This is a genomic window from Salinigranum rubrum (assembly GCF_002906575.1).
Lineage (GTDB): Archaea > Halobacteriota > Halobacteria > Halobacteriales > Haloferacaceae > Salinigranum > Salinigranum rubrum.
This window is the reverse complement of sequence record NZ_CP026309.1, coordinates 3,678,397-3,733,603: the sequence shown is the minus strand read 5'-3', so window position 1 is coordinate 3,733,603 and position 55,207 is coordinate 3,678,397. Positions and strand designations below refer to the sequence as shown.

The following is a 55,207-nucleotide window of genomic DNA, read 5'->3' as shown; positions in this document are numbered from 1 at the left end:
CGAGACCGTCACGGACGAACAGGTCCGGCGCGACATCGACGAGGCGATGGCCGACTCCGAACTGTCGTGGGGCGGCGTCGACAAGATGAAGACGAAGCGACTGAAGCTGAACACCGACGCCTTCGACGACATCGACAGTTCGAACGTCGCGGAGGTCGAGGCGAAGACCGTCCGCAGTTCGGGGAGGAACGTCGACGACGCGGTCAACGCGATGAAGGGGCTCCGTGGCGGCGAGACGAAGGAGGAACGCAGCACCCAGACGACCGACGACCAGACGGCCGCGCTCCGCGCGCTCCGTGAGAAGCAGGCTGCCGAGGAGATTGCGACCGACGGCGAGGGCGTCGTCGACCGACTGCGGAACATCTTCTCCTGACTCTCTCGGTCGAACGCGGTCCGTCACCTCTTCGAGCTCTCGATTCTGAATACGACTTCTCGCCCGGCGAACGCTCGACATCTCGACACCCCTTCTGTACCCGTGTTTCGAGAACGCGCTTTTAAATAGGTTTTATACGTGATTTATGAGGGCGATGCCGTCAGACGTTTTCACAGGTGATATCCAGGGGGAATCATTTATCACGATCCTTGAACGTGTCGAACTATGGCAAAGGGCCTTGACGTCGGCACGATGAACATCATCTCCGGCCAGCAGGAAGAGGCGGAGACGGTGTTCGTTCAGCAGCGCAACTCCTTCGTGGAGATCGAGTACAGCGACATGGCGGACCAGATGCTCTCGCGGAGTGACGTACTCCACATCCGCAAGGGCGACCAGGTGTACGTCGTCGGCGACGACGCGCTGAACTTCGCGAACATCTTCAACCGCGAGACGCGGCGCCCGATGAGCCAGGGCATCCTCTCGTCGGACGAGTCATCGGCGATTCCGATGATCAAGCTCATCACCGAACAGGTGGTCGGCGAACCCGCCTACGACGGCGAGCGCCTGTTCTTCTCGTCGCCCGCGGACCCCATCGACTCGAAGCTCAACACGCTGTACCACGAGAAGACGCTCGAATCGATGCTCGGCGACATCGGATACGACCCCGAACCGATCAACGAGGGGATGGCGGTCATCTACTCGGAACTCGCCGATCACAACTTCACCGGCCTCGGCGTCTCGTTCGGTGCGGGCATGACGAACGTCTGCCTCGCGTACTACGCCGTTCCGGTGATGAAGTTCTCCATCGCCCGCGGCGGTGATTGGATCGACGAACAGACCGCCCACGCCACCGGAACGCCGGTCGACAAGGTCACCTCCATCAAGGAGGACGGCTTCGAACTCGACTTCACGACCGACGTCGGCGGCGTCGAGGGCGCGCTCGCCATCTACTACGAGAACCTCCTCGACTACGTCATCAAGAACATCTCGCGGGAGGTCGACGAGGAGGACGTCGAGGAAGGCCTCGACGTTCCCGTGGTCGTCACCGGCGGCACGTCCTCGCCGGACGGGTTCGAGAAACTCTTCGAGGACCACCTCCGCGACGCGCCCATCCCGTTCTCCATCAGCGACGTTCGGACGCCCGAGGAGCCGCTCTACAGCGTCGCGCGCGGTTCACTCGTCGCCGCCCGTTCCGAGGAGGAACAGCAGACGGCGGCCGCCCCGAGCGAAGACTGAGACGGTCGGTTGTCCTGTGTTCCGGTCGTCGCCGCCTCGGGATGGCGACAGCCGAACGACCGACAACGGGCCGTATCAGCCCCTCGACTCACTTCCTCGATTCTTTCGACGCTTCAGGCCGGAGCGGCGGCGCTCACTCGGACGCTCCCGACCCCGACTCCGCACGGCGCACCGCGGGCGTTCCGTCGAACGTCACCGGTGTCGGCGCCTCCCGTTCCGCGTCCGTCTCCCCGGTGCCGCCGTTCGCTTCCGCTCCGTCCCCGCCGCCGTAGAACCGTTCGAGCGCCTCGGTCCACGTCTCGACGCGCCGACGGGGTGTGGAGTCGCCCCAGTCGGCCGCACGCACGGGAACGGTCAGGTCCTCGTCGGTCGTCTCCGTCCCGTAGAAGCGCCTGAGCGCCTCGCTCCACGACTCGACGCGTGCCCGTGCGCCGCGGTGTTCCGCCTCGATGCCGACGTGTCCACACCGCTCGCAGACGGGTGCCTCGCGGTCGCCGAGGCGGTACGTTGCGAGCGGCGCTCCACACTCGGGGCAGTCCATACGGGCCGTTCGCCACGCGGACACATATAAACTGCCGCCCGTCGGCGGTCGCTCTCCAGACGGGTCGTCGCCGGCGTGGCAAACGACTATGACATGCGTATTCTTATCACGGATATGTCTCTCGCACGACACGGCTCCGGACCGAACGCGGTCCTGCGGGCCTTCGCCTCGCAGGTCCATCCGGTGTTCATGCTCCCCCCGCTGGCCGCGAGCGCGTTCGGCGCGGTGCTCACCCGTGAGGGGGTCGACGGACTCGCGTTCGTTCACCTGTCAGTCGTCTTCTGCGCGCTGTACACGGCGCACGTGAAGGACGGCTACGTCGACTTCTACGTTCGAGCGGAGGACGACGACCACCCGCTCACCGAACGCGGCTGTCGCTCCGCGCTCGCCCTCTCGACGCTCGGGTTCGCCGTCGGCACCGCCGTCATCGGCCTCGCCGTCGACCTCGTCGCCGTCGTGCTCTGTCTCCCGGGGTGGCTCGTGGGCTACCTCCACGCGCCCCAACTGGACACACATCCCGTGACGGCGACCCTCGGCTATCCGGTCGGCATCGGCTTCGCGCTGCTCGGCGGCCACTACGTTCAGGTACGGTCGCTCTCGGTCACCGTCGTGGCGTTCGCCGCCGTCTTCGTCGTCATCCTCGCCGGCATCAAGGTGGTCGACGACGCGACCGACTACGCGTACGACCGCTCCATCGGGAAGCGGACCGTCGCCGTCGTCCTCGGCCGCACCCGGGCACGGCAGGTCGCGTACGGACTGATGCTCGTCGGCCTCGCGGGCGTGGTCGGCTTCGCCCTCGTCGGCGTCTTCCCGCCCTCGTCCGTCGGCGCGGTGGTCGCGTTCGGTGCCGTCGCGTGGGTCGCCCGTCGCGCCGGCGACGACGACCGCCTCGCGACGATGCTGCTCGTCCGGGGGTCGTACCTGTTCCTCGCGGTGCTCGTGGTCGCGGTCTGGTTCCGCCCGCTCGTGGGGTTCAGATGATCCCCGACATCGGCGTCCTCGGCCCGTACACGTATCTGGCGACGGAGCTTCTCTGGGGCTGTGTCGCGCTCTGTCTGCTGTGGTACGCCGACGCCTTCCGCGCGGCGGCCCGGACGACGCTCGTTCTCTACCCCTTCGCGTACCTCTGGGACTGGTACACCCTCGAAGTCGGTGTGTTCGCCATCCCGCTCCGGACGGGCGTCGAGTTCCTGGGTATCCCCGTCGAAGAGCACGTCTTCATGCTCGTCGTCCCGGCGATGGTCGTCGGCACGCACGAGTCGCTCCGGCGCGTCGAGGACGAGTGACTCGGGCTCCCGTGGAGAGCGACCCGGGTAGAGGCTTTTGTGTCTGGTCGGTGTACTGCCATCATGGTTCCTCTCGACCACGGGACGTTCCGTGCCTGGCTCGACGAGTACGCGACCGCGTGGGAGACCGGCGACGCGGACGCGGCCGCGGCGCTGTTCGCCCCCGACGCGACCTACCACGAGACGCCGTTCACCGAGCCGCTCGCCGGGCGCGACGCCATCCGGGCGTACTGGACGGAGACGACCGCCGCCCAGGAGGCGACGGACGTCCGCGCGACCGTCGAGAGCATCAACCGGGCGACGGGCATCGCACGGTTCCGGGCCCGGTTCGTCCGCGACGCGACGACCGTCGACCTCGACGGCGTCCTCTCCGCCCGGTTCGTCGCGGGCGACTGCGTCGAGTTCCGCGAGTGGTGGCACGCGAAGGGCTAATCGCACACCGACGCCGTCACGTTCTTGTGCTCAGCACTGGACGAACGAGCGATGGTCGACTTCTGCGCCGTCGTCGGCGACGGACACGCCGCCGAGACGACGCGAGACCGCCTCCTGTGGACCGGCGACGAACGCGTCGACCGCTACGAGTCCGACAGCCTGGACCTCGTCGACGCCCGCCGACCGGACGACCCGGGTGGCCCGGTCCGCGTCCGCGACGGCGACCTCCTCGTGTGGCTCTGGGGGACCGTCTACGGCGCGGACGAGGGACGCGCCTACCACCCCCGACCGGACCACGAGTCGAGCGCCGCGTTCGTCGCCGAGCGGTACGCCGTCGAGGGACCGGCGGCGCTCGCGGACCTGAACGGTGAGTTCTGCGCGCTCGCGTACGACCGCAGCGACGAGACGCTCTCCCTTCTCACGGACCGACTGGGCACGTACGACGTCTACTACACGGTGTGTGACGGCGCACTCGTCGTCTCCTCCTCGCTGCAGGCGCTCGCGTTGTATCCCGGGCTGACGCCGAGGTTCGACGCCAACGCCCTCCAGGCGTTCTGCGTCTACACCCGCGCGATGGGGGTCCGAACGCCCCTGAAGGGCGTGTCGAGAGCGCCGCCGGCCGCGGTCACGGCCTACGACCCCGAGACAGGGGTCGATTCCCATCCGTACTGGCGACCCAGACACCGACCCGTCGACCGCGACCGAGGGTTCTTCGTCCGGGAGTTCGAGCGGCGGTTCCGTGCGGCGCTCGCGGACCGACTCCCCGACGACGGCGACCTCGGCGTCTTCCTCAGCGGCGGGAGCGACTCGCGGCTCGTCCTCGCGGGGCTCGACGAGGCGGCGAGAGACCGGACGACCGCCTACCACCTCGCGAACTGGATGAGCCGGGAGGCGCGCACGGCCGAGCGGGTGGCGCTGACCGCCGACGTCGACTTCGCGCTTCTCGACCGCGACCGGGAGTACCTGAAGCGGTCGATGCAGCGGAACCCGGGACTGTCGAACTTCTCGGGGCGGTTCGACCAGGCGTACGCCGAGGTGTTCATGGACCGCGTGAGAGAGGAGGTCGACGTCGTCGTCGACGCCACGTACGCCGACATCCTGTTCAAGGGCTGGGGGCTCCCGCGCCGACACCTCGACCTCCCGGTCGGTCGCGTCTCGCTCCCGCTCGCGGGGGCGAGTTCGTCCGTCGACGACTACGTCGACCTGTGGGCGCGCGACCCGCCGTCGTACCTGTCGGCCCCGAAATCGGGTCGCGCGCTGCTCCGCGACGAGATTTACTGGCGTGGCGAGGAGGTGTTCCACCACGGCGTCTCGTACCCGTCCCCGGTCGAACTGTTCGTCTGGAGCCACGTCCACCCACAGACCAACATGGGCGGGTCGTTCGTCTTCCGCAGCCTCCGCCAGCACCTCCCCCACCGGAACCCCCTGTTCGACTCGCGGCTCGTCGACCTCTCGCTGTCGATGCCCCTCCGAACCCACGTCCGCCACAACGTCGTCGACCGCGCGGTCCACGCCCTGGACCCCGCCCTCGCCGCCATCCCTCACGCCGAACGCGGCGTCCCGCCCGCGTACGACTTCCCCCGGTCAGCCGTCGCGGAACCGCTCGTCGCGCTCGGACGGAAGGTGACCGGCGCGGACGGGTCGCCCCGGCCCGACCTTGGGCACGGCCCGTGGGAACCGTCCGCGGCGGTGCTCCGTCACCGACCGTACTTTCGGGAGGCGCTCGACGAACGGGCCGACCTGCTCGAACGCGTCCCCGAACTCTCCCGTTCCGGCGCGGAGGCGTGCTTCGACGCGCACCTCGCGGGCGAGGACCACGCACAGGAACTGTTCACGCTGTTGACGCTGCTCCACACGCCCGTCGCTCGCGACGTCGCGGCCGCGTCCGGCGGTTCGAACGGGTGACGAGACGACCGGGAGACCGACGGTAGGCCTCGCCTACCACCCCGTACGGGTCGGCACACGGGCGGTTCGGACGTTCGTAACTATCTGATTGTCGCACCCAAGTGAGTGTATGGCAGGCCGTGATCCCTCGCCGGTCCGTCGCCCACGGGTCGTCGTCTTCGCCGCGTTCCGCCGGCCCGGTCCGGCGGTCGACGAGACGACGTGGTGGGAACGGACGTTCGCGTTCGACACCCCCATCGACGTGAGAGGGCTCCGCGAGCCGCTCCGGTACGACACCGCGACCGACGTCGCGCTCTGTGTGACCGGGGTCGGCCACGTCGAGGCCGCGACGAGCGTCGCGGCGTTGCTCGCCTGCCCGACCCTCGACTGCTCCGAGACGGTCTTCCTGACCGTCGGGGTCGCCGGGGCGCCGCCGTCCCGCAGCACCATCGGCGCGGTGTTCCTCGCGGACGCCGTCGTCGACTGGGACCAGAAGTACCGTCTGGACACCGGGGAGGGGACGGTACTGTCGACGTTCCCGTTCAAGGAGCGCAACGAACTCTGCAAGCGGTTCGACCCGACGCTGGTCGAGACGGCGCGGGCGGTGGCCGCCCGCGTCCCGCTCGCCGACTCGGCCGCGGCGGCCCGCCTCCGCGCGGACTACCCGGACGTGGTCGCCCGCGGCGACCCGTTCGTCGCGGTCGGGAGCTCCGTCAGCGGCTCGGAGTTCTGGCACGGCGCCGAGAACGCCGCGTGGGCCGACCGCGCCTGTGCGGAGTTCGGCATCTCGCCGTACCGCACGACCGAGATGGAGGGGTTCGCGACGGCGCTCGCCCTGGAACGGTTCGGTCACCTCGACCGCTACCTCAGCGTCCGCGCCGCCTCGAACTTCGACCGGCCCGCACCCGGCCGGGATGCCTTCGAGAGCCTCGCGTCCGACGAAGTCGGCCTCGCACTGGCCGCCGAGAACGCCTTCCGAGTCGGTGTCACCGTCGTCGACGCGCTCCTCGCCGACGCCGGCGTCGACGCCGACGTGGACGTCCCCCACGCCATCGAGGCGGCCGTTTCGGCGGAGTGACTCTCCACCCTGCTCCACCGCGCCCCGCCGTTTTTCTCTCCGCACTCCAACCCTCACCATGGACCGCGAGACTGCCGTCCGTCGCCTCGCTCGCGCCGACCACCTCGTCGACCCGCTCTCTCGGGTCGGCCTCGGCGTCGTCATCCTCCTCGCGGGCGTCCACAAACTGCTCGCACCCGAGGCGTGGGCGGTGTATCTCGTTCCGCCGTTCGACCGCCTCGTCCTCGTCTCACCGGTCGAGTTCATGCTCGTCAACGGCGTGCTCGAACCCCCGTTCGCGCTCGCGCTCATCTCGGACCGCTACACCACCTTCGCGGCCGCGTTCGTAACCGTCTCCCTCTCCGTGACCGTCGTCTACCTCGCCGTCGCCGCCCTGCTCACGAACGGGGCGTTCGTCGACGTCTTGATACGCGACGTCGGCCTCGCTGCGCTCGCGGCGAGCGTCACGCTTCGCGCGGCGGGTCGGGCGGAGGGGTGATACTGTTGCGGTCGGCGCGCGGGAGCCGGGCGGGACGCGTCGCGTCCCGCTGGCCATGCGGGCGACTCACGGGTCGGTCTCGCGAGGGACCCGAGCGTGGCGCAGCGAGACCGCAGGTCTCGCCAGTCCCGCAGACGAACGAACGTGAGCGACTCGCGCGAGGGTTCGCTCGTGGCTCCGTCCACGAGCGACCGGGTGGGGAGGCACGAGGCTCCTCACCGCGCCCGTGTGACGTGCGGTCGTGTTCGGACTCGCCGCGACTGGATCGATAACGACACGTTGTCTCCCCGATGCCACCGTAGCCCACACCGTTATAGCGGTCGCGCCCGCTCGCTCTCGTATGAGCGACGGAGAGACGAACGACGGAGACGCCGCGGCGGACTTCGCGGTCGACCGGAAGGCGTGGGACATGGCCGCCGAGGCGGACGCGGATATCGAGACGGTGACGGTCGAGGAACTCCGGGCGGAGTTGGCCGCGCAGGGAGACGGGGACGAAAACCTCGTCGTCCTCGACGTCCGCGACATCCGCGAGGCGTGGATCGAAGGGGGAATCCCGGGCGCGAAACACACCCCGCGAGGGATGGTCGAGTGGTGGGCCGACCCCTCGACGGAGTACTACAAACCCTTCTTCCACCCCTCGAAGCGGTACGTCGCCTACTGCAACGAGGCCGGCCGGTCGGCGCTGGTCGCGAAGGTCCTCCGGGAGATGGGCTACGGCGACGTCGCCCACCTGGAGGGCGGCTTCACCGCCTGGCAGGAGCAGGGCGGCGAGGTCGAAGACGTGCCGCAGCGCGACTACAAGTAGCGTCTCTCGGCGAACTCCTCGATCTCTGATCGTTTTTGAAGTCGTGCCGAATACAGGGCGCGTCTCGGTCAGAGGCTTGAAGCCCTGCGATCATTAAACCAAATCACTCAGTACAGGTGGTCTACCTATCGTTCGGTACAGTTAGTGTTCTGTGGAAATACTGTTACAGAGAGATCTGATCGCCGTCCTCGGGGACGAGGACGCCCTCCGTCTCCGTTCGCAGTTCCTCACGGGAGAGCAGACAGTGATTGATGGCCTCCATATGGACGACCGCCACGGTCGCATCCGTGGTCTCTCGGACAGCCGTGATGTCCTTGACGCCCATCGTGATTGGTTCGCCCTGGTCGAACTGTGCCGCCCCACCGTTGAGAACGACCATATCAGGCTCGAACCGGTCGAGCGTTGCTTCCACCGGGTCGTACCAGATAGTGTCCCCGGCGATGTACAGCGTTTTCTCGCCCTCGAAGACGAACCCGGAGACTGGGGCCATTCCCTCGGCGAGTTCGCCGTGGCCGTGCTGGCCCGGCGTCCGGTGAATCGTCACTCCGTCGAACGATGTCTTATCCTCAACGGGTCGCACGTCGGAGAATCCTTCGTCACTGAACGCGTCTGCTTCCTCAGGTTGGCAGAACAGCGGCACGTCCGCGTCGAGTTTCTCTCTGGCTGCCTCGTCCCAGTGATCGGGGTGGCGGTGCGTGACGATCACGGCGTCGTAGTCGAAATCGACGTCCGGCAGCGACACCAACGGATTTCGCTTCTGATTCGCCGTCGTAAGGAACTCAGGCACCCCCGGGCTGTCCGTCACCGTCGGCATCTCGCCCTGCGGCGTGAACAGTGGATCAACGAGGAACGTGGTGTCATCGACCGTCGCAAGCACCGTCGCGTTTCGTACGAGTTGTACGCTAATCTCAGAGTCGCTTGTCATACACCCCTTGCTTGGGGAGTTGATCGGTTACGACTTCTTTTGAAATATTCCAACTCCATCGATTCGAGTACGGTGGCAACTACTGGATAAATTCGACGTCTCCGAGGTCGAGGGACGTGTCGGTGTTGACGGTCATCGAATCGGCGGCGAACTGTTCGGCAAGCCACGCCTCAGCCCGGTTCAGTCGGTACTGAAGCGTGGACCTCGGCACGCCGATTTCTTCGGCGATCTCGCTAACCGAGGCCTCTCGGGGTTCTTCGTAGTAGCCGTGGGTGAGTGCGGCTTCCAGTGCTGCCTTCTGCTCCGCCGTAAGGTCGTGCTGTGTCCGTCCGTCTTCGAGCAGGCAGGGAGGTTCGCCGAGTCGTTCAACCGTCAGCGAAAGCCCGTCGCGGAGATTCGCTCGAATGTCGTCGTGTAAGGCTCCGAGCAAGCTGTCGGTGAGGAGGTGCCAGCGGAACTGGTCGTCGTGGCGTTCCGACCGCATTATCACTCCTTCACCGAGGTGGTTCGCGGCGGCAATTGGGATCGACCGTGGGCCGTCGCCTTCTCGCTGGAGCGAGTAGATCTTCCGTGACTCCGGGTTCGACGAGAGAATCTCGTACTGGTACTCGGTAACCGGTGTGCCGCAGGTCCCGACCAAACTCGAATCCCGGGCAGCCTGTTTGAGACGCCTGTCGTACTCGTCGAGGACGGACGGTGGGCCGACGATCTTCTCGACGCCCCACACTGCCTCGCTGGTCGCTTGCACCTGCATCGATCGCGCGTACAAATCGGGATACTCGATGAAAGCATCCATCAATGGGTCGGTCCCTCGCTCGTACTCGACGGTGAAAACGACCTCGCGCATTGTGGGATAGTTTCGCTCGCTGCGTATAATCACTCGGACTGGCTCCTACTCCTGAAACACGCTTCCGATCGATTAGCACGCTCTTCTAATCGGTTCGTTCAACTCGCCCAGTACGAAGCAAAAGACGTCGGTCTGCTGATACATCCTCTGTATTCATCGGACCAGTCCTGTCGGTCGACGACCATCCGAAGGGGGCACCGTCGCAGAGCCACGGCTGGGCGGTGACAGTCGAAAAAATGCAGTGAGTCGAGTCGGTTGAGCCTGCTCAGTCGTCGGCGGGCGTGCCGGCACCGCTGCCGGTGGAGACGCCGGTGCCGGGACCCACGTCGATGCCGAGGTCGTCGAGTCTCTCGTCGGGCACCACGCCGTCGACCCAGCCGCGGTGGGCGTAGTACTCCTCTTTCATCTCGTCGAGTTCGCAGAGTTCGCCCTCGGAAGCGCCCTGACCGGGCACCGCCTCGTCGCCCTCGACGAACCGTCCGGGGAGCGAGTCGTCCGCGCCCTCGAAGCCGGCGAGGTTGTTGTAGTAGCGTTCGAGGGTGTAGATGCGTTCTCCCGCTTGCATGAGGTCGTCTTCGGTGACGTCGAGGCCGGTCATGCCGTTGTACTGGAGGACGTACTCCTCGACGCCCTCCGCGAACGCGTTGAACTTGCAGATGTCGAACGAGTCCGAGATGGCGTGGAGGTCCTGGAACGTCGCGGTGAGTTCGCCCTTGCCCTCCCACGCGTAGGGGTCGACCTTCTCCGGGATGCCGAGAATCTCCGCCGCGGGCGTGTAGCCGCGGAGGTGGCAGGCGCCTCTGTTCGAGGTGGCGTAGGCGATGCCCATCCCCTTCATGCAGCGGGGGTCGTACGCCGGGATGGTCTGGCCCTTGACGTCGAGGCGGTTCGACTGGGCGTCCATCTCCTCGGCGACGAGTCGCGCGCCGTCGGCGAGCAGGTCGCCGAGCGGCCCCTCGCGGGTGGCGATGCGGTCGATGAGGTCGACCATCTCCTCGGCGTCGCCCCAGTCGAGCGTCTCGCCGAGGTCGTCGAGTTTCCCTTCCTCGCTCATCTCCATGCCCATCGCCATCATGTTGCCGACTTCGATGGTGTCGACGCCGACGTCGTTACAGCGCTGGATCATGAGCGCGATGCGGTCGCGGTCGGTGTGTCCGGAGTTCGGACCGAGCGCGAAGGCGGACTCGTACTCGTACGACTCCGTGCGGACGTTCATCTCCTCGCCCTTGTGCATCACGCTCACCTCGACTTCCTTCTTGCAGGCGACCGGGCAGGAGTGACACGTCGGTTCATCCACCAGAATGTTCTCGCGGACGTTCTCGCCGGAGATGCGCTCGGCGTCGATGTCGACGCTCTCGTCGGCGTCCCGGTACGAGTGCGTCGAGGTGTACTTCCCGTTGCGCGTCGGGAGGCCGTCCATCTCCTCGGTGATGTTCATCAGGACGTTCGTCCCGTAGAGGGAGAGACCGCCCTCGTTGGGGGCGGTGACGTCCGACTCGCGGATGACCTCCATCGCCTGCTGGTACCCCTTCTTGAACGTCTCGGAGTCCTTGGGTTTGGGCATCTTCGTCCCGGACTTGACGACGACGGCCTTCAGGTTCTTCGAGCCCATCACGCAGCCGGTGCCGCCCCTCCCTGACGCCCGGTCGTCCTCGTTGACGATACACGCGTAGCGGACGAGGTTCTCGCCACCCTGACCGATGGCCATGATGGAGAGGTTCTTCCCGTACGAGCCGTCCATCTCCTCCTCGACGACTTCCTTCGTCTCGTGGACGCCCTTACCCCACAGGTGGCTCGCGTCCCTGAGTTCGACCTCGCCGTCTTCGACGACGGCGTAGACCGGCTCTTCGGACTTCCCCTCGAAGAGGAGGCCGTCGAAGCCCGCCCACTTGAGTCGGGCCCCCGACCACCCGCCGTGGTGAGAGTCGGTCACGGTGCCCGTCAGCGGGGATTTGGTACAGACGGCGATGCGGCCGCTCATCGTCACCTGTGTCCCCGTGAGCGGGCCGTTCATGAACGCGAGGAGGTTCTCCTCGCTCATCGGGTCCACGTCGGGCCCCTGGTCGAACACGTACTTCACGCCCAGTCCGCGGGCGCCGATGTACTTCTTCGCGTCCTCGTCGTCGACGCTCTCGTACGCCACCTCGCCGGACGAGAGGTCGACGCGTGCCACGCGGTCTTGGAATCCACCTAGTTCTGTCATAGTTAATACTCGGGATTATATTGGGTCGCTGTCTGATTAGATGTTCTCACGCCAACGTAACCGGATTAGGTTTCACCCCCGCAGTTCCGGTTCGCCGCCGTTCAGACGTATAGGATGGTTTACACGTGTCGAGAGACTGACTGACCGTCCGCGGAAATCGTGGGACCGTTTCGGCGCCGTGCCGTCCGCGACCACCCTCGTTTCGGGTCGAAGGTGCTAGTAAGAATCACTCTCGTCGCCGTTCGTCGCGTCTTCGCCGTCCCGCGCCCTCACGCGTCGCCCGAGAGGAACGCCTCCACGGCGTCGACGAGCACCTCGCCGGCGACGAGCGCGTCCTCCCAGACGAGCGTCTCGTCGGGGAAGTGTGCTTGCTCTATCCTCCCCGGTCCGAAGACCACGGTGGGGATGCCGGCGGCGACGTAGTGGCGGTTGTCCGCGCCGTACGTCTCGCCCAGCGGGTCGGTCTCGGTGCGGCCGTGCGCTCTCATCGCGGCCTGCACCGCCTCGACGACCGGTTCGTCGACGTCGGTCTCCGCGGGCTCGAACTGGATGGTGAAGCGGTCGAACGTCGGGGGGTGTTCGGAGAGCCACGGGTCGTCGTCGACGACTTCCTGCAGCGCTCGTTCGTACTCCGCCTCGGCGTCGTCCACCGACTCGCCGGGCGCGACGCCGAAGCGACACTCCGCGGTGAGCGAGGCCGCGACGGTCGAGGCCCACGACCCCGCCTCGACGACACCGATGGTGAGCGGCCAGGGGTTGTCGAAGTCGGCGTAGAGGGGATGGGTGACCCGCTCGCCCCGCTCCGATTCGAGGTCGAGGAAGCGGTGTCGAATCGTCTCGAACTTGTCGAGCACGTCGACGCCCTCCCACCGGCGAGCGGCGTGTGCGGACCGGCCGGTCAGTTCGAGCCGCTTCATCAGACAGCCCTCCGTGGCGACCACCGGCGAGAGGTCCGTCGGTTCGGCCACGATGGCCGCGTCGCGCTCGAACGGATAGGGGTTGTCGAGCGCGGCCGCGGCCGCCCCGATGCCCCCCTCCTCCTCGCCGGCGACGCACTCGACGACGACCCGTCCGTCCACGCCGTCGCCGAACGTCTCGTGGGCGGTCAGCGCGGCGAACGCACAGACCCCCACCGCGGTCTTCATGTCGACCACGCCGCGGGCGGTGAGTTCCTCCCCCTCCTCGTCCCAGGTCGGCTCGAACGGCTCCGAGGTCCACACCCCCTCGTCGGCGGGGACGACGTCGGCGTGGCCGTTGAGGACGAGCGTCGGCCCCGCGTCGGGGTCGCCGAACTCGAGGACGCCGGCGACGCTCGGCCGCTCGGCGGTCACGAGTTCGGACGCGTCGGGAAACGACGGGTGTTCGGCGAGGCGGTCGGCGTCGGCCTCCCAGCGGAAGGTCTCGAAGCCCAGTTCCTCGAACCGGGACTCGAGCCACTCTTGGGCTGGCTTCTCGTTTCTGTCGGTCGTCTCGAAGCGGAGGAACTCCTCGGTGAACCGGCGGAGGTCGTCGTCGAAGGCGCGGAACTGCATCGGTCGTGGTCCGTCGAAAGGGTACAAATGACTTGTGCCCTCCCTGCGGCGACCCGCACACCCATACGCTTTTGTGACACGTTCACAACCTCCGACAGACAGATGTCGACGCCCACACCCGACCTCCTCGCCGACCTCCCCCTGCGAGACGACCAGTTTTCGACGACGGAGAGCGACCGCGACCACCACTCCCGCGACTGGGGGACCCCACCTGAAGCGGCGGTCGAACCGGACGTCGTCGTCTGGCCCGAGAGCACCGAAGACGTCTCCGCCCTCTTGGAGACGGCGAGCGAACACGGCGTTCCCGTCACTCCCTTCGCGGCCGCGACGGGTATCGAGGGGAACGCCGTTCCCGTTCGGGGAGGAATCAGCCTCGACATGACGCGGATGGACTCCGTCCTCGACGTCCGTCCCGACGACCTCCAGGTCGACGTCGAACCGGGCGTCTTCGGTGCCGACGTGAACGAGGCGCTCGAACGCCACGGGCTCTTCTTCCCCCGCTCCCGACCTCCGGGGACATCGCTACAATCGGCGGGATGATCGCGACGAACGCCTCGGGGAAGCAGACGGTGAAGTACGGGAAGGTGGGCGACTGGGTGCTCGAGTTAGAGGCCGTCCTCGCCGACGGGTCGGTCGTCGAACTGGGGACGAAAGCGGCGAAGACCTCCTCGGGGTACAACCTCCGTGACCTCGTCATCGGGAGCGAGGGGACGCTCGCGGTGGTGACGCGCGCCACGCTGAAGCTCGCGGGCCTGCCCGCACAGCGCCGCGCGGGGCGGGTCGTCTTCGACTCCTTCGAGACGGCCGCGGCCGCCGCCTCCGACATCGTCCGCTCCGGCGTCGACGTCGCCGCGCTCGAACTCATCGACTCCTTGGCGGCGACGATGGCCAACGCCTACGTCGACGGCGACCTGCCCGAGAAGCCGATGGCGTTCCTCGAATTTCACGCGAACCACGGCGTCGACGAGGAGATCGACTTCTGCCGCGCGGTCCTCGACAGGCACGGTCCCCTCTCGGTCGAGTTCGGCGACGAGTCCGCCCAGGCCGACCTCTGGGCGGCGCGGCGGGAACTCGCCGACGCGACGCGGGCGTACTACCCGGACCTCGACTCCATCGTCGCCGGCGACGTGGCCGTCCCCATCTCGAAGTATCCGGGGCTCATCGAGCGCATCCACTCGCTGTCGAGAGAGCGCGACATCCCCATCCCCTGTTTCGGCCACGCCGGCGACGGGAACATCCACTTCGACGTCTTCGCCGACCGCGAGGACGACGAAGCGTGGGCGCGCGCCGCCGACACCTACGAGACTATCGTCCGCGAGGCCATCCGAATGGGCGGGACCGCCACCGGGGAACACGGCATCGGGCGCGGCAAGCGGAAGTTCATGACCGACGAACACGGCGAGCGCGGCGTCCGCGCGATGTGGGCGGTCAAGCGCGCACTGGACCCCGATGGGCTGCTGAATCCCGGAAAGGTCCTGCCGGGTTCGGACCGCGATGACACGTGATGAGAGATATAGTCGATATTTTTACACTAATGTACACTTTTGTACCGAATCCCCCGTGGGTACGGGCGAAATCGGCTCCCCTGGGTCGGTCTAACAGGTACCACTAAATACCAGGAGTCTAAAGCCGGCGCTATGTCCCGCACGGACTCGTTTGGCCGCAGAGAGATACTGAAAACCACGGGTGCCGCCCTCGCAGCCGGCACTGTCGCCGGTTGTCTCGGCGGCACCGGCGGCGGCGGTGGTGGCGACAGGGTGCCGATGGACATCACCGAGTGGCCGCCGGAGGACTTCTCCTCCAGCCTCAACCTCTGGAACTGGTACGACGACTGGGCCGAGTGGGCCATGGAGGAGTTCGGTAACGAGTACGACGTCGAGGTGTCCAACAGCGGCTACTCCTCGCCCAACCAGTGGTACTCGCAGCTCCAGGCCGGCAACACCGAAATCGACAACATCGCCGCGACCACGAACTGGGTCGAGCGCTCCATCGAGAACGACTTCCTCCACGAACTCCCGGTCGACATCATGCCCGCCTGGGAGAACGTCACGGAGAACATCAAGCAGGCGTCCTCCTACCAAGAGGACGGCAGCACGTACGCCGTCCCCGAGAGCCTCGTGCTCTACCCCCTGACGTACAACACGGACCACTTCGACTCCGCGCCCGAGTCGTGGGGCGTCCTCTGGGACGAATCGCTCGAAGGACAGATCGTGATGTGGGACAACGCCACCGTCTCGTGTCAGATCGCGGCGATGTACACCGGGCAGGACCCCATCGAGCCCTCGGACTACGACGAGATTCAGGAGGTGCTCACCCAGCAGAAACCCCTCTTGAGAACGTACTGGGGCGACTACGAGCAGGGGATGCAACTGTTCATCAACGAGGACGTCGTCGCCGGACCGCTCACGATGGGGCGGACCTACACGGCGCGGTTCAGCGAGGGCGCGCCCGTCCACTACACGGCGCCGGAGGAGGGCGCGATGTTCACCTCCGACCTGTTCGTCATCCCGAAAGGCGCGCCGAACCCCATCACGAGCCTGCTCTTCACGAACTGGGCGTCGGAGAAGCCCAACGCCGCCAAACTGTTCGAGACGATGGGCTACAAGCCCGGCGTCGACATCCAGAGCGAACTGTCGGAAGAGGACCGCGAGTTCACGACGTGGCCCTCCGACTGGAACCTCGTCTTCTCGGAGACGCTGTCGGACGACGTCCGCTCGAAGTACGACGAGATCTGGACGGCGGTCAAAGCAGCCTAGGCCGATGTCACTCCTCAGTGTTCGCGGTCTCACGAAGCGGTTCGGGGACCTCACGGCGGTCGACGGCGCGAACTTCGACGTCGAAGACGGCGAGTTCGTCTCCATCCTCGGCCCCTCGGGCAGCGGCAAGTCCACCATCCTCCGGATGGTCGCGGGGTTCGAAACGCCGACCGAGGGCGAGATCGTCCTCGCCGGCGAGAACATCGTCGGGACGCCGCCGTTCGAGCGCGACATCAACATGGTGTTCCAGAACCTCGCGCTCTTCCCCCACCTGACGGTCGCGGAGAACATCCAGTACGGCCTGAAACAGCGCGGCGTCCAGAAGGACGAACGCGAGCGGCGGACGGAGGAGATGCTCGAGATGGTCCGCCTCCCCGGGTACGGCCCGCGCGACCCCTCGGAACTGTCCGGGGGCGAACAGCAACGGGTCGCGCTCGCTCGCGCGCTCGTGAACGAACCCGCGCTGGTGCTGTTCGACGAACCGCTCTCCAGTCTCGACCGGAAACTGCGCCAGCACATGCAGACCGAACTCCAGCGCATCCAGGCGGAGACGGGTATCACGTTCCTCTACGTCACCCACGACCAGGAGGTCGCACTCTCCGTGTCGGACCGTCTGGTCGTTCTCAACGACGGCCTCGTCGAGCAGGTCGACTCGGTCGAGGCGCTGTACGAATCCCCGCAGTCGCAGTTCGTCGCGGACTTCATCGGCGACGTCAACACCGTCGAGGCGCGCGTCGTGTCGGCGGCCGACGACGGACTCACCATCGAGACCGGCGGCACGGAGCGATTCCTCCCGGCGACGAACGGCTTCGCGGCCGGCGACCGCATCCAGGTCTGCGTCCGTCCCCACGACGTCACCCTGAGCGGCGACGGCGACTTCGCCGCCCCGGGGACGGTCCGGACGCGGAGCTACCAGGGCTCGGACACCGTCTACACCGTCGGGACCGACCGGTGGGGCGACATCGTCGCCGACGTTCGCGGATCGGACTTCGACGTCGGGGACAGCGTGACCGTCGCGTGGGACGCCGCGGACGTCCACCTCTTCGCGGTCGAGAGCGAGGCCGACGACGAGCGTGCCGACGTGGAACCGGAGCCCCGGGAGGCGACCTGAGATGGGGACGGAGACGGAGACGCGCACGCCGAGCGGCGAGTCGACGGTACTGTCCGACGTCGCCGACTTCTTCCGCACGCGACCCCGACTGAAGAAGTTCGCCGTCGCCGGGCCGCCGTACGGTGTGCTCGTCGTCTTCTTCGTCCTCCCGCTGCTCGCGATGCTCGTCATCTCGTTTCAGGAGGGCCAGATAAACGGCCCGTGGACCATCTCGAACTACACGGACTTCCTCGGGTCGCAGACGTACCTCACGGTGGTGTGGCGGACGCTCGTCATCACCGTGCAGGTGACGGTGCTCGTGACCATCGTCGGCTACACGCTCGCGTACAGCATCGTCCGCTTCTCCCGGCGGGCGACCTTGCTTCTCCTGCTCGTCATCCTCCCCTTCTGGACGTCGTACATCATCCGGATGTACGCGTGGATCAACATCCTCCAGAGCGGCGGCGTCCTCGACTCGACACTCCAACTGTTCAGCCTCCCGCCGCTGGGACTGCTCTACACCCAGCCCGCGGTGCTGATCGGCTTCACCTACGTGTGGCTTCCCCTGGCCGTCCTGCCCTTCTACGCCTCGCTCACGAACCTCGACGCCGACCTCATCGAGGCGGCGAAGGACCTCGGTGCCGGCCCGATCAAGACGTTCTTCACGGTGACGCTCCCGATGACGAAAAACGGCGTCATCACCGGCGTCATCCTCGTGTTCATCCCGACGTTCGGGTCGTTCATCACTCCCCGATTGCTCGGCGGGACGAACAACATCATGATCGGCATGGTCATCGAGAACCAGTTCAAGTCGGCGTTCAACTGGCCGTTCGGGGCGGCCATCGGCATCGTCATCTCCGTCGTTGTCGTCCTCCTGCTCGTCGCGGGCGCTCGCGGCGGCGGCAACCTCTTCGGCGGCGGCGAGGGGGGTGAGCGCACGTGAGCTCCGACACCGCGAAACTCTCGTCGAGCGGCCCGCTCGCCTCCGTCGAACGCCTCGTGCAGAACCACGGAGGGTCGCTCGCTCGGGTCGCGATGGTCGCCGTCTTCGCGTTCCTCTGGGTGCCCATCGCCGTCCTCGTCTTCATGTCGTTCGCCGAGGGGGGCGTGCTCTCGTTCCCACCCGAGCAGCTCACCCTCCGGTGGTACTTCGTCTTCCTCGAGAACGACACGGCCATCGACGCCATCGTCACCACGCTGCAGGTGTCGATTCCGACGACGTTCATCACCGTCGTGCTGGCGACGCTCATCGCCTACGCCGTCGACCGCTACGTCTTCCCCGGTCGGACCACGCTGCAACTGCTAGCGACGCTCCCCATCGTCGTCCCCCTCGTGGTGACCGGCATCGCCCTCGTCCTCTTCTTCGGGCTCATCCGGCCGGTCATCGTCCTCAGCGGCTACCCCGGGGTGGTCATCGCCCACGTCATCCGCACCATCCCCTTCGCGACGCTCGTCATCATCCCGACGTTCCTCACGTTCGACCGCCAACTCGAGGAGGCCTCGAAGGACCTCGGGGCGGACGAACTCCAGACGTTCCGGCAGGTGACCCTCCCCAACGTGTTCCCCGGCATCGTCGCCGGCGGTCTGCTCGCTTTCACCCTCTCGTTCAACGAGTTCGTCTTCACCTACTTCGTGAAGGACTCCGCGACGACCACGCTCCCGGTCTACATCTGGAACCAGATCCGCTACAACGTCACGCCCGAGGTGAACGTCATCTCGGTGGTGTTCCTCCTCGTCGCCGTGACGCTCGTCCTCGTGGCGGTGTCGCTCACCCGCGTCGACCTGCTCGCGCGCCGGTGAATCACGTCTGACCTTCCCTTCGATTTACGTTCGGGACGTCCTGGTTGCATGAGTATTCATGGTTTACTTTGGTATCACGAACCGGCGTACAACCGTGTGCAATGTCTACACAAAACACGCTCCACGCCGATATCCTCGGCCGAGACGTCACGTTCGACTACTCGGAGAACTGGATCGGCTACTCACTGTTCTTCATGCGGGTGACGATGGGGTGGGTCCTCTTTCAGGGCGGCATCACCAAACTCGTCACCTACCTCGACGCCGACCCGTCGAACAACTGGACCGCGGCCGGCTATCTCGCCAACGCCATCCCTCCGGGTAACCCGTTCATCGGGCTGTTCGGCACGATGGCCGGGAGCCCCTTCATCGACATGCTGAACATGTGGGGACTCACGCTCACCGGACTCGGCCTCATCCTCGGGGCGTTCGTCCGTTGGAACGCCTTCTGGGGTGCGGTCATGATGCTGTTTTACTGGCTCGCGGCGCTCCAGGGTGGGCTCCTCGCCGGCCTCCCCCTCGAACACGGCTGGGTCGTCGACGACCACCTCGTCTACGCGTTCCTCCTGTTCGGGCTGGGGGCGTTCGGCGCGGGCCGTATCCTCGGCCTCGACGCCCGCATCGAGAGGCTCTCGGTCGTCCAGAACAACCGGTGGCTCAAACTCCTGCTCGGGTGACCGGAGGGCCCTGTCCGCTTTCTCGCACCGGCTCACACGTCCACCGACGCCGCCCGCGCCTCACCGACCGAGCATGACGTACCGAACCGGGTCGGTCTCCATCGTCCAGTCGAACGCCCGGACTCGACCGCTCTCCACGTCGATGCGGACCGCCGTCGCGCCCGACCGCTGCGGCACGGGAACGGTGAGCAGCACGGCCGGCGGAACCCGATAGCGGTAGTCGACGAGAGCGCCGCCGCCGACGCGAACGCGGATCCGTTCCTCGCGCTCGCCGGGGTTGTACACCCGGAGTTCGGAGCCGGCGCGTCGTCCCCGGGGGTCGAACCCGCCGTCCGGATACCCCGTCGCCTCCCCCTCGACGGCGAGGGTGCAGTCCGGGTCACAGCGCAGGGGGCGTGAGAACCTGACGCCGGCCGCCACACGCACCCGGAGCGTCGCCAGCGACGGCGTCACGCGCCAGTCGAACTCGTCGCGGACGCCCGACGCCGTCTCGACCACGACACGGTAGGTTCCGGGGGAACCCGGCCGTCGAGGGTGAGCGCCGTCCCGCGCCGGACTGTCCGGCTCTCGACGAGGACGCTCTCGCCGTTTCGGTCGACCGCCACCGTCACGTAGCGGTCCTCGTCGGCGCCGTTCACGACGGTCACGACGCCGTTCGGTGCCGTCGTCCCTCGGCCGGGGTCCTCCGGCGTCGCCGTCTCCCCTTCCGACACGGACCGCGTCGCCGTGTTCGTCTCCGTCATCGTTTCCGCGGAGCCGCAGCCGGCGACGCTCGCCAGCAGCGCCGCAAGCACGGTTCGGCGTCGGTACGCCACACCTGTCTCTGGCGGGATGTCGGTAAATCTCCACGGGTCCGAGCGTCACAGACCGGTCTGCTGGAGGCTCGCGCCCCCCGTCGCGTCGACGACGACGGCCGCCGGGCCGTTCGGCGGGCAGGACCACCACGTCTCGCGCGTCTCCGGTCCGCCGTCGAGCCGTATCCCGACCTCGTACCGTCCGGACCCGTCGACCGGCACCACTGCCGCACCGCCGCCCGGTTCGAGGACGAACCGCTCTTCGAACGCGACCGTGTCGCCGCGCTCGACGGTCACCGTCACCGCGTGCGTCTCGCCGTCGGCGTTCCGGACGCGCAACTGCGAGTTCGCCGGGCCACACCCGACCGCGAGGGTCGACACGTCGACGACGCGCGAGGGCTCCTCGGGGACGCGCCACGCGCCGGCGACGCGCTCGCCTCCCACCTCCACCGCTACCCGGTAGGTTCCGCTCCGGTACGTGAGCGGGACGACCACCTGCGCCTCGTGGTCGACCCGGTACCGCGCGTCGACGAGCGCCTCCCCGTCGAGCGCGACCGAGAGGGAGACCTCCGTCGCCGGTCCCGGGTTGCGGAGAACGACCTGCGCCGGCGCGTACCACCGCGGACTGCCGTCGCCGACGAGCGGTTCGTCGAGTCGCTCGCCGCCCGCGAAGACACGGCAGTCGGTGCCACACCGGACCGTTCGGAGCACGCCGATTCCGTCGGTCAGGGTCACCGCGAGACCGTCGAGACGCTCGACGACCTCCCAGCGGTACGTCGCGCGGTCGCCGTTCGCGGTTTCGACGACGACGTCGTACGTCCCGCCGCGGTCGATGGGCGTCCGCACCGTCCGCCGCTCGCCGGGGACGAGTTCGAGGCTCTCGACGAAGGCGGTCGAGCCCCGGTACTCGACCGCGACGGTGACGAACTGCGGCTCCGCGCGTGGGTTTCCGACCGAGACGGACTGTCGACGGACTCGCGGGCCCGACGGCGCCGACGAGGAGGACACCGACCGCGCCGGCGTGGGCGTCGGCGTCTCCGCCGTCACACCACTCTCGGTCGTCTCGCCACAGCCCGCGACGGTCGTCGCGAGCAACGCGAGGAGGCGTCGGCGGTAGAGGGTCACGGTCGACGTACGGACGGCGGGGTCAAACCTCCCGCGGCCGGTCACCACTCCCCGACGCACGCTCGCGACCCGTCAGGTGGGAAGCGCCCGTCGTCGCTTGAGTTCGACGGCGACGAACACCGCGACCGCGAGCGGCAGCAACACCAGTCCGGGTGAGAGTTCCGGCGACTGGTAGTACTCGGCGATGCGGACCCAGGGTGCGACGACGTCGCCCGGATACGTCGGGACCGGAAGGAGGGGCCACAGGAGGAATTCGAGGTTCCCCGCCGTCCTGACCCCGGCGAAGTCCACGACGACCACGTCTCCGACGATGTGGGAGACGTGCCCGAACCCGAACGCGACCGCGAGGTGTGGGCGGTCGTACCGGCGGGCGAGGGCCCAGGCCACCGCGAGCACTCCGACCGCGAACAGCAGCGAGTGGCCCATCGCCCGACCGCTGGGCAGTATCCCGACGAAGGCGAGCGGCTTGTCGACGAGGTCGGGGAACTGCGTCCCGACGAGGAGGGCGCCGAGCGTCAGCCCGTAGGGCAATCTGTGCCTCGTTGTCCACGCGAACGCGACGTAGAGCAGGTAGCCGAACAGCGCGTGACCGAGCGGGAACACGGTGACTGTTCGTTTCGCCGACGTGGCGGTAAGCGCTCCGGTTCGGTACCATCGTCGCCCGCCGGTCGCCGTCGAGTCTGTCGTTCGCCCACGCGGCGGCCTCGCCGGTCGGCACCGTGACCGTCGAGACGAAGCGGTTTTGGCCGGCCCCCCGATAGGAGAGGCAATGAGTGAGCCAACGCCCGAGGTGTACGAGCGGGGTCGCGGCATGGACGCGCACAACCAGGTGATGCGCGACATCCGCTCGGAGAAGGAGGAGACGTACGACCCTCACGAGCCGACGCGGGTGTGGCTCGACGAGGACAACACGCCCGACGGGGTGCGCCAGTCGCTCACCATCATCCTCAACACCGGTGGGTGTCGGTGGGCGCGCGCCGGTGGCTGCACGATGTGCGGGTACGTCGCCGAGAGCGTCGAGGGCGGCACGGTGCCGCACGAGGCGCTGATGGACCAGATCCAGGTCTGTCTCGACCACGAATCGGAGAACGCCGACGAACCCGCGCCCCTGATCAAGATTTACACGTCGGGGTCGTTCCTCGACGAGCGGGAGGTCCCCGCCGAGACGCGCGCGGCCATCGCCGCGACCTTTTCGAGTCGGGAGCGCATCGTCGTCGAGTCGCTCCCGGACTTCGTCTCCCGCGAGAAGCTCGCGGACTTCACCGATCACGGGTTAGAGACCGACGTCGCGGTCGGCCTCGAAACCGCCACCGACAGGATCAGACACGACTGCGTGAACAAGTACTTCGACTTCGACGACTTCATCGCCGCGAGCGAGGAGGCCGACGCGGCCGGGGCCGGAATCAAGGCGTATCTCCTGATGAAGCCGCCGTTCCTCACCGAGCGCGAGGCGGTCGAAGACATGATCTCCTCCGTGCGACGGTGCGCCGAGTACGCCCACACGGTCTCGATGAACCCGTGTAACGTCCAGCGGTACACGATGGTCGACGAACTGTTCTTCCAGGGCGGGTATCGTCCGCCGTGGCTCTGGTCGGTCGCCGAGGTGCTCGAACGAACGGCCGGGACGGACGCCATCGTCGTCTCGGACCCCGTCGGCCACGGCTCCGACCGCGGTCCGCACAACTGCGGCGAGTGTGACGACCGCGTCCAGCGCGCCATCAAGGACTTCGACCTCCGGCAGGACCCGTCGGTGTTCGACCAGGTGTCGTGTGACTGTGAGGCGACGTGGCGCGCGGTCCTCGACGAGGAGGCGGCCTACGCGATGCCGCTCGCGCGGTGAGCGGGTCGAACAGGAGAGTAGGTCCGCCCTAAACAACCAATTTAGCCCGTCTCAGGCCCCGCGAGACGAACTGTGCGGCCTGTCAACAGCTGTCCGCCGCTCCGAACTCGATCACTTAACCGGCCGTTGGTGCGTGTAAGCCGAGCCTTCCGGGTCTGGAAAGCGGCGCGTACCAAAGTAGCCGTAGTACGTGTACTCTCGTGATAGCCCCTCGCTATCCCACACCCATGTCGGAACACGCCTACAAATCGGTTCATTACAAGGACGGTTGGCTCGAGATCCGCGAAGACGGCAACGCTGACGGCTGGATCGCGACCGATACGCCCACGTGGATCGAACTCTAGTTCCCCCCGCGAGTCCTCGTACGAGCGACCGCACGACGGCGTGACGGTCGCCCGTGTCGACAGGCTCCTATACGCCTACACGAGACCCTGTAGTATCCCCTGCCCGTCCGTGCGTCCGAGGTCCGGGAGGGTCGCTCGCTCGGGATGCGGCATCAACACCGCGACGGTGTCGCGCGCTCCGAGCACTCCCGCCACGTTACCGACCGAGCCGTTCGGGTTCGCCTCCTCCGTCACGTTCCCCTCGCTGTCACAGTATCGAAAGAGCACGCGCCCCTCTTCGTCGACTCGTTCGTAGCGTTCCTCGCTCATCTCGAACCGCCCCTCGCCGTGTGCGATGGGGAGTTCGACGACGTCGCCCTCCTCGTACGCGCGCGTCCACGGCGTGTCCGCCCGCTCGACGCGGACGAAGACGTGTTCGCACTGGAAGCGCGCGCTCCGGTTCGTCGTGAACGCGCCCTCGGTGAGCCCCGACTCACAGCCGATCTGTGCTCCGTTACAGATGCCCAGCACGGGGACACCCGCCTCGGCGCGTTCGCGCACCTCGTTCATGATCGGCGAGCGCGCGGCCATCGCCCCCGCGCGCAGGTAGTCGCCGTAGGAGAATCCCCCGGGGATGACGATTCCGGTGGTGTCCTCGGGGAGGCCGTCCTCGTGCCAGACGCGCCGCGCGTCGACGCCCAGATGGGTGAGCGCCTGCACCGCGTCGCGGTCGCAGTTCGACCCGCCGAACTGGACGACAGCGACGGTCACCGCCGACACCTCCGTGTGGCGGGACTGAGCGTCGGTGTCGGAGACGAGAGGGTCACCGCCGACACCTCTGTGTGGTGGGACCGAGCGTCGGTGTCGAAACTGCCACCGTCATTCCCGCTCGGTGACCTCCACGTCGTAGTCGTGGATGGTCGGGTTCGCGAGGAGGCGTTCTGCCATCTCGTCGGCACGGTCCTCGGCGTCCCGGGCCGACGGAGCGTCGAGGTCGATATCGAACCGGTCGGCGGAGCGGAGCGCGTCGAGCTCGAACCCCAGTCGTTCGAGCGCGCGCTTCGTCGTCTCCGCCTCCGGGTCGAGCACGCCGTGTTTGAGGCGCACCGTGACCGTCGCGGTGTAGGCTGTCATCGTGCGGGGGTGCGTGGTCATGAGCAAAAGCCGTTTTGGACTGTGGATGATATACACGGATACGTATATCCACTCGCGTTCGTGACGGCCGCCAACCGGTTCTCTGCCGGTGAGAACCGCATTACTGTCGATGCTTCACTCCTCCGGCCCTGCACACGAGCCATGTACGATACCGAACTCACCGTCGCGTCTGCCAGCGCTGCGGTGTGGTCCACGCCACGGCGTCGCCTATCGGCCCGGTTCGCTGTCCGGTCTGTGACGGGCAGCACTTCTCGGCGTACGCTCTAGCCAACACTGTCACCCGGGACCTGTCCTCCGTTTTAAGCGCAATTGGCGAGCGCACCGTTCGGGTCGACGTCGGGACTCCGGTGACGAGCGAGGGCTGGTCGTCGCCTACGGTGCCGTCGTCGAACCGGCTGACCCGTCGTAGCCCCCGGCCGAGACGACCCGACGCGTCCTCGGGAGGGCGTGTTACTCGCGTTCGAAGGAATCGTTTTGCGGAAAACGGAAGGAGTTTACGCGCAGCCCGTTTTTCGGGAGTATGTTCGGTCTCGAACAGTCGGAGGTGACGGTATGACGCGCGAGTACACCCAGGTCACGGTCATCGGAGACGACAAGACCGGAATCGTCGCGAAGTTCACCACCCTGCTGTTCGAGCGCGGAATCAACATCGAGGACGTCGACCAGGCGGTCCGCGACGGCGTCTTCCGGATGACGCTGCACGCCGACACCGCGGGGATGGTCTGTACGAAGGAGACGCTCCGCGAGGCGCTTTCGGACCTCGGGGAGGAGATGGACGTCGACGTCCAGGTACGCTTCCCCGCCGACCGCGAGACGAAGCGCATCGCCGTCCTCGCGACCCGGGAGTCACACTGCGTGGAGATGCTGTTCGACGCGTGGGCGAACGACGAACTCGACGCCGAGATATCGGTCGTCATCGCGAACCACGACGACCTCCAGCCGCTCGCCGAACGGTACGACGTTCCCTTCCACGACGTCGGCGACGGGAAGGGGTCGCCCGACGAGGACGAACTCATCGACCTCTTAGAGGAGTACGACGCCGACCTCGTCGTCCTCGCCCGCTACATGCGCATCCTCTCGCCGAACGTGGTCTTTCGGTACGAGGACCGCATCATCAACATTCACCCCTCTCTCTTGCCGTCGTTCCCCGGCGCGGCCGCCTACCGACAGGCGAAGGAGGGGGGCGTCCGCATCGCCGGTGTGACTGCTCACTACGTCACGACCGACCTCGACCAGGGCCCCATCATCGCCCAGCGTGCGTTCGACGTGCCCGACGACGCTTCGCTGGACGAACTGAAAGCGCGTGGACAGCCCCTCGAAGCTGAGGCGCTCTTAGAGGCGGTGAAGCTGCACCTCGACGACGCGGTGACGGCCCACCGGGGCCGGACCAGCCTGCGCGACGGGGTCGACGAGAGCGAGTACAAACTCGGCCTGGGCGACATCGGCAACCCGGACCGCCCCGTCGACGGCCTCGACGAGGCGCTCGCGGCGAGCGAACGGGCGGCTGATGGGTCGGCGGACGACGACGCGAGCGAGGAGTCGGACGCCGAAGTGAAAGCCGAGGCGACGACGACCGACTGACGATTCGGTTCGTTTCGACGGTCGAGACTCTCTCTCTCGTCTTCGCTGAATCACTCGAAGCGTGGGGGCTCTATCGTGGTGAGTACGGATGAAGGACGTGCCGTCGGGTCGTCTCGGGTCCGTCGATGAGAGCGTCGGAGACAACCGAACGGTCGTGCGGTGGCTCATCCCGTGCTGTCCATGCTTCAGTTTGCGCTGCCCATCTTCCCGCCCAGTTCGTCGTTCTCCTTCACAGCGACGTACACCGCTCCAGTTCTCCGGACTGAGACTCCCAACGGACGTTTGATACGTCCGCCGCCCGACGACGCGTCTATGACACGCGAACTCGACGTCGACGTCGCCTACGAGGTGCCCGACGGGTGCCTCGACGACGTGGTCCGCCTCCTCCGGTCGACGGGGTGGGCCGCCGACCGCGACGCCGACGGCGTCCGTCGGATGCTCGACCACACCGACGTCGTCGTCTGCCTCGTCCGCGAGGTGGTGAGCGGTCGCACCCGGGATACAGAAGTGGTCGGCTTCGCCCGCGCGCTCACCGACTACGAGTACCGGGCGTTCGTCGAGGACGTCGTCGTCGGCGTCCCCTACCGTGGGAGAGGCCTCGGGTCGAAACTCGTCGAGGAACTCTGTGCGCATCCCGAACTCGTCGACGTCGAGCGACTCGTCTTGGAGTGTCGACTCGACCTGGTCGACTTCTACGAACGGTTCGGTTTCCAGCGGGTCCCGAGCGAGGCGGTGTTGCTGAAGCGCGAGAGGGATTGAGAAGCAACGGCGGGGTAGTCTCGTTCGTTGATGACGGGTGAGAATGAGAGAGCGCGCGGGATTTTCGGGGTCCTCTCGTCGAACTACTCCACGTCGTTATCTCACGTTTCGACAGCATCACGCGGAGTCTCACGAAGCGTGAAGTGCCGCCGACTCCTGCTTCCGACGTGAACGAATCCGAACTCGACCGCGCGCTCAGGGAGACGTTCGACGGCAGCGACGCCGAGCGCCGCGTGGTGGTCCGCCAGGCGCTCGACCTGGCCGATTCGGGGAAAGCGGCGCGAGACCGTGGGGCGTCGTTGTCGGTGGAGGAAATCGTGACGAATCTCGAAGACGCACCCGACGAGAGCGTGGCGAACCGCTGGAACTGGTGGATGGGGGCGTTGGAGGTGGCTTATGGCGGGTACGAGACGTTTCAGGTGCGACGATACGCGAGTGACGACACTGGCGAGGAGTAGCCGGTGATACCTCTCACCAATGTAGCGTGCGATAAAGAAAGGTGTTCAGCGGTCTACGACTGGAACTCGGCCTGACCGATGGTCGCGGTCTTGTCGGAGTTCGACGAAGCCCAGATGACGCGGACGGAGTCACCGTCGGAAGCCGATCCGCCGGAAAGCCCCAGTGAGTCACCGGCTGCGACGTCCCCAGCAGCCGTCCAGTTGCCACCGTCGTTAGCCCAACTTCCGGAATCATCACCGTCGGGTGCCCACGCCACTTCACTACCAACGTTCACTTGAAGCTGGTCAGCGGGGATTGAATCCCCCCATCGTGAGTCACATTGATGACATTCGGGCTCCCACTGAAATCGAAGGCGAATTGAGCCTGTGGTGCGCTCTCAGACACCTGATCGCCCAGCCCAAGCACGAAGGTGCCGATGACTGCGGCAAGGATGACTGTAATCGCGACCATTAGGATGACGCCGATGACCGGGCTGACTGCGCGTTCTTCCGTGAATAGGTTCTTGAAGTTCATTGATTATGCCTCGAATCGACCGATCGTGGCGGTCTTGTCGCTGTTCGGACTACTCCAGATTACACGGATCGTCTCACCAGTGAAGTCGACCGAGCTGTCTGCCTGCATGCTGATGGTTGCACCTGCAGAGACGGAGTCACCGGAGGCGAATTCACCGGCATCGACGAGGTTGATGCTGGCGTCGCCGCTCGACCCACCACCGGCGGAAGTTCCGGCTGAGTTGTTATATGTGCCATCACCATCACCGTCGATAGTGAAATCGACACCGGACGATACGTTGAGATCCTCCGCATCTATCGCATCACCACCGTCATGAGTAATGTTGACGTAATCTGCCCCGTCGAAGTCGAACGTAAACTGTGCCTGGGGTGCGCTCTCGGAGACCTGATCACCAAGCCCGAGAACGAACGTCCCGATGACGGCCGCCAGGATCACCGTGATCGCCACCATGAGGATGACGCCGATGACCGGGCTGACTGCGCGGTCTTCCGTGAAGAGTTGTTTGAAGTTCATTGTCGGTTTCTCTGCACGTTCTGACCGAACAGGAGAGTCCCGTCGACGCACACGGCGTGTGCCCAGCGGGACATCCCACTGCTCTCCCTCGGTCGACCGTGCTTGAGCGCTGATTCCAAACTGAGCTATTAAAATCTGCCTCGCCGATTTTCATCTATGATACTGTGTAGATATAGGGGACTTAAACAGTACTTAAACGAGGTTGCGAAGTGGCTCTCGGAGCAGTTCTTCGATGGACGGATAGATATCACAATCGAGACCCTGTGTCAGAGAAACCGACGGACGGAAGCCGCCGGAGTCGGTACACTCACGACAGATGAAGCTCCAGTTCCTCGGCGGCGTCCGCGAGGTCGGTCGGAGCGCGCTCCTCGTCAACGACTCGCTCCTCATCGACTTCGGGATGCTGACGGGGAACCCGCCGCAGTTTCCCGTCTCGACCCCCGACCCCGACGCCGTCGTCGTCAGCCACGGACACCTCGACCACGTCGGCGTGGTCCCGTCGCTGCTCTCCGGGCGGGACCGTCCATCCATCCACTGGACGCCGCCGACGCAGGAACTGGCGCTCACGCTCGCGCGAGACACACTGAAACTACACGGTGGGAGCTACGACTGCCCGTTCACCGAGAACGACGTCAAGCGCGTGACGGAGGTGTCACAGACCCACGGGTACCAAGAGACGTTCACGGCCGCCGGCCACGAGGTGACGTTCTTCGACGCGGGTCACATCCCCGGAAGCGCGCACGTCCTGGTGGACGACAGCGCGGTGCAGCGCACCGCGAGCAACCGGACGCAGTCCGACGACGGCGGCACCCGACTGCTCTACACCGCGGACTTCCACACCGAAGACCAGCGCATCGTCGCGGGCACGAGCGCCCGTCCCGACGCCGACGTGGTGGTCTGTGAGAGCACCTACTCGGACGTCGACCACGACCCCAGAGCGGAGGTCGAAGCGCGGTTCGTCGAGAGCGTCCGGGGGACGCTGTGGGAGGGCGGCACCGTCGTCGTTCCGGCCTTTGCCATCGGTCGGACCCAGGAGATGCTTCTCGTCTGCGAGGCGTACGACATCCCCTGCTACGTCGACGGGATGGGCACGGAGGTGACGCGGATGCTCCGTCAACACCCCGGATTCGTCCGCGACGCCGACGCGCTCGACCGCGCGGCCGCCCACGCGCGGTTCGTCACGAGTCACGGTCAACGAACCAGAATCGCACAGCAGAACGCCGCCATCGTCACGACGAGCGGGATGCTCTCGGGCGGGCCGACCATGACCTACATCCCCGAGATTCGCGCGAACCCGACGAACAAGATCACGCTCACCGGCTATCAGGTGGCGGGAACGCCCGGTCGACGACTGCTCGACACCGGACGAGCGGAGATCGACGGGCGCGTCATGCCCGTCAGCGCGCGCGTCGAGTCGTACGACTTCTCGGCCCACGCCGACCACGGGGGACTGCGGTCGTTCCTCGACGCCTACGCGGACGAACGGGTGTTCGTCGTCCACGGCGACCGGTGTGAGGCGTTCGCCGACGAACTCCGAGCGGACGGCGTCGACGCGCGTGCGCCGGAACTGGGCACGGTCGCCGAGGTGTAGCTGATTACTCCGCTTCGGTCGACGCTTCGACCTCGAAGGAGAGCCACCCCTCGGTGTAGGAGACGCCACCGCGTTCACGGAGGTGCGGTTCGACGCGGACGTCGTACCCGTACACCGTCGCGGTGCCCTCACGAAGCTCCGCCGCAATCCGTTCGAACGTCGCCGCGAGCGCGGCGTTCCGGTCCCTCGTGTCGGTCATACGTCTCGTAGGTGCGGCACGCCCAAAGGCCTGCGGCCCGCCGAATGCTCGACGGTGGATCCCGCATGCGGCGGTTCCTTCCGTTCGGCCAACAGCTATCCCTGCGGCGACCGTGACCCACCTATGGTCACGAACGAGAGCGATACGTTCGACATCGGCGGCGACCTCACGGTCCACCGACTCGGCTTCGGCGCCATGCGCGTCACCGGCGAGGGCATCATCGGGGAACCCGACGACGTCGAGGCTGCGAAAGAGGTCCTCCGGCGCGCGGTCGACCTCGGCGTCGACTTCGTCGACACCGCCGACTCGTACGGCCCCGGCGTGAGCGAACGGCTCATCCGCGAGGCGCTCCATCCCTACGACGACGTCGTCGTGGCGACGAAAGGTGGCCTCCTGCGCAACCGCGACACCGACTGGCTCCCCCACGGCGACCCCGACTACCTCCGGAACGCCCACCTCTGTAGCTGCGACCGCCTCGGCGTCGACGCCATCGACCTCTACCAGTTTCATCGACCGGACCCCGACGTCCCCTTCGCCGAGTCGGTCGAGGCGCTCGCGGAACTGAAAGACGACGGCGTCATCCGGCACGTGGGGCTGTCGAACGTCTCGGTCGAACAGTTGGAGACGGCCCGCGAGATGGTCGACGTCGCCACCGTTCAGAACCGCTACAGCGTCGTCGACCGCGAGAGCGAGGACGTCCTCGACGCGTGTGAGTCGTACGACATCGGGTTCATCCCGTGGTTCCCCGTCGGCGCGGGCGACCTCGGGGCCAAAGGCGACCTCTTGGAGGATATCGCCGCGGCCCACGACGCCTCGGTGTACCAGGTCGCGCTCGCGTGGCTGCTCGCGCACTCGCCCGTCACGCTCCCCATCCCGGGGACGTCGAGCCTCGACCACCTCGAAGAGAACGTCGCGGCGTCGGCGCTCGAACTCGCCGACGACGAGGTCGCGCGGCTGTCGGCCTGACGCCGGCGGGACGCGTCCCATCGGCGTCACCCTGACCACGGGACATATTGTCCTGCGTGACGTACTCTCGCCCATGGACCGCACGCCTCCCGACCTGACCGACGACGAGCGAGCGGCACTGCACGAACTCCAACTCGGTGTCGAGGGTGTCCACCGCGCGTACGGCCACCTCCTCGCGTTCCACCACGCCATCGGACGGTCGATGGACCACTTCGCGGCGGCCGAACCGCTCCTCAGAGCCAGCGGCCACGCCGCCCACGCCGACGCCATCCGCGACGACCACCTCCCCGCGGGCGTCGTCGACGACCGCTGGTCGTACGAGGTCGTCGAGGCGTTCGAGTCGGGCTTCCTGACCGACGTCGCCGGGTTCGAAAAGAGCGTTCGGTCTGATCTCGCCGGTGGACAGACCCACGTCGCAGAACGCGTTCAGCAGCAGGCGTGGCGCGAGCGGGCCCAGGACTGAGGCCCTCTTCCGCGGCTCAATCGTCGACAGCCTCGAACGACCCTTCGAACGCCGACACCTCGACGTCACGACCGAGCCAGTCACGAAGCCCTTCGACGAGCGCCCGCCGCTGGACGACGGCGAAGCCGGCGAACACCACGACGAACCCGACTCCCGTCTCGGGTGCGACGGTCTCGCCGAGGACGGCCCAGCCGGTGAGGGCGGCCACGACCGGCATCGCGTACGCCGTGAGGTTCGCCCGCACCGGCCCCACCGCGCCGATGAGCGCGTAGTACGCGGGGTACGCCACGGCCGTCCCGACGAGGCCGACGTAGAGTACCGCACCCAGTACGTCGGGCGTCCACGCGACGGGGGCCGACTCGTTCAGTCCGAGGCTCACGCCGTGAACCACGGGCGCAGCGAGCGCCATCGACCACCCCGTCAGCGCCAGCGTCGGCATCGTCGGGCTGATGCGGCGGAGGAGGACGCTCCCGAGCGCGACACAGACGGCCGCGCATGCGACGAGGCCCTGCCCCGCGCTCCCGACGAGGTTCGCCGGGTCGGGCTGGACGATGACGACGACGCCGGTGAGTCCCAGGAGGAGGCCGGCGGCGTCCGCGAGCGACACCCGCTCGTCGCGGAGCAAGAAGACCGCGAACGCCGGCGCGACGACGGGCATCAGTCCGTAGACGACTGCGCCCGCGTTGCCGGACGTGGTCGTCTGACCGACGAACAGGAGGACGTTGTTGGCGACCACGACGAGGAGGCCGCTGGCGACCACGCCGAGGACGTCCGCGCGAGAGCGGGGCCGCCACGCGTCGTACCGGTACCACGCGTACGCGAGGAGGACGACGGCGGCGACGTCGACGCGGAAGGCGGCGAACAGCACGGGCGGGAGCGACACGAGGCCGGCTTCGATACCGACGAACGAGGTGCCGAAGCAGAACGCGGTCAGGGCGAAGCAGAGCGCGGCGCGACGACTCATTTGCCCACCCCCCACGCGGCGACTGTTCGGTGTGTCGCCGCGCGGGCGGTGGATGGTCGAGCGTCGGTGCGAGACGGGAGGAAGGATATCGGAATCACTGTCGCTTCTCAATTGAAAGAGGGGATTTGCCGTGAAGTAGTCGTCGATTCGACCGAAAAGTATGAGAGTATTCGACAACACTCGGGTTCGCACGCCACACGACGATGCTGTCCGTTCACGGCGGAACAGGTGCGCCGACGCCGTCGACGCGGGATGCGGTCACTCCTCGGCTGCCTCGACCCTGGCGGCGTACTCCTCGAGTTCGTCGGCGAGTTCGCGTGCCTGCGCCGCCGAGAGCGTCACCCGGTCGGCGTGTGCCGGAAGCGTCTCTAGCTGGGTGTTGTCCAGTTCGAGTTCGAGCGTCACGTGGTCGGGGTCTCTTCTGGGAGCCGTGACGTTGAGGACGGCGAACGCCTCCTCGTCGAAGTCGTGCCCCTGCGCCGAGCCGTCCAACATGTCGAAGGTGGTGTACGCGTTGATCTTCAGGAGCCGGTCTGGCATGCGAGAGGGTGGGTGACGCGCCGCCAAAGGCGTGTCGCGTCCGCCCCGCGCGAAACATACGCCACGTCTCGTCGTCCCCCGTCATCCCTCGCCCATCGTGTCGTTGCCGCTTCGTTCTCCCGTCCCGTCGTTCACTGGCTCCGCCGTTCCCCTCCCCGTCTCGTCCGTTCCACCGACGTACGTCAGGGGGACGACACCGGTGAGGAGGACCGATGCGTACGCGAGCAGGAGGAGACCGCCGAACGTCGAACCGACCGACGGCGCCATGTTGGTGAAGACGGTCTCGAACGCCGTGACGGCGACGGCGTCGAGGACCATCCCGGGGAGAACGAGCAGCGTCGCGGCCGTGAGCCGTCGGTCGGGTGGAACGTCGAAGAGCGAGTAGACGGCGAACGCCAGCATGGCCATCACCGGGACCGTGGCGACGAACACGAGCGCGACCCGGCCGCCGTCGTCGGGCGGGAGCAGCACCTGGCCGACGAACAAGAACGCGAGCGTCGCGAGAAACCAGAGGCCGATTCCCGTGCCGACGAGCGCCGCGGCCTGCGTGCGCGAGTCGACGACTGCCTCGCGGGAGAGCGGTGACGACATGTAGAGAAACACGTCGTCGGCGAACGTCAACGTGCCGACGGAAGTGAACGAGTCGTCCGGTCCCGAAGGGGCAGAGCGGTCGGAGGACAGTTCAGTCGTCGGCCGGGAGCGGGGCCCCGTCGCGGTCTGTCGGTGCGGGCGAGGCGCCCATGTCGTCGTCCTCGGCGTACGGGTACCAGGTCATCTTCGTGTTGTGCATCATCGGGTCGTCGTAGTCGGTCTCTTCGGGTTCGACGAGCGAGTCGAGGAACTCCTCGTCGTCCTCGTGGCGTTCGACGAACTCGCGGAACGTCTCGCCGCCCTCTCGATGCTCCTCGAAGTTCGCGAGCAGGTTCCGGATGGCTCCGGGGACCTCGTCGACGGGAACGCGCTGGGTGACCCACTGGGTGAAGCGTGGGTTCTCGCCGAGACCACCGCCGAGACCGATGTCGAGCGCCTCCACCGGTTCGCCGTCCTTCCGGGTCTTCATCCCCCGCAGGGAGATGTCGGCGATCTGCGGCTGGGCGCAGGATGCGGTACAGCCCGAGAGGTGGATGTGGAAGTTCTCGACGCCTTCGGGGAGTTCGACGTTGTCCTTCAGCCAGCGCGCGTAGCGCACCTGGCGGTTCTTCGTCTCGACGATGGAGAGCGAGCAGAACTCCGTCCCCGTGCAGGCGACGGAGCCCCGCATGAACGGGTGGGGCTCCGGCGAGTAGTTCTCCAGAAGCGGCTCTTCGAGGAGTGCGTCGAGGCTCTCCTCGGGAACGTCGGTGATGATGACGTTCTGCCGCTGGGTGACGCGGACCTCGCCCGAGCCGTACTCGTCGGCGACGCGAGCGAGTTCGCGGGTGTCCTCGGTGGCCATCCGCCCGACGAGGACGTTCAGCCCGACGTAGTACTTGCCATCACGCTGTTCGTGGACCCCGACGTGGTCGGAGTGGCCGCCCGTCGCGCGACCGGAGTTGTACGAGTAGCTCTCGCGGAGGTCCGCACCCGCCGTGCGAAGCTCGAAGTCGACGTACTCGGACTGGAGAGTCTCGCGGATCTCTTCGACCCCCATCTCGTCGACGAGGAACTTCATCCGTGCGCTGTAGCGGTCCTCGCGGTTGCCGTAGTCGCGGAACAGCGCCGAGATGGCGCCGCCGACCTCGGCGGCCTCTTCGGGCGTGACGAACACGTCGAGCCCCCGCGCGAGCCGCGGTTCGTTCCGGGCGAGACCGCCCCCGACGTTGACGTTGAAGCCCTTCACTTCCTCGCCGTCGACCTCCTTCGTCGCGGGCTCGAAGGCGAGGTCGTTGATGTCGCCCTGGCCACAGCCCTCGCGGCAGCCGGTGACGGCGACCTTCCACTTCCGGGGGAGGTTCGAGTGCTCGTCGTGGCCCTTGTACGTCTCGTGGAGCCCTTCGGCGACGGGCAGCGCGTCGACGTGTTCGTGCCTGTCCTTCCCGGCGACGGGACAGCCGACGATGTTCCGCCAGGAGTCACCACAGGCTTGCTGCGTGGACAGTCCCACGGATTCGAGTTTCTCGAAGATATCGGGGATGTCTTCGAGCTTGATCCAGTGAAGCTGGATGGATTGGCGGGTGGTCCAGTCGACCCAGCCGTTGCCGAAGATGGGGTTCTCCTCGGGGCCCTCGGCGTACTCCTCGGCGATCTCGGCGACGACCTCGGTCTGCCCCGGCTTCAGCACGCCGTTGGGCGTCCCGATGCGCATCATGAAGTACGACTCCTGGCCGTTGCGCTGGTGGTACAGCCCCCACCATTTGAAGCGCTCGAACCACGCGTCGTGTTCGTCCTCGGGAATCGCGTCCCACCCCTCCTCCGCGAAGCGGAAGAGGTGCTCCCGTATCTCGTTACCGTAAACCTCCGACTTCCAGTTCTCGACGTCCGTCGGCATTCGTGTCCACGCCTACCGTCTCCACACGTAAGCCCACCCGTATGCCGTCAACCCTTCCCGGTGCTTCGGGGAACAGGAAATTATTGCTGACTCGGGCGACGGGCATGTGCGCGCGGCGCACGAGCGGGTCGGAGGACGCTCTCGCGGTCGATATCCCGGTACGCGCCGTCGACGATCCGGCCCACCGGAAGCCACGGCGTTATACCTGTCTCACCACACGCGATGCACTGCCCGTAGACGCGCGCCTCGACTGTCCGGCCATCGACGCCGACCTGCTGGAAGTTCTCGACGACGAGGTCGGGAAGCGTACAGGAGCAGAATTCCGGCTCGTGGAAGCGCCAGAGTTCGCTCACGCTCACGCGGCGCTCGTCGTTGACGGAGACCCACGCCCCGTCGTCGAGGATTCGAAGGGCGACGCTCATACCCACGGTTAGCGCGGGAGATACGAGTACGCCGTGGCCGGTGCAATCCCTGACGAATCCGGTGACGAGCCGTTTCGGGCAAACCGCAGGACGCCGGTATTTTTCGGCAGAAGCGTACGTCGAAGATAGAGGCAGTAGTCTCCGCTAGCCGGGAGTGCTGGCATCGATTACTGCCTGAGGCGCCCTTATTTCCTTCCCGTCCCTGAGCGTAATCGATGACCGACTATCTGCGGAGTCGCTACCGACAACACGCACCAGCGGACGTCGCACCGGAACTGTACGACGACGGGGAGAACGGTCGATGAGCGAGGAACCCGCCGTCGCGACCGAGGGCGACGACGAGAAGGTGGACGCCGACACGACCGAAGGCGACGACGTCGACACGGCACACCTCGACGATGTCGAGCCCGGAGCGGGGTGCACCGAGATATGGGAGCACCTCTCCGAGCGTCGCGAACAGGCCGGCTCCGACTGATCCGATGCCGTGCCGTTCGACCGACAGTACAGCAAGGTGTTTTTGTGGTCGACGACCAAGCAACGGTCGAGATGAGTGACGGAGACGGCCCTCGGCGGTGGACGCATCCGGCCGACCGGGAGGAACCGGTCGGCGAACCGGTGGTTCGCGCCGACCCGTCGGTCACAGGTGAGCGCGCGCGTGAAGCCGTCGGCTTCGACCCCGACGACCCGGAGAGCGTCCAACTCGCGGCCGAGACCGTCCGTTCCTTCTCGGAGAACACCGTCGGCGCCGAGGACAACGTCTACATGCTCCGCGGTGCAGCAGCGTGTGCCGCGCTCGTCCGCGGCGTCGGCTCGTACAAGCGCGCCGCCGAGCGGGCCGGCGGCGACGTCTCCGTCTCGTTCATCCGGAAGTGGGCCCGCGTCCACGACCTCCCGCAGGCGGTCCGGCGTCACGTCGCCCGCGGCGACATCGCCCCGACGGCCGCCAAGCACATCGCCCGCGTCTCCGGCGATGCCCGCTTCGCGCTCGCGTGGGCCGTCCTCGACAGCGACCTCACCGTCAGAGAAGTGCGTCGAGCCGCGAGCGCCATCAACAACGGGACGCCCGTCGAGGAGGCGCTCGCCGAACACGGCGTCGTCCTCGGCGAACTCGCCACTCGCCTTCCCCCCGACCTCTACCTCGAACTCCGGCGTCGTGCCTCGCTGGAGAACGTCTCCCCGGACGACGTGCTCGCCGACGCGCTGACGGCGTACTTCGACTGAGTGCTGAGCGAACGTGGCGAACAGGCGACCCGACGCGGACACGAGACGATGAGTCGCACTCACGCGGGACGTCCCGTGATTGGTGGTTAGGTGATGAGACGGGATGGTCTCGGCCTCGTATATGAACGTCCGGTCTCTCGTTCGCTCCCTCCCGCTCCGACTGGACAGTAAACGTTTATCAGTGCACCACGGTTAAGAAACCGTGAGGGCCGGTAGCTCAGTTCGGCAGAGCGTCTGGCTTTTAACCAGACGGTCGGGGGTTCAAGTCCCTCCCGGCCCGTTTTCCGGCGAACGACGCGAGCAGTGAAGAGCCACGGCGGACTCGAATCAGAGCGTGAAGCGAGCGGAGCGAACGGAACGACCACGGTTCGTCCCTCCCGACCCGTGAGAACTCCGCGAGCGACGACGAGGTTACTCCGTCCGCTCGCCCTGATAGCTCCCGTCGTACGTCCCCTCGTGAGTCGCCTCGGCCAGTACGAGTTGCGCGATGCGCGCGCCGCGTTCGAGTTCGATGGGGTGGTGCACCTGCAGAAGCCCCTCGCCTTTCCCCTCGTACCCGGCGTCCCACACCGCGGTGTTGAGCATACAGGAGTTGCGCATGAGCGACGACCGGGGATAGATGAATCCGACGTGTCCCTCGGGGATGTGGACAGTCTCGGCGTACTGGAGGACGTACCCCCCGGGCGCGAGCGACGCCCACTCGCGGCCGTCGCGGGATTCGAACTCGACCGCCCGGCGCTCGCCGATGCGTTTGCCGTCGGTCGCTATCCGCCCGGGCTCCGTCTGTTCGAGCACCGACGCGAGCGTGAGGTCGACACCGTTCGGCTGGACCTGCGTCTCGTCGACGGGCGTGACGTTGTCGGCGACGTACGGACCGCTTTCGAACATGGCGGGGAGTGGAGCGAGTCGACGCAAGACGGTTTCGAAGGCGGCCGAAGCAGCGCGAGACCACTTCGTCACCGGCGGAGCCGTCGCCGACTCACCACGGCGCGCGCGAACGTTTACTCGGTGTCGAAATATTTTGAATATCTCCGCGAAAATTGCCTGACTGCGGGCTATTCTGCATGGTTGACCAACAGGAACAAGGAGGATTTATATCCGTCCGTCGTCGACGGGCAAACGTTATGGGACTGACGTTGACCGAGAAGATCCTCGACGACCACCTCGTCGAGGGTGAACTCGAGCCCGGCGACGAGATCGGGATCGAGATCGACCAGGTGCTCACACAGGACACGACCGGCACGATGGTCTGGCTGCAGTTCGAGGCGCTCGACCTCGACGAGGTTCAGACGGAGCTGGCGGCGCAGTACTGCGACCACCAGACCTACCAGTTCGACTTTAAGAACACGGACGACCACCGCTTCCTCCGCTCCGCGGCCGGGACGTACGGCGCGTACTTCTCCCGACCGGGCAACGGTATCTGTCACAACGTCCACAAGGAGAACTTCGCCGCGCCCGGCAAGACGCTCCTCGGTTCGGACTCGCACACGCCGACGCCCGGCGGGCTGGGACAGCTCGCCATCGGCGCCGGCGGCCTCGACATCTCCGTCGCCATGGGCGGCGGCGCCTACTACGTCGAGATGCCCGAGGTCGTGAACGTCCGCCTCGAAGGTGAACTCCCCGAGTGGTCCACCGCGAAGGACGTCATCCTCGAGATGCTCCGCCGCGAGACGGTCAAGGGCGGCGTCGGCAAGGTGTTCGAGTACACCGGACCCGGCGCCGAGTCGCTGACGGTTCCCGAGCGGACGACTATCACGAACATGGGGACGGAACTCGGTGCGACCTCCTCCATCTTCGGCACGGACGAGAAGACCCGCGACTACCTCGCCCGTCAGGGTCGCGAGGAGGACTTCGTCGAACTCTCGCCCGACGAGGACGCCGAGTACGCCGACGAGATCGTCATCGACCTTTCGGAACTCGAACCCCTCATCGCCCAGCCGTCGATGCCCGACAACGTCGTGCCCGTCCGCGAGGTCGCCGGCACGGACGTCGAGCAGGTCATCGTCGGCTCCTGTACCAACGGCGGCTACGAGGACGTCCTCCCGGCCGCGAAGATGGTGAAGGGCCGCGAGATCAAGAAGGACATCGAGATGATCGTCGCCCCCGGTTCGAAGCAGGCCGCCGAACTGCTGGCCCGCGAGGGCTGGACCGCAGAGATGATGGCCGCCGGCGTGAACGTCTCCGAGGCGACGTGTGGGCCGTGCATCGGTATCGGCCACGTTCCCGCGTCGGATTCGGTCTCGCTGCGGACGTTCAACCGCAACTTCGAGGGCCGGTCCGGTATCGAGGACGACTCCGTCTTCCTCTGCTCGCCCGAGGTCGCCGCCGCCGCGGCCATCAAGGGTGAGATCATCGACCCCCGGGACCTCGCCGACGAACTCGGCGACCTCGACGCGCCCGGCATCGAACTCCCCGACCAGTACGACGGCTCGAAGACGGACCTCATCACGCCCGACGAGGCCATCGACGACGAACTCATCAAGGGCCCGAACATCGGCTCCGCGCCCATCGGTGACCCGCTCGAGGCCGACATCGCCGGCGAGGTGCTCCTGAAGATGGAGGACAACATCACGACGGACCACATCATCCCGGCGACGTCGGACATCCTCATGTACCGCTCGAACATCGAGAAGCTCTCCGAGTTCACGCTCTCGCGCGTGGACGAGACGTTCGCCGACCGCGCCAAGGCGGCCGACGGCGGCGTCCTCGTCGCGGGCGAGAACTACGGGCAGGGCTCCTCGCGCGAGCACGCCGCGATGTGCCCGCTCTACCTGGGTGTCGAGGCCGTCCTCGCGCAGTCGTTCGCGCGCATCCACAAGGCGAACCTGTTCAACTTCGGCATCCTACCCCTGACGATCGACTCGGACACCTACGAACAGATCGACCAGGGCGACGACGTCGAGGTCGTCACGGACGTCGCCGAGGCCGTCCAGGCCGGCGAGGAGGAGTTCACGGTCCGCGTCAACGACGACTGGGAGGCGACGGCCACCCTCAAAGCGTCCGAGCGCGAGCGCCGCATCCTCGCCGCCGGTGGCAAGCTTCGACTCACGAAGCAGCAGTACGAGGAAGACAGCGGCGGCGCGGCACCCGCCGACGACTGACGCCGACCTGTCGACCACTTCTCAGCTTTTTTTCACCGTCCGAGCGACAGCTATCGGGAGCGGGCCGTCGACCTTTTGCGGCGCCCGGTCGTATCCGACGCTGTGTCCCCTCCTCCCAGCCCTGACGACGACGCCCTCCCGCCCGACGAGGAGGTGGTGATCCGACAGGCCGAACAGGCCGACCTCCTCGACGTGTTCCGGCTCGAACGGTCGACGTTCCCCCAGCCGTGGCCCTTCTCGGCGTTCGAGTCGTTCCTCGGCGAGCGCGGCTTCCTCGTCGCACAGTCCGGCACCTCCCCCGCCATCGTCGGCTACGTCGTCAGCGACACGACCCCGAACTACGGTCGGGACATCGGCCACGTGAAGGACCTCGCGGTCCACCCCGACGCGCGCGGACGGGGCCTCGGTCGGACGCTGCTCCGACGGGCGCTCGGGACGCTCGCCTCGGACGGTTCGGCGCTCGTGAAACTGGAGGTGCGGACGACGAACGACGCCGCCATCGCGCTGTACCGGAGCGAAGGGTTCGAGCCACTCCGTCGCATTCCTCGGTACTACGCGGACGGCGAGGACGCCTTCGTGATGGTGCTCGACCTCGCGGAGTGGGACGACTCGCCCCTCGACGGGAACGACTCGGGCGGGCGGACGCGCGAGTCGCGCGGCGCGTGACGACGCCGACATCGATGCCGATGTCGACGTCGTACGTTGACGTTTTTGCTCGTCGTCGACAACGACCGCCCATGGGCTACGCCTGTCCGGTCTGTGACGACCCCCAACAGGACGCCGAGCACCTCGCCAACCACCTCGCGTTCCAGGCGCTGACACACGGCGACGACCACGAGGCCTGGCTCGACGAACACACGCCCGACTGGGCCGAAGGCGGACCGGCGGACCTCGCGCCTCGACTCGAAGGACTCGCGGAGGAAGCCGAGTACGAGGCGGTGTTCGAGGACACCACCGAGGAGTCGAGCGACGGGGAACTGTACGACCCAGACCTGCAGGGGGTGGACGGACTCCCAGGACACGACCACGACCACGGTGGCGCAGGCGCACACGGTCACGGTCGTGGACACGGCCACGGTCACGACCACACGGGGGGTGACGGCATCGACGTCTCGAACCTCGACCCTGACGCGCGCGAAATCGTCGACGAAGCCCAGGAACTGACCCGGGAGATGCTCGACGACAGCGAGGGCGACGACGAGGAGTAAACGCCCTCATCGCGTCGTTACACGGGCTTCACGGTCGGCGTCCGTCGCTAAGCGCCGCGGTCCCGCCGGCGACCACGAGCAAGAGCGCCGTGCCGACGCCGACGAGGGCACACCCGGACGAGGTCGTCGCCGGGCGAGGTGAAGAGACCGAAGCGCCCGAGTCGCCCCCACAGGTCTTCGACGACGGGCACGCTGATGCCGGCCAGGAACCACACCGCCGGGACGGGCGCGAGTCGGAGTTGTTGGCCGAGGACGCTCGCGGCGTTACTCGCGACGAGCGGGGTCGCTTCGTCGCCGAGTCTGACCCCGCGGACGACGACGTACGCCAGCGCCGTCACCACTCCGACGGTCCGGACGGCCCGGGAGACGAGCGGCTCGAACGCGAGCCACGAGAGGACCGTCCAGAGGAGGAGTACACCGGCGAGCGGGAGGCTCTCGCGGAGCGCCCGGCCGGGCTTGAGGGGCGACGGCGGCGAGACGGAGACGAACGGGGGGCGTTCGGTGAGGGCGCGGTGGGGAGCGAGGGAAGGCATCCAACGCCGGGGCGTTCGACCGACGAGCCGAACGGTGCTGTGGTCGGCTCTCCGCTCCGACACAGGTAAACCGGGGCCGCCACCAGGAGTAGCTAATGCGTACCGAGGGAACCCTGGCACCCGACACCCACGAGGAGGCGCGCGAGGCGTTCGAGGCGGCCGGACCCGTCGCCCAGCGGGTCGTCCGCGAGACGGCACGGGCGATGGCGTTCGACCCCGAGGAGTACCGTGAGCGCGTCACGAGCGACGTCGTCTCGACGGCCCGGGACGTGCTGTTCGCCTCCCGTCTGCTGATTCACAGCGGGACGCGCGCGGAGTTCGACGAGTGGTGTGTCGACCACGACGCGTTCGAGGTGAGCGAGGTGGGCAGTCCGAACGTCGACCGACTCGTCTGGCACCCCGCGCCCTTCGTCGACAGCGTCGTCGCCGCGAGCTATCAGGACGAGCGCGACGCCGCGGTCGAAATCCTCCGCCGGCAGGCGCTCGGCCGGATCTACCGCGTCGAACTCGACGCGATGGAGGGGGCCGCGGTGACCGACGTCGTCGAGGGGGGTTCGGAGGGCGGTCCCGAAATCGGAACCGAGGACGGGAGCGGGGACGTCGACCGATGACGGACGACGGTCGCCGGCACGAGGACCTCACAGACCCGGAGTGGCCCGTCGTCGAGTCCGAAGTCGAGTACGAGACGGGGTGGTACACGGGCGGGTACGACCTCGTCGAACAGCCCGACGAATCGACGAAACGGTACTACTGGGCGGAGCTCGCGACGGCCGTGGTCGTCGTCAGCGTCACCGACGACCAGCTGGTGATGGTCGAGCAGTACCGGCCCACGATCCGAGAGAGGCAGCTCGAACTCCCCGCGGGCATCGTCGAGAGGGGCGAGTCCTTCACGCAGGCGGCCGAGCGCGAACTCCGCGAGGAGACCGGGTTCGAGGCGTCGTCGACGAGCCTCCTCCAGGAGGTGTGGTGTACGACCGGGATGCTCAGACACCGCCGCGGCTTCGTCTTCGCGGAGGGGCTCTCGCCCGTCGACCAGGAACTCGACGACAACGAGTTCCTCTCCGTGCGGGCGGTTCCGCTCGACGACGCCGTGAGCGTGGCCCGTTCACAGCCGACTAACGACGCCACCGTCGAGGGTCTCCTCATCGCTCACGACGAGGGGCTCATCTGAGTCGGAGAACTCGAAGACCACTGACCGTGTGTATTCCATCGGTTCTGGTGAGACGCGTTCGATTGCAGCCACGCACACCGCGGGGACCGCACGGTCGCCAAGGCGGTGAGGCCACAGCCACCGGAGCACCGCTGTTGCTCCGAGCCTTCGCTCGGTTCACCCGCTCTCGCGCGCGGCTATCGCAGCCTGGCGCGCGGAAGCAGAGCGAGACGGCAACACCGCCTCGCAGCCCACGCGGGACGGGCTCGGCCGTCCCGCCGATGAACGAGTACGGCGAGCGAACGACGCGCGAGGGGCGACCGAACGAGCGGAGCGAGTGAGGGAGTTGGTCGAGGAGGGCGAGGCTGCGGCTCACCGCGCCCGTGCCCGCGCAACCTCTGTCATCACGTACCCGTCGACACCGATGTAGCCCTGATCATCGATGCGTGTCCGAACGGCCCCGCTCGCACGCACCGAACACCGCATGAGCGCCGAGGGACTTATCCACACGTACCCGTTCTACCCGCGTATGGACGGCGAGATCTCCACCGACGAGGTCGCTTCACTCTTGAACACAGAGGACCGGCCGCGCATCGTCGATATCCGGTCGCCGGCGGCGTTCGCCCGCGGCCACATCCCCGGCAGCGAGAACGTCCCGTTCGGCCGCCTCCCCGAGATGGTCGAGTCGCTCGCCGACGCCGACCACATCGTCACGGTCTGCCCCCACGGGAAGGCGAGCGTCCAGGCGGCCCGCCTCATCACGTCGTTCGAAGGCACCCAGGGCGCGCGGGTCGAGAGCATGGCCGGCGGCCTCGACGCGTGGGAGGGACCGCTCGAAGCCGACGGCGAGAAGGCGAACGCGGGGTCGACAGCGGACGAGGCGGCGGCCGATTCGAGCCCCGACGCCCCGTTCTGAGCGACGCGTCAGCCCCGGCGACCTCGAACCCTCGAAAGGGGACAGCCACGGCTCGAGGGTCCCGACGACACGAGAAACGACCGACTCGACGCGGACTGCGCTTACGCCGTCCTCATGCGACGTTGAAGCCCTTGTCGCGGAGGAAGTCCTCTACGCGCCCGGTGTGGTTCCCCTGGAGTTCGATGGAGCCGTCCTCGACGGTTCCCCCGCAGGCGAACTTCGACTTCAGGTCCGACGACAGGCTGTCCATGTCGACGTCCTTCGGGTCGAACCCCTCGATGACCGTTACCTCTTTTCCGTAACGTCGCTCGTCGATGTGGATATTGATCTCCTGGGATTCGCGGGCCACGTCCTCACAGACGCAGAGTTCCTCAGGCAGTCCACACGTCGAGCATACCTCTGACATTCCAAGCAGAAATCTGAGAGCGAGATACAAAACAGTATCGGGAAGAAACACCCTGTGAGTCCACCCGTGACCGCGAATCGACGCGAACAGCGTCACCTGGTCCGCCGGTCAGGCCGTCGTCGCCGCCGGTTCGTCTTCCCCACGAGAGAACAACTCGCCGACGACCGGCGTCGCCTCCCAGGCCAGGTCGTCGACGAGGGCGACCGCTCGCTCGGCCTCCGCCGGCGAGACGCCCGATCCGTAGTGTGAGCGCTCGTAGACGTCGGCGACGCGTTCGACGCGGGGGTCGAGGCCGTGACCCCGTCCCAGCGCGCGGATGTACGCCCGCGGCGTCTCCGTCGGTCGGCGCGCGCGGTACCGACGTTCGAGGAGGCGTTCCAGCCGGTCGAACGCGCGTTCGGCGTCGACCGCGGCGTCGCCCGTCGGCCGCTGGTAGCGGAGACGGAGTTCGGCGGCGAGCCACGCAGTGAACCCGAGTCGTCGAGCCCCGGCGACGAGACCGACGAACGCGACGAGACCGAGGCCGAGCGTCTCCCGCGAGGGGAGGTCGGGCACCTGGAACCCCTCGCTCTCTTCGGTCTCCCCGCCGAGGTTGCCGTCCTGAGCGGCGGGGAGCGGCGTGGCGTTCGTGCTACTGCTCCCTTCGATGTTCCGCCGGAGGGCGTCGCTCTGCGAGGAGTTGTTCAGCGAACTCCCGTTCGTCTCGAACGGCGTGACGGTGGGGCCGCCGTCTGTCTCGGGCTCCGTGCCGTTGGTGTCGACGCCGGGCTCGCCGCTCTGTCGCGCCTCGGTGAGCCGCGTCCGCTCGGCCGTCTCGCGCGGCGTCGCGGGCGTCGGGTCGAAGCGAACCCAGCCGACGTCCGGGAAGTACACCTCGACCCACGCGTGGGAGTCGAGGCCGCGGACGACGTACTCGCCGTTCCCGACCTCCTCCCCGGGCGTGTAGCCGACCGCGAGTCGCGCCGGGACGCCCTGCGTCCGCAGGAGCGTCACCATCGCTGTCGCGTAGTACGTACAGTAGCCGGCGTCCATCTCGAAGAGGAACGCCTCCGCGACGTCGCCCTCCGGACGCTCGACGGTGAGAGAGTAGCGCTTGTTCTCCTCGAGCCACTGCTCGATGGCGACCGCCTTGTCGTAGGCGTTGTCCTCGCCGCCGGCGATTTCGGCCGCCCGCTCGCGCACTCGGGTGGAGGTGCTCTCGGGGAGCTGGAGGTACTGCGTCCTGACGGCGTCGGGGTAGTCCGTCCCCGCCCGGCGGAGCTGTTCGGAGGTGTACTGCGGGACGCGGCTCTCGACGGTGTAGCTCTCGCCCGACGCGAGGCTCGTCGCGGGCACGAAGAAGCCCTGCTGGGTGATGCGCACCCGCCCCTCGACGTCCCCCGAGACGGAGACGGGTTTCCACGCGGCCGGCATCGCGGAGACGGTCGCCTCGGCCGTCACGGTCTGGGTCACCTGCCGGGAGGCACCCGGCGGGCCGGCCAGCCGCCCCCGATACGCGTCGGTGTCGCCCGTCCGCACCCAGCCGTCGCCGGTGTAGCGGTCGTACGACGCCGTCTGCCAGTACTGTCGCTCGTTGGCCTCGACGGTGTAGCGGACCTGTGGAGAGAGCCGGATGGAGCCGAGCATCTCGATGCGCTCGGGGGAGTTGACGAGGCTGGCCTCGACCGTCGGTGAGCCGCGGTCCGGGAGGAGCGGTTGTGCCGCGCCGCCGGGCACCACCGACAGCGTGGCCGCGAGGACGACCATCGCCGCCAGCACCGCGACGAGCGTGTCGAGTTGGGCGACCGTTCCGCCGTGTCTGTCGAGCGTCCCCAACCCGAGTGCCAGCCCCGCGCCGAGGACGCCGACGAGCGTCGTCGCCGTCCCGGCGTCGCCGGTGAGGACGAACAGGCCGAGCGCCGTCCCGCCGACGGCGACGCTCCAGGCGTAGCGCTCGCGCATCGCGAGATACCACGAGAGAAACACCGGGCCGGGCGCGACGGCGAGCGCCCACACGTCGGCGGCGGTCAGCCGCAAGACGGAGAGCCCAGTGAGGAGCGCGACGGTGTCCGAGAGGAGCCGCTCGGTCGAGAGCAGCGACAACTGGCTCGCCGGGATGGCGAGGAAGTACGTCACCGTCCCGCCGACGAGGAGCACGGCGGTGAAGAACACGGCCGTCCGGACGCGGAGGAAGCGCCCGAGCGCCGTCGCGAGGAGGAACGTCCCGACGACGAGGAGGACGAACACGCGGTTCCCACCGACCACGTTCGTGACGTGTGAGAGGACGCTCAGGTACGACAGCGTGAGGACGAGCACGCCCACGAGCGCCGCTCCGCGGAAACTGGTCCGCTCCTCCAGGTTCCCGAGCGACGCGAGGGACAGCCGACGAGTGTCCGCGCTCACGCCGCCACCTCCCGTCGGTCGTCGCTCGGTTCGCCGACCGGTTCACGGTCCGCGCGACGGTCCCTTCCGGTGCTTCTCACCATCTCGTCGAACGAAACCTCGCGACCGCCGAGGCGGACGACCGTCCCCTGGCGGGTGGCGCGCACCGAGACGAGCGGCTCCTCCTCAGGGGCTGCGGTCCCGTGGCCGACGCGTGCGAGGTGGTCGAGCGCCTGCCGCCGGTCGCCGGGAGCGACCGAGAGCGTCCCGTCGGGCGTCGCGAGCGTCACGGGGACGCCCGCCCGCAGGAACGCGAGCGTGATGGTCGCGCCGGCCTCGGCCATCTCGTCCGCCCGTCCCTCCTCACCAGAGACGGCGAGGACGACCGTCCGCGAGCGGTTCTCGGCTGAGAACTCCTTGACGATGAGGTCGTCGCGCTTCGCCGAGGTCTTCCAGTGGACGTCCCGGAGCGAGTCGCCCCTCACGTACTCGCGGAGGCGGTCGAACTCGTCGCGGTCGTTGCTCTCGGCGGTGTCGTGCAGCGCGAGCAGGTCGCGCTTCGCGCGGTTCGAGAGGTCGTGGACCCGCGGGTAGACGAGCAGGTCGTCGGTCTCGGAGAGCGAAAAGCGCCTCGTGGCGAGGCCGAGGACGTCGCGCGCGACGAGCGAGACGGGGCCGACGGTGTGGAGGCCGCGGCGGCGGTACGTCACCTCGTACGAGACGGGCGTCCGGCCGACGGTCGTCTCCGCCTCCGCCTCCGCCTCCCCGAGAGGCTCGGCGGGAGCGCGTCCCTGACGACTGCGGTGAACGGCGCGTCGGTCTCGAACCGGAGGGTGACCTCGCCCGAGTCGCCGGGGAAGCCGTTCGGCGGGAGCGTCCGGTCGACCGTCGGAACGCCGGTGCGGCGGACCTGGACCACGGCGGCGACCAGCGCGACGAGACAGGGGAACACCACGGCGTTGAGCGAGCGCGCGCCGAACCACGCGGCCATGAGCGTCCCCGAGAGGGCGACCGCCACCACCGTCCATCCCCGTCGCGTCAGCCTCATTCCACGGGGACGGTGTCGAGCGCTCGCTCGACGACCGCGGCGCCGCCGTCGTCACCTCCGCCGGGTCGGATGCGGTGGTTCCACACCGTGCGTATCTCCGTCTGCACGTCGTCGGGGACGACGTAGTCGCGCCCTTCGAGGACGGCCCGGGCCTGCGAGGCGCGGACGAGCGCGATGCCGCCGCGCGGGGAGACGCCGAGTTCGGCGTGTTCCCTGGTGAACGCGGCCAGGCGCGTGACGTACGACCGGACCGGTTCGCGGACGTCGACGGTGGTGACCGTCCGCCGGGCGCGCTGTATCTCGGGGATGGAGGCGACGGGTTCGAGCGACTCGATGGGGTGGTCGCCGGCCACTCTCCCCAGCAGTTCGGTCTCGTCTTTCTCGGAGGGGTACCCCAGCCGGAGCTTCTTCATGAAGCGGTCGATCTCTGCCATCGGAAGCTCGTACGTCCGGTTCGGTTCGACGTCGTTCTGCGTCGCGATGACGGTAAAGGGCGACGGGAGTCGGTGGGTGTCGCCGTCGACGGTCACCTGATTCTCCTCCATCGCCTCCAGCAGGGCGGCCTGCGTCTTCGGCGGCGCGCGGTTGATTTCGTCGCCGAGGACGACGTTGGCGAACACCGGGCCGGGCTGGAACTCGAACTCGCGGCTCTTCTGGTTGAACACGTTCACGCCCGTCACGTCCGACGGGAGGAGGTCGGGCGTGAACTGGACGCGCTTGAACGTGCAGTCGATGGAGGTGGCGATGGAGCGGGCGAGCATCGTCTTCCCCACGCCGGGGACGTCTTCTAAGAGGAGGTGACCACGGGCGAGGAGGCTGACGAGGATGTGCTCGATGGCGTCGTGCTGGCCGACGATGACGCGCTCGACGTTCTCGGTGATGCGGTCGACGAGGCCCGTGGCGTCGTCGATGGGGAGCGGCTCGAACCCCTCGGCGGTGGACGCGACGTCCGCCTCGGAGTGGCTCGCGTCGGTCACGCGCAGCCCTCCACCGTCCCGTCGACAGGGCACCGCTGTCGGGGCCGGTCGACCCGCCACGGACGCAGACGCGGACGCGGGACCGAAATCGGGACGGGGCGAGTGCGGACGACCGACCGAGGAGACGCGTACGGAGACCGGGACAACGGGCTGGGGAACGGCGGGTACCTGTTCGTCCTCACGGTTACTCTCTCTTCTTGCCGGAGTCACCTAACTTTGCTGGATGTGGTCAGGTAGCATACCGTACGGGCGGCGTCGGAGACGGCACACGTCCGCCGGGAGCGCCCCCTCCGTCGCCGGTCGAGTGCGCACAGACCCGACGCTTTTTATCGCTCCGTCGCCGGCTATCCCCACATGAACGGCAGCGGGGACACCGACCTCGACGCGGGCGCGAGCGACGTCGAGGGAGGCGGACCGGACGGGTCGAGCGTCGAGGCCGAGTCGGCGGACCCCGCGCTCGGCGCGCCGCGCGAGATGCTCGACGTGCGCGAGGAGTTGACGCCGATGATGGCGCAGTACACCGACCTCTGTGAGGCGCACGACGACGCGCTCGTCCTCTTTCAGGTGGGCGACTTCTACGAGGCCTTCTGTCAGGCGGCCGAGACCGTCGCTCGGGTCTGTGAGGTGACGCTCACGAAGCGCGAGGACTCGACGGGGCGGTACCCCATGGCCGGCATCCCCATCGACAACGCGGCGACGTACGTCGAGCGCCTGCTCGACTCGGGGTACCGTGTCGCGCTCGCCGACCAGGTCCAGCCCGCCGAGGAGGCGTCGGGACTGGTCGACCGCGCCGTCACCCAGCTTATCACCCCGGGGACGCTCGTCGACGACGCGTACCTGGAGGGAAGCGCCGCGAACTACCTCGCGGCGCTCGTCCGAGAGGGCGAGGGGGCGCGTGCGACCGCGACGTACGGCCTCGCGCTCGTCGACGTCTCGACCGGCGAGTGTCTCGTGACGAGCGGCGACCGCACGACGGTCGCCGAGGAACTCGAACGCCTCTCGCCGGCGGAGTTGCTCACCGGGCCGGAACTCGCTGTCGAGGGTGGGAGCGAGAACGCGGACGAGGCGTTCGTGGCCGAGGCGATGCACACCGACTACGACCCCTCGGCCTTCGAACTCGGCGTCGCGCGCGAGCGCGTCGAGGCGTACACCCGTCCCGACGCTGTCCTCGGGAACGACGCGGAGGTCCGCGCGACCGGTGCCGTCCTCGCGTACGCCGAGTACACACAGGGTGGCGACCACCTCGACTACGTCTCGCGGATCACGCGGTTCGACGCCCGGGAGTCGATGCGGCTGGACGCGACGGCGCTGAGAAGCCTCGAACTGTTCGAGTCGCGGTCGCGGTCGGGCCACACGCTGATGGAGACGCTCGACTCGACGGCGTGTGCGCTCGGCCGTCGCCGCCTCGAATCGTGGCTCCGCCGGCCGACCGTCGACCGTGCGGAGGCCGAATCCAGGCTCGACGCGGTCGAGGCACTCACGGGTGCGGGCGTCGTCCGCGAGACGCTCCACGAGGGACTGAGAGAGGTGTACGACCTCGAACGGCTCGTCGGCCGCGTCTCTCGGGGCCGAGCGAACGCCCGCGACCTGCGCTCGCTGGCGACGACGCTCGCCGTCGTCCCCGGCCTGCGCGAGGCGCTCTCGGACCTCGAACACGACTCGCCGCGGCTCGCCGACCTGACCGAACGCCTCGACGACTGCGGCGACGTCCGCTCGCTCGTCGAGGAGGCCATCGTCCCCGACCCGCCCCAGGAGGTGACCGAGGGTGGCGTCGTCCGGGAGGGGTTCGACGAGGAACTGGACGCCATCCGCGCGACCGAACGGGAGGGTCGCGAGTGGGTCTCGCAGTTGGAGGCGAGAGAGCGCGAGCGGACCGGCATCGACTCGCTCGAAGTCGGATACACCCAGGTCCACGGCTACTACATCGAGGTGACGAACCCGAACCTGGAGCGCGTTCCAGAGGACTACACCCGCCGGCAGACGCTGAAGAACTCCGAGCGGTTCTACACGCCCGAACTCAAGCGCCGCGAGGACGAGATAATCTCGGCGTCGGAGCGGGCCGACTCGCTGGAGTACGAACTGTTCTGTGAGGTTCGAACGTCGGTCGCCGCGGAGGGAGAGCGACTCCAGGCGCTCGCGGACGTGCTGGCGGAACTCGACGTTCTGGTGGCGTTCGCGACCATCGCGGTCGACCGCGACTACGTGCGCCCGACGTTCGGCGCGAGCGCCATCCGCATCGAGGCGGGCCGTCACCCGGTCGTCGAGCGGACGACCGAGTTCGTCCCGAACGGCATCGACTTCTCGACGGGCGCTATCGCGCTCATCACCGGGCCGAACATGTCGGGGAAGTCGACGTACATGCGGCAGGTGGCGCTCACGTGCGTCATGGCCCAGGCGGGGAGCTTCGTTCCCGCCTCGGCGGCACACCTGCGAGTCGTCGACCGCGTGTTCACCCGCGTGGGCGCGTCGGACGACATCGCGGGCGGCCAGTCGACGTTCATGCGGGAGATGGCCGAACTCACCGACATCCTCCACGCCGCCACCGACGACTCGCTCGTCCTCCTCGACGAGGTGGGGAGGGGGACGGCGACGACGGACGGCCTGGCCATCGCGCGGGCGACGACGGAGTTCATCCACGACGAGGTGGGCGCGTCGACGCTCTTTGCCACCCACTACCACGAACTGACGGACCTCGAAGCCGACTACGACGGCGTCTTCACGCTGCACTTCACCGCTGACCGCGACGAGGAGGGTGTGACGTTCCTCCACCGCGTCGCCGAGGGGCCGTCGTCGTCGTCGTACGGCGTCGAGGTGGCGCGCCTCGCCGGGGTACCCGACCGGGTCGTCCAGCGCGCGCGAGACCTGGTCGAGGCGGCCGAACACGAGGCCGACAGCGGGGCGGTCGACCGGGACGAGGCCGGCGCGAACCGCTCGTCTCGTCCCGCCGCGACGAACGGGGCGGCGGCGTCGACGGCCGAGGGGACACCCCACGACCCGGTCACGGGGGACGCGCACACCGGACCGGCCGAAAAGACCTTCTCGGAGTCCCACGAAGGTCGAGACGGCCGCGCGAAGTCAGCGCCACTGCCCGACTCCGACTCGTCGCGGGGCCCGCGCGACGACCAGAACCACGCCGTCCGCGGGGTCCTCGACGACATCCGCAGCCTCGACGTCGCCCGAACGACGCCGATGGACGCGCTCGCCCTCCTCCACGAACTCCAGCGGAGACTCGATGACGCGAATCAGGAGACTTGACCCCGAAACGAGGAAAGAGATCGCCGCCGGCGAGGTCATCACCCGACCCGTCGACGCCGTGAGAGAACTCGTCGAGAACAGCCTCGACGCCGACGCCTCCCACATCGAGGTTGCGGTCGACGGCGACGGCACCGACCTCGTCCGCGTCCGCGACGACGGCCACGGCATGCGCCGGGAGGACGCACCCCTCGCGGTCGAGCGCCACACCACCTCGAAGCTCACCGGCCCCGGCGACATCGAGCGCGTCTCGACGCTCGGCTTCCGGGGGGAGGCGCTCCCGAGCATCGCCCACGTCGCGGACCTCACGGTGACGACGAACGACGGCGGGCCGCGCGGAACACGCGTCCGCGTCCGCGACGGCGCGGTGGAGACCGAGACCGCCGGCAGAGCGCGGGGAACGACCGTCGAGGTGCGTGACCTCTTCCACAACCGCCCGGCGCGCCGGAAGCACCTCGGCTCCGCGAAGGCGGAGTTCGCGCGGGTCTCGAAACTGCTGTCGCGCTACGCGCTCTGTCACTCCGACACGCGGTTCTCGCTGTCGCACGACGGCCGCGAGACGTTCTCGACGCCCGGGTCGGGCGACACCGACGCGCTCCTCGGCGTGTACGACCGGACCGTCGCCGGACAGTCGACGACGTTCTCGTTCGCCGCGGACGGGAGCGACGGTGGCGAGGGGAACGAAACGCGCGTCGACGGCGTCCTCTGTTATCCCTCCGTCACCCGGGCCACCCGCGACCACGTCCACGTCGCCGTCAACGGTCGCCCGCTCGTCGACGAGTCGCTCCGCCGGGCCGTCGTCGCGGGCTACGGGTCGCTCCTCCCGCGGGGACGAGCGCCGGTCGCCGTCGTTCGAGTGACGCTCCCTCCCGAGTCGGTGGACCACAACGTCCACCCCGCGAAGGCCGAGGTGGCGTTCCGCGACGACAGCGTGTACGCGAGGGTCGAACAGGGCGTGAGAGACGCGCTGTCGACCGCCGACCTCCGGCGGAGCGGCGACGTCGCCATGGACCTCGAAACGAGCCTGACACCGCTCGACGGGAGTTCAAGACTCGGCGACGTCACCGTCATCGGCCAGTTCCGCGACCTGTACCTGCTCTGTGCGGCCGACGACGACCTCCTCGTCGTCGACCAGCACGCCGCCCACGAGCGCATCAACTACGAACGCCTCCGCGCCGCCGTCGGCGACGTCCCCTCCGCGGAGGTGGACCCGCCGGCGACCCTCTCGGTGTCGGCGGCGGAGGCGTCGCTCGTCGACTCCCTGACTGACGAACTCGGGAGGCTGGGGTACGAGGCGTCGACGTTCGGCGGCGGGACCGTCCGCGTCTCCCGCGTTCCGGCACCGCTCGGCCGCACGGCGACACCGGAGTCGCTCCGGGCGGTGCTCGCCGCGCTCGACGGGGGCGAGGGGGAGACGCCCGAGCGCGTCCGCGACGAGTTGTTGAAAGAGCTAGCGTGTCACCCCTCGCTCAAGGCCGGCGAGACGCTGTCGGTCGAGACCGGTGAGAAACTGATCGAGCGCCTCGGCGCGTGCGACCAGCCCTACGCCTGCCCTCACGGCCGGCCGACGGTACTGGCCATCGACGAGGAGACGCTGGTCCGCGGCTTCGAGCGCGAGAACACCCGCTTCGGGTGACTTCCCGGCGCTCACCACTCCTTGCAGTCGGCACAGACGAACCGGTCGCCGTCGCGCCACTGGCGCTCAACCGCGCTCCCACAGACGGGACAGTCGTCGCCGTCGGGAGCCCACCGGTACGTCGTCCGCGGGAGGTCCGCCTCCTCACCGCCTCCGCCCGCGCCGACCACCTCGTCGCTCTGGCCGTCTTCGTCCCCGATACCTTCGTCGTCCTCGACGCCTTCGCCGTCCTCGACGCCTTCGTCCCCCTCGTCGTCTCCGGTCGAACCGGTCGGTGTTCCGACGGCGTCGTCCGGACTCGCCTCGTCGACGTCGGCGTCAGCGTCCCCGACGACAGCGACGTCGCCCTCGTCAGCATCGTCGCCCTCGCCAGCACCGTCGCCCTCGTCAGCACCGCCACCCCCGTCAACATCGTCGGCGTCGTCGCTCGCCGGGAAGAACTCGTCCAGCGACCGGTTCTCGCTCATGTCGGTAGATGACGCGCGGGTCAGTTAAGCGGTCTGACTCCTGCGACGCTCACTCCCACCACTCGCTCCGCCGTTCCTGATACGACGACTCTCGAAACACGGGCGGTTTGTCCGCGTCGTTCTCGGCGCCGAACGCGACGGCGAGCCAGTACCCGGTGTGCCAGCCGACGGCGTCGGTATCGATGTCGACGACCGTCACGGTGAACTGCGCGTACCGTTCGCTGGCGCCGTCGCCGTCGGGGTCGGGGCCGCGACTCGACCCACAGGAACCGGAACCGACCGTACACGTCGACTCCGAGACGTAGCGGACGACGAGG

The 55,207-nt window shown here is 67.7% G+C and carries 58 protein-coding genes, 1 tRNA gene and 2 pseudogenes (2 of these 61 running past the window's edge); 33 read left to right on the top strand and 28 right to left on the bottom strand.

Translation table 11 applies throughout. The features are described 5' to 3' along the window. Together C2R22_RS18340 and C2R22_RS18335 are read left to right on the top strand one after the other, a co-directional pair. Window positions 1–373, top strand: partial view of a DUF7139 domain-containing protein gene (locus tag C2R22_RS18340; protein WP_449329045.1) — the 3' end only. Its footprint begins 545 nt before the window's first position; only the last 373 of its 918 coding nucleotides appear in the window; its start codon lies beyond the left edge, outside the window; the stop codon is at window positions 371–373. A 225-nt stretch (window positions 374–598) separates the two neighbouring features. Then, window positions 599–1,609, top strand: coding sequence for a cell division protein FtsA (locus C2R22_RS18335; RefSeq protein WP_103427046.1), 1,011 nt, complete (start codon window positions 599–601; stop codon window positions 1,607–1,609). A gap of 133 nt (window positions 1,610–1,742) precedes the next feature. Here C2R22_RS18335 and C2R22_RS18330 read toward each other — a convergent pair whose 3' ends face one another. Beyond that, the gene (locus tag C2R22_RS18330; RefSeq protein WP_103427045.1) at window positions 1,743–2,150 is read right to left on the bottom strand and encodes a hypothetical protein; all 408 of its coding nucleotides are present in this window, start codon (window positions 2,148–2,150) and stop codon (window positions 1,743–1,745) included. 114 nt (window positions 2,151–2,264) lie between these two features. On the opposite strand from C2R22_RS18330, the gene C2R22_RS18325 reads away from it, so the two are divergent. The 7 genes from C2R22_RS18325 to C2R22_RS18295 all read left to right on the top strand — a co-directional run bounded on the left by C2R22_RS18325 (window position 2,265) and on the right by C2R22_RS18295 (window position 8,113). Continuing rightward, window positions 2,265–3,131, top strand: coding sequence for a UbiA family prenyltransferase (locus C2R22_RS18325; protein ID WP_103427044.1), 867 nt, complete (start codon window positions 2,265–2,267; stop codon window positions 3,129–3,131). Next, window positions 3,128–3,436, top strand: a complete 309-nt coding sequence (locus C2R22_RS27185; protein ID WP_103427043.1) for a lycopene cyclase domain-containing protein — start codon at window positions 3,128–3,130, stop codon at window positions 3,434–3,436. Before C2R22_RS18325 ends, C2R22_RS27185 begins: the two co-directional genes overlap by 4 nt. A gap of 63 nt (window positions 3,437–3,499) precedes the next feature. Further along, window positions 3,500–3,868, top strand: a complete 369-nt coding sequence (locus C2R22_RS18315) for an SgcJ/EcaC family oxidoreductase (protein WP_103427042.1) — start codon at window positions 3,500–3,502, stop codon at window positions 3,866–3,868. Window positions 3,869–3,919: 51 nt separating this feature from the next. Continuing rightward, a complete protein-coding gene (locus tag C2R22_RS18310) occupies window positions 3,920–5,773 on the top strand; it encodes an asparagine synthase-related protein (protein ID WP_103427041.1) in 1,854 nt (617 codons plus the stop codon). A gap of 109 nt (window positions 5,774–5,882) precedes the next feature. Continuing rightward, on the top strand, window positions 5,883–6,830 hold the full coding sequence (locus tag C2R22_RS18305; RefSeq protein ID WP_103427040.1) for a phosphorylase family protein: 948 nt from the start codon (window positions 5,883–5,885) through the stop codon (window positions 6,828–6,830). 58 nt (window positions 6,831–6,888) lie between these two features. After that, window positions 6,889–7,308 (top strand): DoxX family membrane protein, encoded by a 420-nt coding sequence (locus tag C2R22_RS18300; RefSeq protein WP_103427039.1) that lies wholly within the window; start codon window positions 6,889–6,891, stop codon window positions 7,306–7,308. A gap of 340 nt (window positions 7,309–7,648) precedes the next feature. Beyond that, the gene (locus C2R22_RS18295) at window positions 7,649–8,113 is read left to right on the top strand and encodes a rhodanese-like domain-containing protein (protein ID WP_173862816.1); all 465 of its coding nucleotides are present in this window, start codon (window positions 7,649–7,651) and stop codon (window positions 8,111–8,113) included. A 163-nt stretch (window positions 8,114–8,276) separates the two neighbouring features. On the opposite strand, the gene C2R22_RS18290 is transcribed toward C2R22_RS18295, so the two are convergent. From C2R22_RS18290 to C2R22_RS18275, 4 genes are all read right to left on the bottom strand, one after another. Beyond that, window positions 8,277–9,038 (bottom strand): MBL fold metallo-hydrolase, encoded by a 762-nt coding sequence (locus C2R22_RS18290; protein ID WP_103427038.1) that lies wholly within the window; start codon window positions 9,036–9,038, stop codon window positions 8,277–8,279. 79 nt (window positions 9,039–9,117) lie between these two features. After that, on the bottom strand, window positions 9,118–9,885 hold the full coding sequence (locus C2R22_RS18285; protein ID WP_103427037.1) for a helix-turn-helix domain-containing protein: 768 nt from the start codon (window positions 9,883–9,885) through the stop codon (window positions 9,118–9,120). Between the two features lie 265 nt (window positions 9,886–10,150). Next, a complete protein-coding gene (locus C2R22_RS18280; protein WP_103427036.1) occupies window positions 10,151–12,088 on the bottom strand; it encodes an aldehyde ferredoxin oxidoreductase family protein in 1,938 nt (645 codons plus the stop codon). Between the two features lie 269 nt (window positions 12,089–12,357). Beyond that, on the bottom strand, window positions 12,358–13,620 hold the full coding sequence (locus C2R22_RS18275; protein ID WP_103427035.1) for a M20/M25/M40 family metallo-hydrolase: 1,263 nt from the start codon (window positions 13,618–13,620) through the stop codon (window positions 12,358–12,360). A gap of 102 nt (window positions 13,621–13,722) precedes the next feature. On the opposite strand from C2R22_RS18275, the pseudogene C2R22_RS18270 reads away from it, so the two are divergent. The 6 genes and pseudogenes from C2R22_RS18270 (at window position 13,723) to C2R22_RS18245 (ending at window position 19,940) form a co-directional block, all read left to right on the top strand. Then, window positions 13,723–15,125: pseudogene (locus C2R22_RS18270) on the top strand (FAD-binding oxidoreductase). Window positions 15,126–15,257: 132 nt separating this feature from the next. Then, window positions 15,258–16,376: an ABC transporter substrate-binding protein gene (locus C2R22_RS18265; protein ID WP_103427034.1), complete on the top strand. Its 1,119-nt coding sequence runs from the start codon at window positions 15,258–15,260 to the stop codon at window positions 16,374–16,376. A 4-nt stretch (window positions 16,377–16,380) separates the two neighbouring features. Continuing rightward, window positions 16,381–17,487 (top strand): ABC transporter ATP-binding protein, encoded by a 1,107-nt coding sequence (locus tag C2R22_RS18260; protein ID WP_103427033.1) that lies wholly within the window; start codon window positions 16,381–16,383, stop codon window positions 17,485–17,487. A gap of 1 nt (window position 17,488) precedes the next feature. Continuing rightward, a complete protein-coding gene (locus tag C2R22_RS18255; RefSeq protein ID WP_103427032.1) occupies window positions 17,489–18,409 on the top strand; it encodes an ABC transporter permease in 921 nt (306 codons plus the stop codon). Further along, window positions 18,406–19,266 (top strand): ABC transporter permease, encoded by an 861-nt coding sequence (locus C2R22_RS18250; RefSeq protein WP_245902813.1) that lies wholly within the window; start codon window positions 18,406–18,408, stop codon window positions 19,264–19,266. Before C2R22_RS18255 ends, C2R22_RS18250 begins: the two co-directional genes overlap by 4 nt. Window positions 19,267–19,367: 101 nt before the next feature. After that, window positions 19,368–19,940 carry a DoxX family membrane protein gene (locus tag C2R22_RS18245; protein WP_103427031.1) on the top strand — a complete coding sequence of 191 codons (573 nt, stop codon included), beginning with the start codon at window positions 19,368–19,370 and terminating at the stop codon, window positions 19,938–19,940. A 60-nt stretch (window positions 19,941–20,000) separates the two neighbouring features. On the opposite strand, the gene C2R22_RS18240 is transcribed toward C2R22_RS18245, so the two are convergent. The 4 genes from C2R22_RS18240 to C2R22_RS18225 form a co-directional block, all read right to left on the bottom strand. Beyond that, window positions 20,001–20,438 (bottom strand): hypothetical protein, encoded by a 438-nt coding sequence (locus tag C2R22_RS18240; protein ID WP_103427030.1) that lies wholly within the window; start codon window positions 20,436–20,438, stop codon window positions 20,001–20,003. Then, on the bottom strand, window positions 20,390–20,755 hold the full coding sequence (locus C2R22_RS18235) for a hypothetical protein (protein WP_103427029.1): 366 nt from the start codon (window positions 20,753–20,755) through the stop codon (window positions 20,390–20,392). Before C2R22_RS18235 ends, C2R22_RS18240 begins: the two co-directional genes overlap by 49 nt. A gap of 45 nt (window positions 20,756–20,800) precedes the next feature. Continuing rightward, the gene (locus C2R22_RS18230) at window positions 20,801–21,859 is read right to left on the bottom strand and encodes a hypothetical protein (RefSeq protein ID WP_103427028.1); all 1,059 of its coding nucleotides are present in this window, start codon (window positions 21,857–21,859) and stop codon (window positions 20,801–20,803) included. A 72-nt stretch (window positions 21,860–21,931) separates the two neighbouring features. Next, window positions 21,932–22,462 carry a metal-dependent hydrolase gene (locus C2R22_RS18225; protein WP_162562565.1) on the bottom strand — a complete coding sequence of 177 codons (531 nt, stop codon included), beginning with the start codon at window positions 22,460–22,462 and terminating at the stop codon, window positions 21,932–21,934. A 166-nt stretch (window positions 22,463–22,628) separates the two neighbouring features. Between C2R22_RS18225 and C2R22_RS18220 the strand changes: the two genes are divergently transcribed. After that, window positions 22,629–23,699 (top strand): archaeosine biosynthesis radical SAM protein RaSEA, encoded by a 1,071-nt coding sequence (locus tag C2R22_RS18220; protein ID WP_103427026.1) that lies wholly within the window; start codon window positions 22,629–22,631, stop codon window positions 23,697–23,699. Between the two features lie 419 nt (window positions 23,700–24,118). Here the strand turns inward: C2R22_RS18220 and purQ are convergent, their stop codons facing one another. Continuing rightward, complete coding sequence (gene purQ / locus C2R22_RS18215; protein ID WP_103427742.1) at window positions 24,119–24,793, bottom strand: phosphoribosylformylglycinamidine synthase I; 675 nt, start codon at window positions 24,791–24,793, stop codon at window positions 24,119–24,121. A 108-nt stretch (window positions 24,794–24,901) separates the two neighbouring features. Next, a complete protein-coding gene (purS, locus tag C2R22_RS18210; RefSeq protein WP_103427741.1) occupies window positions 24,902–25,156 on the bottom strand; it encodes a phosphoribosylformylglycinamidine synthase subunit PurS in 255 nt (84 codons plus the stop codon). A gap of 573 nt (window positions 25,157–25,729) precedes the next feature. On the opposite strand from purS, the gene C2R22_RS18205 reads away from it, so the two are divergent. The 3 genes from C2R22_RS18205 to C2R22_RS18195 all read left to right on the top strand — a co-directional run bounded on the left by C2R22_RS18205 (window position 25,730) and on the right by C2R22_RS18195 (window position 27,975). After that, entirely contained in the window at window positions 25,730–26,758 is a 1,029-nt protein-coding gene (locus C2R22_RS18205) for a formyltetrahydrofolate deformylase (protein WP_103427025.1), read from the top strand. Between the two features lie 312 nt (window positions 26,759–27,070). Further along, a complete protein-coding gene (locus C2R22_RS18200; RefSeq protein ID WP_103427024.1) occupies window positions 27,071–27,517 on the top strand; it encodes a GNAT family N-acetyltransferase in 447 nt (148 codons plus the stop codon). A 167-nt stretch (window positions 27,518–27,684) separates the two neighbouring features. Next, complete coding sequence (locus C2R22_RS18195; RefSeq protein ID WP_103427023.1) at window positions 27,685–27,975, top strand: hypothetical protein; 291 nt, start codon at window positions 27,685–27,687, stop codon at window positions 27,973–27,975. 53 nt (window positions 27,976–28,028) lie between these two features. Here the strand turns inward: C2R22_RS18195 and C2R22_RS18190 are convergent. After that, a pseudogene (locus C2R22_RS18190) lies at window positions 28,029–28,489 on the bottom strand (type IV pilin). Window positions 28,490–28,492: 3 nt separating this feature from the next. Then, on the bottom strand, window positions 28,493–29,002 hold the full coding sequence (locus C2R22_RS18185; protein ID WP_103427022.1) for a type IV pilin: 510 nt from the start codon (window positions 29,000–29,002) through the stop codon (window positions 28,493–28,495). A 316-nt stretch (window positions 29,003–29,318) separates the two neighbouring features. On the opposite strand from C2R22_RS18185, the gene C2R22_RS18180 reads away from it, so the two are divergent. Beyond that, complete coding sequence (locus tag C2R22_RS18180) at window positions 29,319–30,593, top strand: MBL fold metallo-hydrolase (RefSeq protein WP_103427021.1); 1,275 nt, start codon at window positions 29,319–29,321, stop codon at window positions 30,591–30,593. A 4-nt stretch (window positions 30,594–30,597) separates the two neighbouring features. Here the strand turns inward: C2R22_RS18180 and C2R22_RS18175 are convergent, their stop codons facing one another. Further along, entirely contained in the window at window positions 30,598–30,792 is a 195-nt protein-coding gene (locus C2R22_RS18175; protein WP_103427020.1) for a hypothetical protein, read from the bottom strand. A gap of 123 nt (window positions 30,793–30,915) precedes the next feature. On the opposite strand from C2R22_RS18175, the gene C2R22_RS18170 reads away from it, so the two are divergent. Further along, on the top strand, window positions 30,916–31,758 hold the full coding sequence (locus C2R22_RS18170; protein ID WP_103427019.1) for an aldo/keto reductase: 843 nt from the start codon (window positions 30,916–30,918) through the stop codon (window positions 31,756–31,758). Between the two features lie 73 nt (window positions 31,759–31,831). Beyond that, entirely contained in the window at window positions 31,832–32,221 is a 390-nt protein-coding gene (locus tag C2R22_RS18165) for a hypothetical protein (RefSeq protein ID WP_103427018.1), read from the top strand. 16 nt (window positions 32,222–32,237) lie between these two features. Here C2R22_RS18165 and C2R22_RS18160 read toward each other — a convergent pair whose 3' ends face one another. From C2R22_RS18160 to C2R22_RS18140, 5 genes are all read right to left on the bottom strand, one after another. Further along, window positions 32,238–33,185 carry a DMT family transporter gene (locus C2R22_RS18160; protein WP_103427017.1) on the bottom strand — a complete coding sequence of 316 codons (948 nt, stop codon included), beginning with the start codon at window positions 33,183–33,185 and terminating at the stop codon, window positions 32,238–32,240. Between the two features lie 258 nt (window positions 33,186–33,443). After that, a complete protein-coding gene (locus C2R22_RS18155) occupies window positions 33,444–33,725 on the bottom strand; it encodes a DUF6360 family protein (protein WP_103427016.1) in 282 nt (93 codons plus the stop codon). A gap of 81 nt (window positions 33,726–33,806) precedes the next feature. Beyond that, entirely contained in the window at window positions 33,807–34,316 is a 510-nt protein-coding gene (locus C2R22_RS18150) for a DUF5367 family protein (protein ID WP_162562564.1), read from the bottom strand. A gap of 91 nt (window positions 34,317–34,407) precedes the next feature. Then, entirely contained in the window at window positions 34,408–36,192 is a 1,785-nt protein-coding gene (locus C2R22_RS18145) for a nitrite/sulfite reductase (RefSeq protein WP_103427014.1), read from the bottom strand. An 80-nt stretch (window positions 36,193–36,272) separates the two neighbouring features. Beyond that, window positions 36,273–36,614, bottom strand: a complete 342-nt coding sequence (locus C2R22_RS18140) for a hypothetical protein (RefSeq protein ID WP_103427013.1) — start codon at window positions 36,612–36,614, stop codon at window positions 36,273–36,275. A 301-nt stretch (window positions 36,615–36,915) separates the two neighbouring features. Between C2R22_RS18140 and C2R22_RS25680 the strand changes: the two genes are divergently transcribed. From C2R22_RS25680 to C2R22_RS18130, 3 genes are all read left to right on the top strand, one after another. Further along, a complete protein-coding gene (locus C2R22_RS25680; RefSeq protein ID WP_173862815.1) occupies window positions 36,916–37,089 on the top strand; it encodes a hypothetical protein in 174 nt (57 codons plus the stop codon). Between the two features lie 71 nt (window positions 37,090–37,160). After that, a complete protein-coding gene (locus C2R22_RS18135; protein WP_103427740.1) occupies window positions 37,161–37,835 on the top strand; it encodes a DUF7119 family protein in 675 nt (224 codons plus the stop codon). A 206-nt stretch (window positions 37,836–38,041) separates the two neighbouring features. Beyond that, window positions 38,042–38,115, top strand: a tRNA-Lys gene (locus C2R22_RS18130). Window positions 38,116–38,246: 131 nt separating this feature from the next. Here the strand turns inward: C2R22_RS18130 and C2R22_RS18125 are convergent. Continuing rightward, window positions 38,247–38,723 carry a deoxyuridine 5'-triphosphate nucleotidohydrolase gene (locus C2R22_RS18125; RefSeq protein ID WP_103427012.1) on the bottom strand — a complete coding sequence of 159 codons (477 nt, stop codon included), beginning with the start codon at window positions 38,721–38,723 and terminating at the stop codon, window positions 38,247–38,249. Window positions 38,724–38,959: 236 nt separating this feature from the next. Here C2R22_RS18125 and C2R22_RS18120 point away from each other — a divergent pair, with 236 nt between their 5' ends. The 3 genes from C2R22_RS18120 (at window position 38,960) to C2R22_RS18110 (ending at window position 42,144) form a co-directional block, all read left to right on the top strand. Next, on the top strand, window positions 38,960–40,936 hold the full coding sequence (locus C2R22_RS18120; RefSeq protein ID WP_103427011.1) for an aconitate hydratase: 1,977 nt from the start codon (window positions 38,960–38,962) through the stop codon (window positions 40,934–40,936). 102 nt (window positions 40,937–41,038) lie between these two features. Further along, entirely contained in the window at window positions 41,039–41,602 is a 564-nt protein-coding gene (gene rimI, locus C2R22_RS18115; RefSeq protein WP_103427010.1) for a ribosomal protein S18-alanine N-acetyltransferase, read from the top strand. 71 nt (window positions 41,603–41,673) lie between these two features. After that, the gene (locus tag C2R22_RS18110; protein WP_103427009.1) at window positions 41,674–42,144 is read left to right on the top strand and encodes a DUF5810 domain-containing protein; all 471 of its coding nucleotides are present in this window, start codon (window positions 41,674–41,676) and stop codon (window positions 42,142–42,144) included. Window positions 42,145–42,191: 47 nt separating this feature from the next. Here C2R22_RS18110 and C2R22_RS18105 read toward each other — a convergent pair whose 3' ends face one another. Further along, a complete protein-coding gene (locus C2R22_RS18105; protein WP_162562563.1) occupies window positions 42,192–42,677 on the bottom strand; it encodes a hypothetical protein in 486 nt (161 codons plus the stop codon). A 95-nt stretch (window positions 42,678–42,772) separates the two neighbouring features. On the opposite strand from C2R22_RS18105, the gene C2R22_RS18100 reads away from it, so the two are divergent. The 3 genes from C2R22_RS18100 (at window position 42,773) to C2R22_RS18090 (ending at window position 44,743) form a co-directional block, all read left to right on the top strand. Next, window positions 42,773–43,288 (top strand): DUF5809 family protein, encoded by a 516-nt coding sequence (locus tag C2R22_RS18100; RefSeq protein WP_245902812.1) that lies wholly within the window; start codon window positions 42,773–42,775, stop codon window positions 43,286–43,288. Beyond that, window positions 43,285–43,848: an NUDIX hydrolase gene (locus C2R22_RS18095; RefSeq protein ID WP_103427007.1), complete on the top strand. Its 564-nt coding sequence runs from the start codon at window positions 43,285–43,287 to the stop codon at window positions 43,846–43,848. The genes C2R22_RS18100 and C2R22_RS18095 overlap by 4 nt, the downstream gene beginning before the upstream one ends. 508 nt (window positions 43,849–44,356) lie before the next feature. Beyond that, the gene (locus C2R22_RS18090) at window positions 44,357–44,743 is read left to right on the top strand and encodes a rhodanese-like domain-containing protein (protein WP_103427739.1); all 387 of its coding nucleotides are present in this window, start codon (window positions 44,357–44,359) and stop codon (window positions 44,741–44,743) included. Between the two features lie 112 nt (window positions 44,744–44,855). Here C2R22_RS18090 and yciH read toward each other — a convergent pair whose 3' ends face one another. The 5 genes from yciH to C2R22_RS18070 all read right to left on the bottom strand — a co-directional run bounded on the left by yciH (window position 44,856) and on the right by C2R22_RS18070 (window position 49,535). After that, window positions 44,856–45,149: a stress response translation initiation inhibitor YciH gene (yciH, locus tag C2R22_RS18085; protein WP_103427006.1), complete on the bottom strand. Its 294-nt coding sequence runs from the start codon at window positions 45,147–45,149 to the stop codon at window positions 44,856–44,858. Window positions 45,150–45,257: 108 nt separating this feature from the next. Next, window positions 45,258–47,531: a transglutaminase TgpA family protein gene (locus tag C2R22_RS18080; RefSeq protein ID WP_103427005.1), complete on the bottom strand. Its 2,274-nt coding sequence runs from the start codon at window positions 47,529–47,531 to the stop codon at window positions 45,258–45,260. After that, entirely contained in the window at window positions 47,528–48,220 is a 693-nt protein-coding gene (locus C2R22_RS18075) for a DUF58 domain-containing protein (protein ID WP_162562562.1), read from the bottom strand. The genes C2R22_RS18080 and C2R22_RS18075 overlap by 4 nt, the downstream gene beginning before the upstream one ends. Then, the gene (locus tag C2R22_RS25285; RefSeq protein ID WP_162562561.1) at window positions 48,217–48,558 is read right to left on the bottom strand and encodes a hypothetical protein; all 342 of its coding nucleotides are present in this window, start codon (window positions 48,556–48,558) and stop codon (window positions 48,217–48,219) included. The genes C2R22_RS18075 and C2R22_RS25285 overlap by 4 nt, the downstream gene beginning before the upstream one ends. Further along, window positions 48,555–49,535, bottom strand: coding sequence for an AAA family ATPase (locus C2R22_RS18070; RefSeq protein ID WP_103427003.1), 981 nt, complete (start codon window positions 49,533–49,535; stop codon window positions 48,555–48,557). Before C2R22_RS18070 ends, C2R22_RS25285 begins: the two co-directional genes overlap by 4 nt. Before the next feature lie 474 nt (window positions 49,536–50,009). Between C2R22_RS18070 and mutS the strand changes: the two genes are divergently transcribed. Further along, complete coding sequence (gene mutS / locus C2R22_RS18065) at window positions 50,010–52,790, top strand: DNA mismatch repair protein MutS (RefSeq protein WP_245903042.1); 2,781 nt, start codon at window positions 50,010–50,012, stop codon at window positions 52,788–52,790. Further along, on the top strand, window positions 52,768–54,423 hold the full coding sequence (gene mutL / locus C2R22_RS18060) for a DNA mismatch repair endonuclease MutL (RefSeq protein ID WP_103427001.1): 1,656 nt from the start codon (window positions 52,768–52,770) through the stop codon (window positions 54,421–54,423). Before mutS ends, mutL begins: the two co-directional genes overlap by 23 nt. A gap of 11 nt (window positions 54,424–54,434) precedes the next feature. On the opposite strand, the gene C2R22_RS18055 is transcribed toward mutL, so the two are convergent. Both C2R22_RS18055 and C2R22_RS18050 read right to left on the bottom strand, forming a co-directional pair. Continuing rightward, window positions 54,435–54,890: a zinc ribbon domain-containing protein gene (locus tag C2R22_RS18055; protein WP_103427000.1), complete on the bottom strand. Its 456-nt coding sequence runs from the start codon at window positions 54,888–54,890 to the stop codon at window positions 54,435–54,437. Window positions 54,891–54,939: 49 nt separating this feature from the next. Continuing rightward, window positions 54,940–55,207: the 3' portion of a matrixin family metalloprotease gene (locus C2R22_RS18050; protein ID WP_103426999.1), read on the bottom strand. It continues 812 nt past the right edge of the window; 268 of the gene's 1,080 nt are visible here — the last part of the coding sequence; its start codon lies beyond the right edge, outside the window; the stop codon is at window positions 54,940–54,942.

Excerpts from the sequence above, each read along its gene's own strand:
- C2R22_RS18335 (WP_103427046.1), top strand. The coding sequence starts at position 599 with ATGGCAAAGGGCCTTGACGTCGGCACGATGAACATCATCTCCGGCCAG.
- C2R22_RS18330 (WP_103427045.1), bottom strand. The coding sequence starts at position 2,150 with ATGGACTGCCCCGAGTGTGGAGCGCCGCTCGCAACGTACCGCCTCGGC.
- C2R22_RS18325 (WP_103427044.1), top strand. The coding sequence starts at position 2,265 with ATGTCTCTCGCACGACACGGCTCCGGACCGAACGCGGTCCTGCGGGCC.
- C2R22_RS27185 (WP_103427043.1), top strand. The coding sequence starts at position 3,128 with ATGATCCCCGACATCGGCGTCCTCGGCCCGTACACGTATCTGGCGACG.
- C2R22_RS18315 (WP_103427042.1), top strand. The coding sequence starts at position 3,500 with ATGGTTCCTCTCGACCACGGGACGTTCCGTGCCTGGCTCGACGAGTAC.
- C2R22_RS18310 (WP_103427041.1), top strand. The coding sequence starts at position 3,920 with ATGGTCGACTTCTGCGCCGTCGTCGGCGACGGACACGCCGCCGAGACG.
- C2R22_RS18305 (WP_103427040.1), top strand. The coding sequence starts at position 5,883 with ATGGCAGGCCGTGATCCCTCGCCGGTCCGTCGCCCACGGGTCGTCGTC.
- C2R22_RS18300 (WP_103427039.1), top strand. The coding sequence starts at position 6,889 with ATGGACCGCGAGACTGCCGTCCGTCGCCTCGCTCGCGCCGACCACCTC.
- C2R22_RS18295 (WP_173862816.1), top strand. The coding sequence starts at position 7,649 with ATGAGCGACGGAGAGACGAACGACGGAGACGCCGCGGCGGACTTCGCG.
- C2R22_RS18290 (WP_103427038.1), bottom strand. The coding sequence starts at position 9,038 with ATGACAAGCGACTCTGAGATTAGCGTACAACTCGTACGAAACGCGACG.
- C2R22_RS18285 (WP_103427037.1), bottom strand. The coding sequence starts at position 9,885 with ATGCGCGAGGTCGTTTTCACCGTCGAGTACGAGCGAGGGACCGACCCA.
- C2R22_RS18280 (WP_103427036.1), bottom strand. The coding sequence starts at position 12,088 with ATGACAGAACTAGGTGGATTCCAAGACCGCGTGGCACGCGTCGACCTC.
- C2R22_RS18275 (WP_103427035.1), bottom strand. The coding sequence starts at position 13,620 with ATGCAGTTCCGCGCCTTCGACGACGACCTCCGCCGGTTCACCGAGGAG.
- C2R22_RS18265 (WP_103427034.1), top strand. The coding sequence starts at position 15,258 with ATGTCCCGCACGGACTCGTTTGGCCGCAGAGAGATACTGAAAACCACG.
- C2R22_RS18260 (WP_103427033.1), top strand. The coding sequence starts at position 16,381 with ATGTCACTCCTCAGTGTTCGCGGTCTCACGAAGCGGTTCGGGGACCTC.
- C2R22_RS18255 (WP_103427032.1), top strand. The coding sequence starts at position 17,489 with ATGGGGACGGAGACGGAGACGCGCACGCCGAGCGGCGAGTCGACGGTA.
- C2R22_RS18245 (WP_103427031.1), top strand. The coding sequence starts at position 19,368 with ATGTCTACACAAAACACGCTCCACGCCGATATCCTCGGCCGAGACGTC.
- C2R22_RS18220 (WP_103427026.1), top strand. The coding sequence starts at position 22,629 with ATGAGTGAGCCAACGCCCGAGGTGTACGAGCGGGGTCGCGGCATGGAC.
- purS (WP_103427741.1), bottom strand. The coding sequence starts at position 25,156 with ATGACAGCCTACACCGCGACGGTCACGGTGCGCCTCAAACACGGCGTG.
- C2R22_RS18205 (WP_103427025.1), top strand. The coding sequence starts at position 25,730 with ATGACGCGCGAGTACACCCAGGTCACGGTCATCGGAGACGACAAGACC.
- C2R22_RS18200 (WP_103427024.1), top strand. The coding sequence starts at position 27,071 with ATGACACGCGAACTCGACGTCGACGTCGCCTACGAGGTGCCCGACGGG.
- C2R22_RS18185 (WP_103427022.1), bottom strand. The coding sequence starts at position 29,002 with ATGAACTTCAAACAACTCTTCACGGAAGACCGCGCAGTCAGCCCGGTC.
- C2R22_RS18180 (WP_103427021.1), top strand. The coding sequence starts at position 29,319 with ATGAAGCTCCAGTTCCTCGGCGGCGTCCGCGAGGTCGGTCGGAGCGCG.
- C2R22_RS18175 (WP_103427020.1), bottom strand. The coding sequence starts at position 30,792 with ATGACCGACACGAGGGACCGGAACGCCGCGCTCGCGGCGACGTTCGAA.
- C2R22_RS18170 (WP_103427019.1), top strand. The coding sequence starts at position 30,916 with ATGGTCACGAACGAGAGCGATACGTTCGACATCGGCGGCGACCTCACG.
- C2R22_RS18165 (WP_103427018.1), top strand. The coding sequence starts at position 31,832 with ATGGACCGCACGCCTCCCGACCTGACCGACGACGAGCGAGCGGCACTG.
- C2R22_RS18160 (WP_103427017.1), bottom strand. The coding sequence starts at position 33,185 with ATGAGTCGTCGCGCCGCGCTCTGCTTCGCCCTGACCGCGTTCTGCTTC.
- C2R22_RS18155 (WP_103427016.1), bottom strand. The coding sequence starts at position 33,725 with ATGCCAGACCGGCTCCTGAAGATCAACGCGTACACCACCTTCGACATG.
- C2R22_RS18150 (WP_162562564.1), bottom strand. The coding sequence starts at position 34,316 with ATGTCGTCACCGCTCTCCCGCGAGGCAGTCGTCGACTCGCGCACGCAG.
- C2R22_RS18145 (WP_103427014.1), bottom strand. The coding sequence starts at position 36,192 with ATGCCGACGGACGTCGAGAACTGGAAGTCGGAGGTTTACGGTAACGAG.
- C2R22_RS18140 (WP_103427013.1), bottom strand. The coding sequence starts at position 36,614 with ATGAGCGTCGCCCTTCGAATCCTCGACGACGGGGCGTGGGTCTCCGTC.
- C2R22_RS25680 (WP_173862815.1), top strand. The coding sequence starts at position 36,916 with ATGAGCGAGGAACCCGCCGTCGCGACCGAGGGCGACGACGAGAAGGTG.
- C2R22_RS18135 (WP_103427740.1), top strand. The coding sequence starts at position 37,161 with ATGAGTGACGGAGACGGCCCTCGGCGGTGGACGCATCCGGCCGACCGG.
- C2R22_RS18125 (WP_103427012.1), bottom strand. The coding sequence starts at position 38,723 with ATGTTCGAAAGCGGTCCGTACGTCGCCGACAACGTCACGCCCGTCGAC.
- C2R22_RS18120 (WP_103427011.1), top strand. The coding sequence starts at position 38,960 with ATGGGACTGACGTTGACCGAGAAGATCCTCGACGACCACCTCGTCGAG.
- C2R22_RS18110 (WP_103427009.1), top strand. The coding sequence starts at position 41,674 with ATGGGCTACGCCTGTCCGGTCTGTGACGACCCCCAACAGGACGCCGAG.
- C2R22_RS18105 (WP_162562563.1), bottom strand. The coding sequence starts at position 42,677 with ATGCCTTCCCTCGCTCCCCACCGCGCCCTCACCGAACGCCCCCCGTTC.
- C2R22_RS18100 (WP_245902812.1), top strand. The coding sequence starts at position 42,773 with ATGCGTACCGAGGGAACCCTGGCACCCGACACCCACGAGGAGGCGCGC.
- C2R22_RS18095 (WP_103427007.1), top strand. The coding sequence starts at position 43,285 with ATGACGGACGACGGTCGCCGGCACGAGGACCTCACAGACCCGGAGTGG.
- C2R22_RS18090 (WP_103427739.1), top strand. The coding sequence starts at position 44,357 with ATGGACGGCGAGATCTCCACCGACGAGGTCGCTTCACTCTTGAACACA.
- yciH (WP_103427006.1), bottom strand. The coding sequence starts at position 45,149 with ATGTCAGAGGTATGCTCGACGTGTGGACTGCCTGAGGAACTCTGCGTC.
- C2R22_RS25285 (WP_162562561.1), bottom strand. The coding sequence starts at position 48,558 with ATGAGGCTGACGCGACGGGGATGGACGGTGGTGGCGGTCGCCCTCTCG.
- mutS (WP_245903042.1), top strand. The coding sequence starts at position 50,010 with ATGCTCGACGTGCGCGAGGAGTTGACGCCGATGATGGCGCAGTACACC.
- mutL (WP_103427001.1), top strand. The coding sequence starts at position 52,768 with ATGACGCGAATCAGGAGACTTGACCCCGAAACGAGGAAAGAGATCGCC.
- C2R22_RS18055 (WP_103427000.1), bottom strand. The coding sequence starts at position 54,890 with ATGAGCGAGAACCGGTCGCTGGACGAGTTCTTCCCGGCGAGCGACGAC.